Origin of the sequence: Actinoplanes rectilineatus, from assembly GCF_000962825.1 — a bacterium.
Classification (GTDB): Bacteria; Actinomycetota; Actinomycetes; order Mycobacteriales; family Micromonosporaceae; genus Actinoplanes; species Actinoplanes rectilineatus.
This window is the reverse complement of sequence record NZ_JZKF01000065.1, coordinates 1-50560: the sequence shown is the minus strand read 5'-3', so window position 1 is coordinate 50560 and position 50560 is coordinate 1. Positions and strand designations below refer to the sequence as shown.

General features: G+C 70.4%; 50 protein-coding genes and 1 pseudogene. 21 read left to right on the top strand and 30 right to left on the bottom strand.

Annotated elements, in window-relative coordinates:
• Positions 1 to 702: 702 nt before the first annotated feature.
• The 8 genes from WH85_RS34115 to ruvC all read right to left on the bottom strand — a co-directional run bounded on the left by WH85_RS34115 (position 703) and on the right by ruvC (position 9858).
• Entirely contained in the window at positions 703 to 3102 is a 2400-nt protein-coding gene (locus WH85_RS34115) for a RelA/SpoT family protein (RefSeq protein ID WP_045746213.1), read from the bottom strand.
• A 180-nt stretch (positions 3103 to 3282) separates the two neighbouring features.
• Positions 3283 to 3843: an adenine phosphoribosyltransferase gene (locus WH85_RS34110; protein ID WP_045746212.1), complete on the bottom strand. Its 561-nt coding sequence runs from the start codon at positions 3841 to 3843 to the stop codon at positions 3283 to 3285.
• Positions 3844 to 3911: 68 nt separating this feature from the next.
• The gene (gene secF / locus WH85_RS34105) at positions 3912 to 5096 is read right to left on the bottom strand and encodes a protein translocase subunit SecF (RefSeq protein WP_045746211.1); all 1185 of its coding nucleotides are present in this window, start codon (positions 5094 to 5096) and stop codon (positions 3912 to 3914) included.
• Position 5097: 1 nt separating this feature from the next.
• Positions 5098 to 6984, bottom strand: coding sequence for a protein translocase subunit SecD (gene secD, locus WH85_RS34100; protein WP_045746210.1), 1887 nt, complete (start codon positions 6982 to 6984; stop codon positions 5098 to 5100).
• Positions 6985 to 7149: 165 nt separating this feature from the next.
• Positions 7150 to 7557: a preprotein translocase subunit YajC gene (yajC, locus tag WH85_RS34095; RefSeq protein WP_045746209.1), complete on the bottom strand. Its 408-nt coding sequence runs from the start codon at positions 7555 to 7557 to the stop codon at positions 7150 to 7152.
• Between the two features lie 146 nt (positions 7558 to 7703).
• Entirely contained in the window at positions 7704 to 8747 is a 1044-nt protein-coding gene (ruvB, locus tag WH85_RS34090; RefSeq protein WP_045746208.1) for a Holliday junction branch migration DNA helicase RuvB, read from the bottom strand.
• Positions 8744 to 9346, bottom strand: a complete 603-nt coding sequence (gene ruvA / locus WH85_RS34085; protein ID WP_045746207.1) for a Holliday junction branch migration protein RuvA — start codon at positions 9344 to 9346, stop codon at positions 8744 to 8746. Before ruvA ends, ruvB begins: the two co-directional genes overlap by 4 nt.
• Positions 9343 to 9858, bottom strand: a complete 516-nt coding sequence (ruvC, locus tag WH85_RS34080) for a crossover junction endodeoxyribonuclease RuvC (protein WP_045746206.1) — start codon at positions 9856 to 9858, stop codon at positions 9343 to 9345. Before ruvC ends, ruvA begins: the two co-directional genes overlap by 4 nt.
• Positions 9859 to 9974: 116 nt before the next feature.
• Between ruvC and WH85_RS34075 the strand changes: the two genes are divergently transcribed.
• Positions 9975 to 10493: a SigE family RNA polymerase sigma factor gene (locus WH85_RS34075; protein WP_157411384.1), complete on the top strand. Its 519-nt coding sequence runs from the start codon at positions 9975 to 9977 to the stop codon at positions 10491 to 10493.
• Positions 10494 to 10542: 49 nt separating this feature from the next.
• Here WH85_RS34075 and WH85_RS34070 read toward each other — a convergent pair whose 3' ends face one another.
• Both WH85_RS34070 and pdxT read right to left on the bottom strand, forming a co-directional pair.
• A complete protein-coding gene (locus tag WH85_RS34070; RefSeq protein WP_045746204.1) occupies positions 10543 to 11295 on the bottom strand; it encodes a YebC/PmpR family DNA-binding transcriptional regulator in 753 nt (250 codons plus the stop codon).
• A 15-nt stretch (positions 11296 to 11310) separates the two neighbouring features.
• Positions 11311 to 11916 carry a pyridoxal 5'-phosphate synthase glutaminase subunit PdxT gene (gene pdxT, locus WH85_RS34065; RefSeq protein WP_045746203.1) on the bottom strand — a complete coding sequence of 202 codons (606 nt, stop codon included), beginning with the start codon at positions 11914 to 11916 and terminating at the stop codon, positions 11311 to 11313.
• A 121-nt stretch (positions 11917 to 12037) separates the two neighbouring features.
• On the opposite strand from pdxT, the gene pdxS reads away from it, so the two are divergent.
• Positions 12038 to 12934 (top strand): pyridoxal 5'-phosphate synthase lyase subunit PdxS, encoded by an 897-nt coding sequence (gene pdxS / locus WH85_RS34060; protein ID WP_045746202.1) that lies wholly within the window; start codon positions 12038 to 12040, stop codon positions 12932 to 12934.
• A 119-nt stretch (positions 12935 to 13053) separates the two neighbouring features.
• Here pdxS and WH85_RS34055 read toward each other — a convergent pair whose 3' ends face one another.
• The 4 genes from WH85_RS34055 to pgsA are packed head-to-tail and all read right to left on the bottom strand — an operon-like array spanning position 13054 to position 16264.
• On the bottom strand, positions 13054 to 13605 hold the full coding sequence (locus WH85_RS34055; RefSeq protein ID WP_045746201.1) for a hypothetical protein: 552 nt from the start codon (positions 13603 to 13605) through the stop codon (positions 13054 to 13056).
• A 36-nt stretch (positions 13606 to 13641) separates the two neighbouring features.
• Entirely contained in the window at positions 13642 to 14772 is a 1131-nt protein-coding gene (locus tag WH85_RS34050; protein ID WP_045746200.1) for a glycosyltransferase family 4 protein, read from the bottom strand.
• A gap of 8 nt (positions 14773 to 14780) precedes the next feature.
• The gene (locus WH85_RS34045; protein WP_045746199.1) at positions 14781 to 15647 is read right to left on the bottom strand and encodes a phosphatidylinositol mannoside acyltransferase; all 867 of its coding nucleotides are present in this window, start codon (positions 15645 to 15647) and stop codon (positions 14781 to 14783) included.
• Positions 15644 to 16264 (bottom strand): phosphatidylinositol phosphate synthase, encoded by a 621-nt coding sequence (gene pgsA / locus WH85_RS34040; RefSeq protein ID WP_045746198.1) that lies wholly within the window; start codon positions 16262 to 16264, stop codon positions 15644 to 15646. Before pgsA ends, WH85_RS34045 begins: the two co-directional genes overlap by 4 nt.
• Positions 16265 to 16440: 176 nt before the next feature.
• Between pgsA and WH85_RS34035 the strand changes: the two genes are divergently transcribed.
• The gene (locus WH85_RS34035) at positions 16441 to 18603 is read left to right on the top strand and encodes an elongation factor G-like protein EF-G2 (RefSeq protein ID WP_045746197.1); all 2163 of its coding nucleotides are present in this window, start codon (positions 16441 to 16443) and stop codon (positions 18601 to 18603) included.
• Between the two features lie 264 nt (positions 18604 to 18867).
• Here the strand turns inward: WH85_RS34035 and WH85_RS34030 are convergent, their stop codons facing one another.
• The 3 genes from WH85_RS34030 to WH85_RS34020 form a co-directional block, all read right to left on the bottom strand.
• Entirely contained in the window at positions 18868 to 19323 is a 456-nt protein-coding gene (locus tag WH85_RS34030; protein WP_245674213.1) for an HIT family protein, read from the bottom strand.
• A gap of 134 nt (positions 19324 to 19457) precedes the next feature.
• Entirely contained in the window at positions 19458 to 21455 is a 1998-nt protein-coding gene (thrS, locus tag WH85_RS34025) for a threonine--tRNA ligase (RefSeq protein WP_211275531.1), read from the bottom strand.
• Positions 21456 to 21548: 93 nt separating this feature from the next.
• Positions 21549 to 22466, bottom strand: coding sequence for an ADP-ribosylglycohydrolase family protein (locus WH85_RS34020; protein WP_045746219.1), 918 nt, complete (start codon positions 22464 to 22466; stop codon positions 21549 to 21551).
• A 96-nt stretch (positions 22467 to 22562) separates the two neighbouring features.
• On the opposite strand from WH85_RS34020, the gene WH85_RS34015 reads away from it, so the two are divergent.
• The 4 genes from WH85_RS34015 (at position 22563) to WH85_RS51820 (ending at position 27310) form a co-directional block, all read left to right on the top strand.
• A complete protein-coding gene (locus WH85_RS34015) occupies positions 22563 to 23252 on the top strand; it encodes a response regulator transcription factor (protein WP_045746194.1) in 690 nt (229 codons plus the stop codon).
• Positions 23253 to 23254: 2 nt separating this feature from the next.
• Positions 23255 to 24676, top strand: a complete 1422-nt coding sequence (locus tag WH85_RS34010) for a HAMP domain-containing sensor histidine kinase (RefSeq protein ID WP_083449457.1) — start codon at positions 23255 to 23257, stop codon at positions 24674 to 24676.
• Positions 24677 to 25062: 386 nt separating this feature from the next.
• Positions 25063 to 27132 carry an RICIN domain-containing protein gene (locus WH85_RS34005; RefSeq protein ID WP_245674211.1) on the top strand — a complete coding sequence of 690 codons (2070 nt, stop codon included), beginning with the start codon at positions 25063 to 25065 and terminating at the stop codon, positions 27130 to 27132.
• Positions 27133 to 27151: 19 nt separating this feature from the next.
• Positions 27152 to 27310 (top strand): hypothetical protein, encoded by a 159-nt coding sequence (locus WH85_RS51820; protein WP_169792521.1) that lies wholly within the window; start codon positions 27152 to 27154, stop codon positions 27308 to 27310.
• On the opposite strand, the gene WH85_RS34000 is transcribed toward WH85_RS51820, so the two are convergent.
• Positions 27300 to 28319 carry an adenosine deaminase gene (locus WH85_RS34000; protein ID WP_045746192.1) on the bottom strand — a complete coding sequence of 340 codons (1020 nt, stop codon included), beginning with the start codon at positions 28317 to 28319 and terminating at the stop codon, positions 27300 to 27302. The two genes, WH85_RS51820 and WH85_RS34000, sit on opposite strands and share 11 nt — an antisense overlap.
• Before the next feature lie 19 nt (positions 28320 to 28338).
• Positions 28339 to 29109, bottom strand: coding sequence for a trans-aconitate 2-methyltransferase (locus WH85_RS33995; RefSeq protein WP_045746191.1), 771 nt, complete (start codon positions 29107 to 29109; stop codon positions 28339 to 28341).
• A 72-nt stretch (positions 29110 to 29181) separates the two neighbouring features.
• Here WH85_RS33995 and WH85_RS33990 point away from each other — a divergent pair, with 72 nt between their 5' ends.
• On the top strand, positions 29182 to 30159 hold the full coding sequence (locus WH85_RS33990) for an aldo/keto reductase (RefSeq protein ID WP_045746190.1): 978 nt from the start codon (positions 29182 to 29184) through the stop codon (positions 30157 to 30159).
• 41 nt (positions 30160 to 30200) lie between these two features.
• The gene (locus WH85_RS33985; RefSeq protein ID WP_245674210.1) at positions 30201 to 30401 is read left to right on the top strand and encodes a hypothetical protein; all 201 of its coding nucleotides are present in this window, start codon (positions 30201 to 30203) and stop codon (positions 30399 to 30401) included.
• Between the two features lie 227 nt (positions 30402 to 30628).
• Here the strand turns inward: WH85_RS33985 and WH85_RS33980 are convergent, their stop codons facing one another.
• From WH85_RS33980 to WH85_RS33950, 7 genes are all read right to left on the bottom strand, one after another.
• The gene (locus tag WH85_RS33980; RefSeq protein WP_013732668.1) at positions 30629 to 30832 is read right to left on the bottom strand and encodes a cold-shock protein; all 204 of its coding nucleotides are present in this window, start codon (positions 30830 to 30832) and stop codon (positions 30629 to 30631) included.
• Positions 30833 to 31180: 348 nt separating this feature from the next.
• The gene (locus WH85_RS33975) at positions 31181 to 31453 is read right to left on the bottom strand and encodes a DUF4235 domain-containing protein (protein WP_045746188.1); all 273 of its coding nucleotides are present in this window, start codon (positions 31451 to 31453) and stop codon (positions 31181 to 31183) included.
• The gene (locus WH85_RS33970) at positions 31453 to 31749 is read right to left on the bottom strand and encodes a DUF3618 domain-containing protein (protein ID WP_045746187.1); all 297 of its coding nucleotides are present in this window, start codon (positions 31747 to 31749) and stop codon (positions 31453 to 31455) included. Before WH85_RS33970 ends, WH85_RS33975 begins: the two co-directional genes overlap by 1 nt.
• Entirely contained in the window at positions 31746 to 32180 is a 435-nt protein-coding gene (locus WH85_RS33965; protein ID WP_045746186.1) for a phage holin family protein, read from the bottom strand. The genes WH85_RS33970 and WH85_RS33965 overlap by 4 nt, the downstream gene beginning before the upstream one ends.
• An 85-nt stretch (positions 32181 to 32265) precedes the next feature.
• Positions 32266 to 33441 carry a mechanosensitive ion channel family protein gene (locus tag WH85_RS33960; RefSeq protein ID WP_425394681.1) on the bottom strand — a complete coding sequence of 392 codons (1176 nt, stop codon included), beginning with the start codon at positions 33439 to 33441 and terminating at the stop codon, positions 32266 to 32268.
• A 133-nt stretch (positions 33442 to 33574) separates the two neighbouring features.
• A complete protein-coding gene (locus tag WH85_RS33955; protein WP_045746185.1) occupies positions 33575 to 34399 on the bottom strand; it encodes a DUF1206 domain-containing protein in 825 nt (274 codons plus the stop codon).
• 77 nt (positions 34400 to 34476) lie between these two features.
• Complete coding sequence (locus tag WH85_RS33950) at positions 34477 to 34803, bottom strand: hypothetical protein (RefSeq protein ID WP_045746184.1); 327 nt, start codon at positions 34801 to 34803, stop codon at positions 34477 to 34479.
• A gap of 43 nt (positions 34804 to 34846) precedes the next feature.
• Here WH85_RS33950 and WH85_RS33945 point away from each other — a divergent pair, with 43 nt between their 5' ends.
• Positions 34847 to 35134 carry a GNAT family N-acetyltransferase gene (locus WH85_RS33945; protein WP_045746183.1) on the top strand — a complete coding sequence of 96 codons (288 nt, stop codon included), beginning with the start codon at positions 34847 to 34849 and terminating at the stop codon, positions 35132 to 35134.
• 70 nt (positions 35135 to 35204) lie between these two features.
• Here the strand turns inward: WH85_RS33945 and WH85_RS33940 are convergent, their stop codons facing one another.
• Complete coding sequence (locus WH85_RS33940) at positions 35205 to 36764, bottom strand: glycoside hydrolase family 3 protein (RefSeq protein ID WP_045746182.1); 1560 nt, start codon at positions 36762 to 36764, stop codon at positions 35205 to 35207.
• Positions 36765 to 36900: 136 nt separating this feature from the next.
• Here WH85_RS33940 and WH85_RS53860 point away from each other — a divergent pair, with 136 nt between their 5' ends.
• Positions 36901 to 37029, top strand: coding sequence for a hypothetical protein (locus WH85_RS53860; RefSeq protein ID WP_281179112.1), 129 nt, complete (start codon positions 36901 to 36903; stop codon positions 37027 to 37029).
• 58 nt (positions 37030 to 37087) lie between these two features.
• Positions 37088 to 38743 carry a RecQ family ATP-dependent DNA helicase gene (locus WH85_RS33935; RefSeq protein WP_045746216.1) on the top strand — a complete coding sequence of 552 codons (1656 nt, stop codon included), beginning with the start codon at positions 37088 to 37090 and terminating at the stop codon, positions 38741 to 38743.
• 101 nt (positions 38744 to 38844) lie between these two features.
• Here the strand turns inward: WH85_RS33935 and WH85_RS33930 are convergent, their stop codons facing one another.
• Complete coding sequence (locus tag WH85_RS33930) at positions 38845 to 39426, bottom strand: helix-turn-helix domain-containing protein (RefSeq protein WP_045746181.1); 582 nt, start codon at positions 39424 to 39426, stop codon at positions 38845 to 38847.
• Between the two features lie 66 nt (positions 39427 to 39492).
• Between WH85_RS33930 and WH85_RS52475 the strand changes: the two are divergent.
• Together WH85_RS52475 and WH85_RS52470 are read left to right on the top strand one after the other, a co-directional pair.
• Positions 39493 to 40104 (top strand): annotated as a pseudogene (locus WH85_RS52475) (SAM-dependent methyltransferase); the annotation flags it as partial.
• Positions 40087 to 40614, top strand: a complete 528-nt coding sequence (locus WH85_RS52470; RefSeq protein WP_342669814.1) for a DinB family protein — start codon at positions 40087 to 40089, stop codon at positions 40612 to 40614. The pseudogene WH85_RS52475 and the gene WH85_RS52470, both read left to right, overlap by 18 nt.
• A gap of 51 nt (positions 40615 to 40665) precedes the next feature.
• Here the strand turns inward: WH85_RS52470 and WH85_RS33920 are convergent, their stop codons facing one another.
• Positions 40666 to 41697, bottom strand: coding sequence for a LacI family DNA-binding transcriptional regulator (locus tag WH85_RS33920; protein ID WP_045746179.1), 1032 nt, complete (start codon positions 41695 to 41697; stop codon positions 40666 to 40668).
• 100 nt (positions 41698 to 41797) lie between these two features.
• Between WH85_RS33920 and WH85_RS33915 the strand changes: the two genes are divergently transcribed.
• From WH85_RS33915 to WH85_RS33885, 7 genes are read left to right on the top strand one after another with little or no spacing between them, the layout of a single operon-like run.
• Positions 41798 to 43021 carry an amino acid ABC transporter substrate-binding protein gene (locus WH85_RS33915; RefSeq protein ID WP_245674209.1) on the top strand — a complete coding sequence of 408 codons (1224 nt, stop codon included), beginning with the start codon at positions 41798 to 41800 and terminating at the stop codon, positions 43019 to 43021.
• 7 nt (positions 43022 to 43028) lie between these two features.
• Positions 43029 to 43916 (top strand): branched-chain amino acid ABC transporter permease, encoded by an 888-nt coding sequence (locus WH85_RS33910; RefSeq protein WP_045746178.1) that lies wholly within the window; start codon positions 43029 to 43031, stop codon positions 43914 to 43916.
• Positions 43900 to 44934: a branched-chain amino acid ABC transporter permease gene (locus WH85_RS33905; protein ID WP_045746177.1), complete on the top strand. Its 1035-nt coding sequence runs from the start codon at positions 43900 to 43902 to the stop codon at positions 44932 to 44934. The genes WH85_RS33910 and WH85_RS33905 overlap by 17 nt, the downstream gene beginning before the upstream one ends.
• Positions 44931 to 45659: an ABC transporter ATP-binding protein gene (locus WH85_RS33900; protein WP_045746176.1), complete on the top strand. Its 729-nt coding sequence runs from the start codon at positions 44931 to 44933 to the stop codon at positions 45657 to 45659. The genes WH85_RS33905 and WH85_RS33900 overlap by 4 nt, the downstream gene beginning before the upstream one ends.
• Positions 45649 to 46389, top strand: coding sequence for an ABC transporter ATP-binding protein (locus WH85_RS33895; protein WP_045746175.1), 741 nt, complete (start codon positions 45649 to 45651; stop codon positions 46387 to 46389). The genes WH85_RS33900 and WH85_RS33895 overlap by 11 nt, the downstream gene beginning before the upstream one ends.
• 8 nt (positions 46390 to 46397) lie before the next feature.
• A complete protein-coding gene (locus WH85_RS33890; RefSeq protein WP_245674208.1) occupies positions 46398 to 47234 on the top strand; it encodes a LamG domain-containing protein in 837 nt (278 codons plus the stop codon).
• A 47-nt stretch (positions 47235 to 47281) separates the two neighbouring features.
• Positions 47282 to 49318, top strand: coding sequence for a PQQ-dependent sugar dehydrogenase (locus WH85_RS33885; RefSeq protein WP_245674207.1), 2037 nt, complete (start codon positions 47282 to 47284; stop codon positions 49316 to 49318).
• A 135-nt stretch (positions 49319 to 49453) separates the two neighbouring features.
• On the opposite strand, the gene WH85_RS33880 is transcribed toward WH85_RS33885, so the two are convergent.
• The gene (locus WH85_RS33880; protein WP_045746173.1) at positions 49454 to 50122 is read right to left on the bottom strand and encodes an MBL fold metallo-hydrolase; all 669 of its coding nucleotides are present in this window, start codon (positions 50120 to 50122) and stop codon (positions 49454 to 49456) included.
• Positions 50123 to 50560 lie beyond the last annotated feature (438 nt).

Genomic DNA, 50560 nt, shown 5'->3' with positions numbered 1-50560 from the left:
AAAACAACCCTGAGCGACGGCCCGGCAGCCGCACCATGCCACCCAGCAAAAGTTGACCTTGGACGTGACCACGCGCTGCGACAAACGGCTGAGCTGCGCTAATGCGACCGCTGGGGATTGCTGGAAGTAGGGCAGGAAGTCACCACCACCACCGCCACCGCTGTCACCGCCACCGCTGTCGCCGCTGTCGCCGCTGTCACCGCTGTCACCGCTGTCACCGCTGTCACCGCTGTCACCGGCCGACGACTTGCCACGGCGAAGGGGACCGCATAGTTACTGGTCACGGCTTTGATCAACTTAAGCCAAGCGGCATTGTCGGTGCGCCGACCACCGTCCCCGGTGGCAAGAGCACCACGATCGGCGACTGGGGTGGGCCGTCGCACCACGAACAACCAGCCGAAGCGGGGAGCGAAGGCGGCGACCCTATTCACGCCGACGAGCGCCGACGAGCGTTGACGAGCGCCCGACGAGCGTTGACGAGCGTTGACGAGCGTTGACGAGCGCCCGACGAGCGTTGACGAGCGCCGACGAGCGCCGACGCAAGGCACGCCGCCGCCCACCAACAGGAGCCGCGTAGTGCCACCAGGAGGAGGTCAGCCGGCCCACCCCGGGAAGGTACCGAAACGGCCGCTTACCCCGTACAACGGAAAGAGCGTGCGGAAAGCACGCACCTCGACCGAGATGCGCGCTTTCCGCGACAGGTCAGGCCCCGGACGTCACCCGGTACGCGTCGAACACGCCGTCCACCTTGCGCACCGCCGCGACCAGATGCCCGAGGTGTTTGGGGTCGGCCATTTCGAAGGTGAAGCGGCTCACCGCCACCCGGTCGCGGGTCGTGGTGACCGTGGCGGACAGGATGTTGACGCGTTCTTCGGAGAGCACCCTCGTCACGTCCGCCAGCAGTTTGTGACGGTCGAGGGCTTCCACCTGGATGGCGACCAGGAACGTCGACGCGGACGTCGGTTTCCAGCTGACTTCGACGACGCGTTCGGCCTGGTCGCGCAGGTCTTCGGCGTTGGCGCAGTCTTCGCGGTGGACGCTGACGCCGCCGGAACGGGTGACGAAGCCGAACACGGCGTCGCCGGGCACCGGGGTGCAGCAGCGGGCCAGTTTGACCCAGACGTCGGAGACGCCCTTGACGACGACGCCCGGGTCCTGCGCGGAGCCGCGGTTGCGGGGCGGGCGGGTCGCGACGGCCGTCTCGGCGATGTCCTCGACCGCGCCCTCCTCGCCGCCGAACCCGGCGACGAGTTTCTGCACCACGGACTGGGCGGAGACGGTGCTCTCACCGACCGCGGCGTAGAGCGAGGCCACGTCGGGCAGGTGCAGGTCGCGCGCGATGGTGTTGAGGTTCTCGCTGGTCAGCATGCGCTGCAGGGGCAGGCCCTGTTTGCGCATCGCCTTGACGATCGCCTCCTTGCCGACCTCGATCGCTTCTTCGCGGCGTTCCTTGTTGAAGTACTGCCGGATCTTGGTGCGGGCGCGGGGGCTCTTGACGAAGCCGAGCCAGTCCTGGGTCGGGCCGGCGGTGGCCGATTTCGACGTGAAGATCTCGATCACGTCGCCGTTGGAGAGCGTCGACTCCAGCGGGACCAGTTTGCCGTTGACCCGGGCGCCGATGCACTTGTGGCCGACCTCGGTGTGCACCGCGTAGGCGAAGTCGACGGGCGTGGACCCCGTCGGCAGGGGGATGACGTCGCCCTTGGGGGTGAAGACGTACACCTCCTGGCTGGACAGGTCGAAGCGCAGCGCGTCCAGGAACTCGGACGGGTCGCTCGCCTCGCGCTGCCAGTCGAGCAGCTGCCGCAGCCAGGTCATCTCGTCGATGTGCGCCGGCGGGCCGACGATCGTCGCGCCCTTCTGCTCCTTGTACTTCCAGTGCGCGGCGATGCCGAACTCGGCGGTGCGGTGCATCGCGAAGGTACGGATCTGCATCTCGACCGGCTTGCCGGTCGGGCCGATGACCGTCGTGTGCAACGACTGGTACATGTTGAATTTCGGCATCGCGATGTAGTCCTTGAACCGGCCCGGCACGGGCTGCCAGTTCGCGTGGATGACGCCCAGCGCGGCGTAGCAGTCGCGGACCGTGTCGACCAGGATGCGCACGCCGACCAGGTCGTAGATGTCGTTGAAGTCGCGGCCCCGCACGATCATCTTCTGGTAGATCGAGTAGAGGTGCTTGGGGCGGCCGGTGGTCTCCGCCTTGATCTTCGCGGACTTGAGGTCGAGGCTGACCCGGTTGGTCACCTGGCGCAGCAGCGCCTCACGCTGCGGCTGGTGCTCCCCGATCAGGCGGTTGATCTCCTCGAACCGCTTCGGGAACAGCGTGCCGAAGGCGAGGTCCTCGAGCTCCCACTTGATCGTGTTCATGCCGAGTCGGTGGGCCAGCGGCGCCAGGATCTCCAGCGTCTCCTTGGCCTTCTGCTCCTGCTTGGCGCGGGGCAGGAAGGTCAGGGTGCGCATGTTGTGCAGCCGGTCGGCGAGCTTGATGACGAGCACCCGCGGGTCCTTGGCCATCGCGACGACCATCTTGCGGATCGTCTCGGCCTTGGCGGCGTCGCCGAGTTTCACCCGGTCGAGTTTCGTCACGCCGTCGACGAGCAGCGCCACCTCGGGACCGAAGTCGGCGCGCATGCTCTCCAGGGAGTAGTCGGTGTCCTCGATCGTGTCGTGCAGCAGCGCCGCCACCAGCGTCGTGGTGTCCATGCCCAGGTTGGCCAGGATGGTCGCCACGGCGAGCGGATGCGTGATGTACGGGTCGCCGGACTTGCGGTATTGCCCCGAGTGCCAGCGGGCGGCCACGTCGAACGCCTTCTGCAGCGCGCGGGCGTCCGCCTTGGGGTGGCTGGCGCGGTGCGTGGCGATCAGGGGCTCGAGGACCTCGCTGACCTGGGTGCTCTGCCACGGCGCGTTGAACCGGGCCAGACGGGCCCGGACCCGGCGCCCGGTCGGCGCGCTGGCCAGACCGAAGCCGCTGCCCGAGTCGTCGGAAGGTGACAGAGGCTGAGTGCTCTCGTCATCGGGGCGGGCCTGATCACCGGTCCGCGCGTTCTCGGTCGGTTGCACCGTGCCCTCCGCCGGAGGGGCGACGTCGCTGGACACCGGTCTCCTCACACCATCGCCGCGTGCCCCGTCGCCAGGATCCCCAGCCGGGGACGGCCCGTTGCCAGAGCCAGGGTTAGTCACCTTGGAACGTCCATCCTACCCGCACCGCCCTACGGAGTGGCCCGGCCGAACCTACGAATAAGCAGGCCCGACCGGGCGAAGAACATCGAAGACGGATCAAACGGTCAGCAGCGCGTGCACACCGCGCGGGCTGAGCCGTTCCCGCCCGTTGAGGAAGCCCAGCTCCATCAACACCGTGAAGCCGCTGACGGTTCCGCCGGCCTGCTCCACGAGGTCCATCGTCGCCGCCGCGGTGCCGCCGGTCGCCAGAACGTCGTCGACGACCAGAACGCGCTGTCCGGCCACGAAAGCGTCCTCGTGCACCTCCAGGGTGGCCTCGCCGTATTCCAGCGCGTACGAGGCGGAGAAGGCCGGTCGCGGCAGCTTGCCGGCCTTGCGGACCGGCACCACGCCGGCGCCGGTGGCGTAGCCGATGGCGGCCGCGATCAGGAAGCCGCGCGCCTCCACACCGGCCACCACGTCGAAGGATCCGGCGCCGTGGTGCGCGACGATGCCGTCCACCACCTTGCGGAAGGTCGGCCCGTCCCCGAACAGCGGCATCAGGTCCTTGAAGAGGACGCCCGGCTTGGGGAAGTCCGGCACGTCGACGGTGCCGGAGGCCACCAGCGCGGCCAGCTCCGGCCCGCTGTCCCCGGTCACCTGAATCTCGGTAGTCACGGCGAACAGCGTAGTGAAAGACGAACGGCCCGCCACTCGAAGGTGGCGGGCCGTACCGACAGTCACTCTCAGCGGCGCTTGCCGCCCCCGCTGGGACGGTTGCCGGCGCCGCCACCACGGTTGGTGGTGTTGCGCTTGACGGCCGGGCGGGCGCCCGGACGCGGGGTGGTGCCGCCGACGAACGCCGGCTCGTCGGAGTCGGTCGCGTCGGCCGAGCGGGTCCGCTCGGCGCGCGGCGCCACGTCGTCGGAGCGGGACGCCCGCTTGGCCAGCACCCGGGCGTTGTGCGCCTTGATCTTCGGCTCCTGGTCCTTCAGCGCGCTGAGCACCGGGGCCGCGAACACGATCGAGGAGATGACGCCGAGGCCCATACCGACGAAGAGCACCAGGCCGAGGTCCTTCAGCGTGCCGGCGCCGAGCAGGCCGGCGCCGATGAAGAGCAGACCGCCGACCGGCAGCAGCGCCACCAGGCCGGTGTTCAGCGACCGCATCAGGGTCTGGTTGACCGCGAGGTTGGTCGCCTCGGCGTAGGTACGCCCGGAGCCCGCCGTGATGCCGCGGGTGTTCTCCTGCACCTTGTCGAAGACCACGACCACGTCGTACAGCGCGTAGCCGAGGATCGTCAGGAAGCCGATCACCGTCGACGGGGTGACCTCGAAGCCGACCGCCGAGTAGATGCCGGCGGTGAGGGTGAGGTCGAGCAGCAGGGAGGCCAGCGCACCGACCGCCATCCGCCACTCGAACCGGACGATGAGGTAGGCGACCACCAGGATCAGGAAGATCACCAGACCGAGGATGGCCTTCTCGGTGACCGCCCCGCCCCAGGCCGACGAGACCTGGTTGTCGCTGACCTGGTCGGCGGTGAGGCCGAGCTCGCCGACGATCGCGGTCTTGGCCTTCTCGACCTCGGGGGCCGACAGGGCCGAGGCCCGCACCGTGAAGCTGGAGCTGTCGCCGGTGCCGATCTGCTGGGCCGCGAGGACCGTGGCGTCCGGCTGGACGGCGTGGATCGCCCGGGTGACGACGTCTTCGGCGTCGTCCTGGGTCAGCGTCTTGCCCGCGGCCGCGGCCGGGAGCGTGAACGAGGTGCCGCCGGAGAACTCGATGCCGAGGTGGAAGCCGCGGATCGCGATGGTGCCGATGGAGAAGACGACGAGCAGAGCCGCGACGAGGAACCACGTCTTACGGCGCCCGACGATGTTGATGTTCGCCTCGCCCTGGTACAGGCGGGTGGCGAGACCCGGACGGGCCATCTCAGGCCTCCTTCACGCGCGAGGAGGGGGTCTCCTCGGTCTGGGCCGTCCGCAGGACGCGGCCGAGGCCACTGACCCGCGGCGACATGAACGCCTTGGTGTTCGCGAACATCGTCATGATCGGGTGCCGGAAGAGGAACACCACGAGCAGGTCGAGGACCACGGAGAGACCCATGGCGAAGGCGAAGCCCTGCACGGCGCCGATCGAGACGATGTAGAGCACCGCGGCACAGAGGATCGTGATCGTGTTCGCCGAGATGATCGTGCGACGGGCCCGGTTCCAGGCACGCGGCACCGCACTGCGCGGCGACCGGCCCTCGTGGATCTCGTCCTTGAGTCGTTCGAAGTAGATGACGAACGAGTCGGCCGCGACACCCAGTGACACGATGAAACCGGCGATGCCGGCGAGCGTCACGGTGAAGCCCATCGTCCGGCCCAGGAAGACCAGCGCGCCGAAGGTGAGCAGCGCGGAGAGGCCGAGGCTGAGGAAGATGACCGAGCCGAGCAGGCGGTAGTAGAAGAACGCGTAGACCGCCACCAGGCCGAGGCCGATCGCGGCGGCCAGCAGGCCCGCCTCGAGCTGCTCGTAGCCGAGGGTCGCGGAGACGGTCTGCGCCGGGCCGGCCTCGAAGTTGACCGGGATCGCGCCGAAGTTGAGCTGGTCGGCGAGCTTCTTGGCGGAGACCGCGTTGAAGTCACCGGTGATCTGCGAGGAGCCGGTCAGCACGCCCTGGATCTGCGGTGCGGAGAGGATCTCCTTGTCCAGCACCACGGCCACGGCGCAGTGCTCGGCGGTGCCGTAGAGCGAGGTCACCGCGGTGTAGCAGGCGTCGGTGGTGGTCGCGTTGAACGCCTTGCGGGTCAGCTCGGCCCACTTGGTCTGGCCCTCGCTCTTGAAGTCGAGGGAGACGACCCACTGGTTCTGCGTGGTGTCCAGCTGCGGGCTGGCTTCCTTGATGTCGTCGCCGATGACCTCGGCCTTGTCCAGCGTCACCTTCGCGGCGCCCTGGTAGCAGGCCACCACCTCGGAGCTGATGTCGTCGATCGAGCCGTTCGGCCGGGCGTTGAGCTGGGCACAGCTGATCGTCGGCACGTTGAACTGCATCTGCGGCGACAGCGCGGCCACCTCGGGCCCGCTGAGCGTCGAGAACGCCTTGAACGGCAGGCCCGCCTCGGGGTCGGTGCTCAGGTCGACCGGCGCGGACAGCTTCTCGGCGAGGGCCCAGGTCTCGGCGCCGACCTTCTCCTTCGCGGCCGCGAGGTTCGCGGCCATGTCCCCGGTCTGCGGCGCGGGCGCGGCGGCCGGCGCGGAGGCCGAGGTGGACGGAGCGGGGCTCGGGCTGCCGCTCGGCGCCGGCGCTCCACCGCCCTGGCCACCGGTGGACGGACTGGCGCCGACCTCGGGCGCCGCACCGCTGGCCGCCGCCGACGGTTCGGCCGACGGGGCGGCACTGCCGCTCGCCGACGCGCTCGGCGTGGGCGAGGCCGGGTTGAGCGCCGACGCGGAGACGTCGCCGGTCACACCGGTGAGCAGGCGGAACCGCATGTTCGCCGCCTGCGAGAGGTCCTTGAGCTGGTCCTCGGCCTCACCGGCGAGCGAGACGACGATGGTGTTGTTGCCCTGGATCACGACCTCGGCCTCGGAGACGCCGAGAGCGTTGACGCGGCTCTCGATGATCTCCTGTGCGGTCTTCATCGCCTCCTGCGTGGGCGGGGCGCCCGCCTGGGAGGCGATGTAGGTCGCCTGGGTGCCACCGACCAGGTCGAGGCCGAGCTTCGGCTTCAGACGGTCGGTGAAGCTCCCGGACGCGCCGCCCGCGAAGAAGACGGCCAGATAGAGGACGACGAAGACCAGACCGAGCACGGCGAGTTGCCGTCCAGGATGCATCTGTCCCTGTGGTGGTCGTGCCACGGCGTTAGGTCTCCCTGTGTTTCGGCCGCGGGGTGACGCGGCGATGTCTATCGGTGACCGCCGTCGACGTCCGAACAGCGGCCTGACAGACCGACCCGCCGGCGGGAGGCCGCGGGCCGGTCCGGGGTGGAGCTATGCGGGTCAGTCCTTCTTGCCGGTCTCGGTGACCGGGTTCTCCGGCTCCTTCACGTCCGCCGCGACGACCTCGGGCTCCTCGACCTCCGGCTCGACGACCTCGGGCTCCTCGACGATCGCGTCAGCCTTGCGGTGCACGGTCGCGATGGCCGGGCGCGCGAAGCGGACCTGCACGTCGGGGGCGATCTCCAGCACCACGTCCTGATCTTCGATGGCGACGACGGTGCCGTGCAGGCCACCGATGGTGCGGATCTCGTCGCCCGGGCCGAGCGAGTTCTGCATCTCGACCGCCTCACGGCGGCGCTTCTGCTGCGGACGGATCATCACGAAGTACATGAACCCGAAGAGCAGGACGATGATCAGCAGAAACGAGAAATTGCCGCCGCTTGCTTGTTGCTCAGCTGCGTGGAACACGAAGAAAGCCTTCCGTAAGCCACGGGCGCGGGCGTGGGCGGGCGCCGGGGCGATATACAGATTTGCGGTTGAACCGCGGCGAGTCTAATAGGTCAACCTGGAGATAACGAATGCGGCACACGTCACGTTCAGATCACGAGCGATTATCAAGCGTCACGAGCGAACAGGTCGCCCTGGAAGACCCCGGAACGGCCGTCTGCCGGGGGCGTTCTGCCCAGATGTGCCCATCCTGCCTCGGTCGCCACCCGGCCCCGCGGCGTACGCGCCAACAGCCCCGCCCGGACCAGGAACGGCTCGCACACCTCTTCCACCGTGTCGGACTGCTCCCCCACCGCGACGGCGAGCGTGGACAGCCCCACCGGACCGCCCTTGAACGAGTCGATCAGCGCCCGCAGCACCGCCCGGTCCAACCGGTCCAGCCCCAGCGCGTCCACATCGTAGACCTGCAGCGCGGCGCGGGCGACGTCTTCGGTCACCACACCGTCCGCCCGGACCTCGGCGAAGTCCCGGACCCGGCGCAGCAGCCGGTTGGCGATCCGGGGCGTGCCCCGGGACCGGCCGGCGATCTCGGCCGCGCCCTCCGGGGTGATCGGCACGCCGAGGATCTTCGCCGAGCGGTGGAGCAGAGCGTCCAGGTCGGCCGGTGAGTAGAAGTCCAGGTGCGCGACGAATCCGAACCGGTCACGCATCGGGCCGGACAGCAGGCCCGCCCGGGTGGTCGCGCCGACCAGGGTGAACGGTTCCACGTCGAGCGGGATCGCGGTGGCGCCCGGGCCCTTGCCGACCACCACGTCGACCCGGAAGTCCTCCATCGCGCTGTAGAGGAGTTCCTCGGCCGGTTTCGCGATCCGGTGGATCTCGTCGATGAAGAGCACGTCGCCGGGGGCGAGGCCGGTCAGGATCGCCGCCAGGTCACCGGACCGCTCGATCACCGGGCCGCTGGTGGTCCGGATGCCGGTGCCCAGCTCGGCGGCGACGATGTTGGCCAGGGTGGTCTTGCCCAGACCGGGCGGGCCGCTCAGCAGGATGTGGTCGGGTGGGGTGCCCCGGCCCATCGACGCCTTGAGCAGGAGTTCCAGCTGGTCGCGGACCCGGTGCTGTGCGATGAAGTCGGCCAGCCGGCGCGGCCGGACGCTGGCCTCGGCGTCCAGCTCCTCGTCGCGGGCCTCGGGAGAGAGGTCCTCGGTCATCGGTTCTTGCCCAGCAGCCGGATCGCCTGGCGCAGCAGCGCCGGCACCGGCGGCACCTCGCCGTCGATGGTCTCGCCGATCGCGGCGACCGCCTGGTCGGCCTGGGTCGCGGACCAGCCGAGCGCGAGCACGCCCTGGCGGACCTGCTCCTGCCAGGCGCCGTTCAGCACGCCGGCCGCACCGTTCTCGCCGATCGGCATCGGGCCGATCTTGTCCTTGAGTTCGACGATCAGTTTCTCCGCGCCGCGCTTGCCGATGCCCGGCACCTGGGTGAGCACCGCGAGGTCGCCGCCGGCGATCGCGCGCCGCACGGTCTCCGGCTGATGCACCGCGAGCACCGCCTGGGCGATCCGCGGGCCGACGCCGTTGGCGGTCAGCAGCAGGTCGAACAGCTGGCGTTCGGTCTCGTCGGCGAAACCGAACAGGGTCAGCGAGTCCTCCCGCACGATCAGCGTGGTGGAGAGCCTCGACTCGGCACCGACGCGCAGGCCGGCCAGCGTGTTCGGCGTGCAGAGCACCCGCATGCCGACACCGCCGACCTCGACGACGGCGCTGTCCGGGAGGATCGCGGTGACCACACCGCGCACACTTGCGATCATCGAAGACTCCTGCGGGCTGCGGCCTCGATCTTCGCACGGGTGCCCCCGCGCCAGATGTGGCAGATGGCGATGGCGATGGCGTCGGCCGCGTCGGCCGGCCTGGGTGGCGCGGCCAGCCGCAGCAGGCGGGTCACCATCGCGGTGACCTGTGCCTTGTCGGCCGTGCCGGACCCGGTCACGGCCGCCTTGACCTCGCTCGGGGTGTAGGTCTGCACCGGCAGTCCGGCCCGCGCGCCGGCCAGGATCGCGATGCCGCTGGCCTGCGCGGTGCCCATCACCGACCGGGCGTTGTGCTGGGCGAACACCCGCTCGACGGCCACGCTGTCCGGTTTGTGCTCGGCGACCAGCGCGGTGAGGCGCAGGTCCAGGTTGAGCAGGCGCAGGGCGATGTCCTCGTCCGGCTCGCTGCGCACCACGTGGTAGTCGATCAGCGTGCCCGGCCGGCCCGGCATGCCCTCGACGACGCCGACACCGCACCGCGTCAGCCCCGGATCGATGCCGAGCACCCGCACCACGGACCTCCCCTTCGCGAACGTGTGTTCGACACCCTAATACGACTGTCACTTGCGCCCGCCGCCGACACGCCTCGACGATGGGCCGGGAGGCCGCCGTGTACCTCATCGCGCCCATGGACGACGATCCGCCGCCGGACTACGTCGCCTTCGTCACCGAGCACCGTCGTGACCTGCGCGGGGAGGCGTCGCGGCTGGTCGGCGGCGACGCCGTGGCGGCGGAGATCTACAGCGAGGTGCTGATCGATCTGGCCGCGCACTGGCGGCGGCTGCGCTGGTGGGGCCGCATCACACGGACCGACGCGACGAGCGCCTATCTGCGCCGGCGGCTCGTCGGCCGGGCCGGCCGGTGGCGCGACGAGCAGATCTATCCGGTCGAGGTCCTCGGCCTGCGCCCACCACCCCCGGTGGTCCCGCCGATCATCGAGGGCGGCAGCCTGGCACTGCGCAAAGCCGAGATCCTTCGGGGTACGACCGGAGCACCGCGGGACGCCGTCGCGGATGCCGGAATAGCCTGGGTGCACGCCTGGCGCCGCAGTCAGTGGCGGCAGATCGTGCTGCGGGCCGCCACCGGAACCGTGCTGATCGTCGGGATGCTCCAGTACTTCACCTGGCTCGGCACCCACGGCCCCTGAGAACACGCCGGGCCGGCCCCGCAGGACCGGCCCGGAACGCGAGGAGGGATCACTCCTCGATGGCCGCCATGACCTCGTCGGAGATGTCGAAGTTGGCGTAGATGTTCTGCACGTCGTCGCAGTCCTCGAGCGCGTCGATCAGCTTGAACACCTTGCGGGCCGGGTCCTCGTCGAGCGGGACCGTCATGGTCGGCACCAGCGACGACTCGGCCGAGTCGTAGTCGATGCCGGCGCCCTGCAGCGCGGTGCGCACCGCGACCAGGTCGGTCGGCGCGGTGACCACCTCGAACGAGTCGCCCAGGTCGTTGACGTCCTCGGCACCCGCGTCCAGGACGGCGAGCATGACGTCGTCCTCGGTCGTGCCGTCCTTCGGGACGATGATCACGCCCTTGCGGTTGAACAGGTAGGACACCGAACCCGCATCGGCGAACGTGCCGTTGTTGCGGGTCAGCCGGGTCCGGACCTCGGTGGCGGCCCGGTTGCGGTTGTCGGTGAGGCACTCGATCAGGATCGCCACGCCGTTCGGGCCGTAGCCCTCGTACATGATCGTCTGCCAGTCGGCGCCGCCGGCCTCGAGGCCGGAGCCCCGCTTGACCGCGTTGTTGATGTTGTCGTTCGGAACCGACGACTTCTTCGCCTTCTGGATGGCGTCGTAGAGCGTGGGGTTGCCGGAGGGGTCGCCGCCACCGGTCCGGGCCGCGACCTCGATGTTCTTGATCAGCTTCGCGAACATCTTGCCGCGCTTGGCGTCGATGACGGCCTTCTTGTGCTTGGTCGTCGCCCACTTGGAGTGGCCGGACATGCGTAACCTCCGTGTCTACCGAACGGGTGCGGCCTGGCGGACCATCGCGACGAAGTACCGGTGGACGCGGAGGTCTCCGGTGAGCTCCGGGTGGAAAGCCGTGGCGAGCAGGTTCCCCTGCCGAACGGCGACAATCCTACCGGCGGCGGCCCCGTCGGCGACGCGGCCCAGCACCCGCACGTCCGTGCCGACCTCCTCGACCCACGGCGCGCGGATGAAGACGGCGCGAAAATCACCGCCCGCGATGTCGTCGATCGCCACCGGCGCCTCGAACGAATCGACCTGCCGGCCGAACGCGTTGCGCCGCACGGTCATGTCGATCCCCCGGAACGACTCCTGGTCGGGACGCCCGTCCAGCACCGTCCCGGCCAGCATGATCATGCCGGCGCAGGAGCCGTAGACCGGCATCCCGCCGGCGATCCGCTCGCGGATCGGGCCGGTCAGGCCGAAGGCGACCGCCAGCTTGCTGATCGTGGTCGACTCCCCGCCCGGGATCACCAGGCCGTCGACGTCGTCGAGCTCCTCGGGTCGCCGGACCGGCCGGGCCAGCACGTCCGACTCGGCCAGCGCCGCCAGGTGTTCGCGCACGTCGCCCTGCAGAGCGAGCACTCCGATGTTCACGACGCCACTCTAGGCAGGGGTGTTCGAGCAGGCCACCGGGAGGTCGATTGGCTATCGGCGGGCGGGTCACGGCTTCGTAGGATTCCGTTGACCATCACCCTGCGTAAGGAGCCGATTGCTCATGTCCGAAAACCAGTCCGCCGTAGGCACCGCACGCGTCAAGCGCGGCATGGCCGAGATGCTCAAGGGCGGCGTGATCATGGACGTGGTCACCCCGGAGCAGGCGAAGATCGCCGAGGACGCCGGCGCCGTCGCGGTGATGGCGCTGGAGCGGGTCCCGGCCGACATCCGCGCCCAGGGCGGCGTCTCCCGGATGTCCGACCCCGACATGATCGACGGGATCATCGCCGCGGTGTCCATCCCGGTGATGGCGAAGGCCCGGATCGGCCACTTCGTCGAGGCCCGGGTGCTGCAGGCACTCGGGGTGGACTACGTCGACGAGTCCGAGGTGCTGACCCCGGCCGACTACGCGAACCACATCGACAAGTGGCAGTTCACCGTCCCGTTCGTGTGCGGGGCGACGAACCTGGGCGAGGCGCTGCGCCGGATCACCGAGGGCGCTGCCATGATCCGCTCGAAGGGTGAGGCCGGCACCGGGGACGTCTCCAACGCCACCACGCACATGCGCCGGATCCGGGCCGAGATCCGCCGGCTGCAGACGTGCGCGGAGGACGAACTCTACGTCGCCGCCAAGGAGCTGCAGGCGCCGTACGAGCTGGTCAAGGAGGTCGCCGAGGCGGGCCGCCTGCCGGTCGTGCTGTTCACCGCGGGCGGGATCGCCACCCCGGCCGACGCGGCGATGATGATACAGCTCGGCGCCGAGGGCGTGTTCGTCGGATCCGGCATCTTCAAGTCCGGCAACCCGGCGCAGCGGGCCGCCGCGATCGTCAAGGCGACCACCTTTCACGACGACCCGGACGTGCTCGCCAAGGTGTCGCGCGGGCTGGGCGAGGCCATGGTCGGCATCAACGTCGAGGCCGAGCCGGTCCCGCACCGCCTCTCCGAACGGGGCTGGTGACCACACCCCGCGCACCTTCCGGTGTGTTGATTCAAGGCGCGCTACGCGCCCCGAATCAACACACCCCCAACAGCGTGACGACTTCGGGCGCGCTACGCGCCCCAAGTCGACACACCCCGTCAGGCGCCGGAGGCCACCACGGTGGGCGGGTCGGACGGGGAGGCCGGGGCCGGCACGGTCAGCGGCGGCAGGTCGGGCAGCACCGGCTCGACGATGTCGAAGTACTCCGGCTTGCGGTACCGCCGGTTCAGCAGGAGCATCCGGACCAGCACCCGGTCGCGGGCGGTCTGCGCGTCCCGGACCTGGTCGGTGTGCACCTGCCGGGCCAGCACCACCCGGCGGCTGGTGTTGATCAGCGCCCGGGCTGCCGGGTCGGACGGGTCGAGGGTGACCGCCTGCAGCTGGCGGGTCAGGTCGTTCTCCGCGGTCTCCCGGTCACCCGGTTCGGCGTCCAGCGCCAGCCGCGCCGCGGCGTAGAGCTCGACCGACTCGTTCTGCTCGGCGACCACCGCAGCCGCGGCGGCCCGGCGCACCAGGTGCGCGTCGAGGGCACGTTCGGCGGACTGCGCCCGCATGTGCACCCGCTCCACCCGTTGAGCCGTCCAGCCCAGGTACGCCGAGAAGATCGCCGTCAGCGCGACGACTCCCACCACCCACCACATGCCGGGCATCGTAGTGCCCGGCATGTGGACTCACCGTGGTCAGGTTCACTCGTCGTCGAAAACCCGTCCGTCGGTGGCTTCGATCGCCGTCGCGTACACCTCGAGGACCCGGGTGGCCACGCTGGGCCAGTCGAACGCGCCGACTACGATCCGGGCGCACGATGACAGACCGTCCCGGCGTACGGGATCATCCAGCAGCTCGCCGAGCAGGCCGGTGAGGGCGGTGACGTCCCCGTTCGGGAACAGTGCCCCGGCCCGGCCGCCGTCCAGGACCCGGCGGAACGCGTCCAGGTCGCTGGCCGCGATGGCCGCTCCGGCCGCCATCGCCTCGGTGAGGATCATGCCGAAACTCTCGCCGCCGGTGTTCGGTGCCACGTACACGTCGACGCTGCGCAGCATCCGCGCCTTGTCAGACTCGGACACCAATCCCAGGAATTCCACCCTTTCGTGGAGTTCGGGAGGTATGTCCGAGTAGAGCTCGTCGCGGTCGCCCGGCCCGGCCACGAGCAGCCGCAGCCCGGGCCGCTCCTTCGCCAGCCTCACGTACGCCGTACGCAACAGCGGGAAGCCCTTGCGCGGCTCGGTGAAGCGGCCCAGGAAGCCCAGCGTCCCACCCTCGCCGGGCCATCCCGGCAACGGCGCAGCCGAGGCGAACTTGGCCACCGCAACCCCGTTGGGGATCTCCACCGCGCCGCCGCCGAGGTGCTCCACCTGCACCTTGCGGGCCAGCTCGCTGACCGCGATCCGCGCGGTGATCTTCTCGATCACCGGTTGCAGGAACGTCTGCGCGGCCGACAGCGCCCGCGACCGGGTCATCGCGGTGTGGAAGGTGGCCACCACCGGCCCGCGCGCCGAGACCACCGCCAGGAACGACAGGCTCGGCGAGAGCGGCTCGTGCACGTGCAGCACGTCGAACTCGCCCTTGCGCAGCCAACGGCGTACCCGGGCGGTGGAGACCGGGCCGAAGGCGATCCGGGCGACCGAACCGTTGTAGGGCAACGGCAGCGCCCGCCCGGCCGGGACGACGTAGGGCGGGTGCTCGGCGTCGTCGTCGGCCGGTGCCAGCACGCTGACCTCGTGCCCGAGACCGATCAGCGCCTCGGCGAGGTCCATGATGTGGTTCTGGACCCCGCCGGGCACGTCGAACGAGTACGGGGACACGATCCCGATACGCACCGTGCCCCCTAGAGCCAGAGCTTCTGGAGCATGTGCCAGTCCTGCGGGTGCTCGGCGATGCCCGCCGCGTAGGCGTCCGCGAGCAGCTGCGTCGTCTTCTTGACCCGTTCGTCGAGCGGGCCGTCGGTGGGCGGAACGACCTCCCGGGTCCGGGACATGACGCGGTTCTCCTCGAACCAGCAGTCGACGGCGTAGAGCGGCGCGCCGGTGCGGATGGCCAGGATCGCCGGGCCGGCCGGCATCCGGGTCCGCCCGCCGAAGAACTCCACCTCGACGCCGGACCGGGACAGATCACGGTCGGCGAGCAGCGCCACCACCCAGCCCTCGGTGAGGTGTTCGCCGAGCACGTCGAGCGCGGGCCGCTCGCCGCCGGTCAGCGGCAGGACCTTCATGCCGAGCTTCTCCCGGTACGCCAGGAACTGCCGGTACACCGCCTCCGGCTTGAGCCGCTCGGCGACGGTGATCAGCGGCCAGTCGTGTGCGCAGACCCACGCCCCGGCGGCGTCCCAGTTCGCCACGTGCGGCAGGGCCAGGATCGCCCCGGTGCCGCCCTCGGCCGCCTTCTTGAGCTTCTGGTAGCCCTCCGCCTCCATGAAGAAGCCGTCCAGGAAGTCCCGCCGGTTCTTCGACGGCAGGCGGAACGCCTCCATCCAGTAGCGGGCGTAGGAACGCAGCGCGTCCCGGACCAGGTCGTCCGGGGCGTCCGACCCGACCACCTGGCTCAGGTTGCGGCGCAGCCGCTGCACACCCGGCCCGCCACCCCGGAACGCCCGGTCGGCGCCGGCCCGGAACAGGGCCTGGGCCGCGGGCAGGGGCAGGGCGCGGACCAGGCGCCATCCGGCGATGAAACCGAACTCGGTCAGACGTTCCTTCACGCGGCAGGCGCCTTCACATCGGAGCGGGCCGCACTGATCAGCCGCTGCAGGACAGTGACCAGGGAGAGGACGGCGAGGATCCACAGCGCCGCGGGCAGGCCCCAGGTGAAGCCGGCCGCGCCGAGCAGACCGCCGACACCGACGATCAACAGGCGTTCCAGACGTTCGGCGATGCCCACGTCGGCGTTCAGGCCGAGGCTCTGCGCGCGAGCCTTGACGTACGACACGACCTGGCCGGCGACCAGGCTGATCAGGGCGGCGACGACGCCGCCGTACGGGTTGCCCTCGGTGGCGAGGTAGTAGACGGTGGCGCTGAACACGGCGCCGTCGGCCAGCCGGTCCATGGAGGAGTCGAGGAGTGCCCCGAATTTGCCGGAACCTCCCCGCATCCGGGCCATTGTGCCGTCCAGGGCGTCGGTGAGAGCGCAGGCGGTTACGATCACGGTGCCCGCCAGAAGATGGCCCAGAGCTCCGAAATACGCCCCGATGAGAACTCCGACGGTGCCCGCGACGGTGACCGCGTTGGGTGTGACGCCGATTCGTAGAAGGAGACGGGCGACCGGCTCGATGCCGTACGCAGCGAAGGCCCGCGCGGTGGTTTGAACGATCTTTGCCATGGCCGTCTCACCATAACGGCGCGCGACCAGCGGCGGTACGGCTCGCCCCCCGGTTGGCCGGATCGTCACCATCCGGCACAGTTCTGGTGCCGGTGGTCCTTGCCGCCGGTACATCCCCGGGTGTGGGATTCAGAGAACAGCGGTGTAACAAACTGGAAACGACAGGAGCGCTCGGCATGGCGCAGAAAACTTCGGAGAGAGGACTTACCGGCGCGAACGCGCCGGTGGTGACAGATCCCGGCAGAGTTCGCAACGTGGTGCTGGTCGGCCATTCCGGCGCGGGGAAGACGACGTTGGTCGAGGCGCTGCTCGCCGCCACGGCCACGATTCCGCGAGCCGGCACGGTGGCCGACGGCACCACGGTGACCGACCACGACCCGGCGGCGGTGCGGCAGCAGCGGTCGGTGGCGCTGTCCTGCGCGCCGCTCGTCCACGAAGGTGTGAAGATCAACCTGCTCGACACACCGGGCTACGCCGACTTCGTCGGGGAGTTGCGAGCCGGCCTGCGGGCCGCGGACGCCGCGCTGTTCGTCGTCTCGGCGGTCGACGGGGTGGACGACTCCACCGTGGCACTCTGGGAGGAGTGCGCGGCGGTGGGCATGCCGCGGGCCGTGGCGATCACCCGCCTGGACCACCCGCGGGCGGACTACGAGCAGGTGCTGCAGGAGTGCCAGGACGCGTTCGGCGAGAACGTCCTGCCGATCTACCAGCCGATGCTCGGCGACGACGGGCAGACGTTCGCCGGGCTGCTCGGGCTGGTCACCCTCCGGGTGCTGGACTACTCGCAGGGCTACCCCCCGCGGACCGGCGAGGCGGAGCGGGAACACATGAACCCGGTCGCCGACGACCGCAACACCCTCATCGAGGCGATCATCGCCGAGAGCGAGGACGAGAGCCTGATGGACCGGTACATCGGCGGGGAGCTGATCAGCACCGAAGCGCTGGTACCGGACCTGGAGAAGGCGGTCGCCCGGGGCAACTTCCACCCGGTGATCCCGGTCAGCGCGGACACCGGCCTCGGGCTGGACGCGCTGCTCGACGGGCTGGTCGCCGGAGCGCCGTCGCCGCTGGAACACGAGCCGCCGGTGGTCACCGGAGTGGACGGCTCGCCACGCCCACCACTCGCCTGCGACCCGGACGGCCCGCTGGTGGCCGAGGTGGTGCGGACCACGATCGACCGGCACGTCGGACGGGTCTCACTGGTCCGGGTCTTCTCCGGCACGCTGCGGCCGGACCAGACACTGCACGTCTCCGGCCACGGCATGGCCGAACGCGGGCACCCCGACCACGACGCCGACGAACGGGTGGCGCACGTCTACGCCCCGCTCGGCGCCCAGCTGCGCGAGGTCGGGTACGCCCTGGCCGGCGACATCTGCGCGATCACCAAGTCGGGTTCGGCGGAGACCGGCGACACCCTCTCCGCCAAGGACGACCCGCTGCTGATGGAGCCGTGGTCGATGCCCGAGCCGCTGCTGCCGATCGCGGTGGTGGCCAAGACCCGCTCCGACGAGGACGCCCTGGCCAAGAACCTGGCCCGGCTGGTGGCCGGCGACCCGACACTGCGGCTGCAACGCAATCCGGAGACCCACCAGTTGGTGCTCTGGACGATGGGCGAGTCCCACGCCGACGTGGTCCTCGACCGGCTCCGCGCGGGCGGCGTCGACCTGGACACCGAGCCGGTCAAGGTGGCGTTGCGGGAGACGTTCGGCGCGAGCGCCAAGGGCCACGGGCGGCACGTCAAGCAGTCCGGCGGCCACGGGCAGTTCGCCGTCTGCGACATCGAGGTGGAACCCCTCGGCCGGGGCGAGGGCTTCCAGTTCGTGGACAAGGTGGTCGGTGGCGCGGTGCCGCACAACTACATCCCCTCCGTGGAGAAGGGGGTGCGGACCCAGCTGGAGAAGGGCCTGACGGCCGGGTGCCCGGTGGTCGACGTGCGGGTCACCCTCTACGACGGCAAGGCGCACAGCGTGGACTCGTCGGACGCCGCCTTCCAGACGGCCGGCGCGCTGGCGCTGCGGGCCGCGGCGGAGAACGGCCGGGTCACCCTCCTGGAGCCGGTCGACGAGATCGAGGTACGCGTCCCCGAGGCCTACGTCGGGGCGGTCATGAGCGACCTCTCCGGCCGGCGCGGGCATCCTCTGGGCAGCGAGTCCGGCGGGGCGGGCGAGGCCAGCGTGGTGCGGGCCGAGGTCCCGGCGACCGAACTGGTCCGGTACGTCGTGGAGTTGCGTGCGATCACCTCGGGGACCGGCACGTTCACCCGGCGCTACCTGCGTCACGAGCCGATGCCGGCGAACCTGGCCGACGTGGCCCGCAAGGAGCACACCGCGGTCAGATAGTAATGGCGTTCGCCGCCTCGTACATCGGCGCGAGGACCCGGCCGCCGGTATGCGGGCGCCAGACACGTCTCGTGGTCTGGGTGCGAAGCCCGTCCGCGTGGTGACTTCAGGCGCGCTGGGCACCCGAAGTCACCACACCCGCGGTGGGGTGTGGTGATTACGGCCGCACTGAGCGCCCCGAATCACCACACCCGCCGTGGAACGTGGTGACTACCGCCGCGCTGAGCGCCTCAAATCACCACGGGCGCTGACCACGAGACGTGTCTAGGCGGCGGGCCACGCCTTCAGGAGCAGCTCACGGGTGTCACCGAGCAGCTGCGGCATAACCTTGGTCCGCCCGATCGTCGACATGAAGTTCGCGTCGCCGCCCCACCGCGGCACGATGTGCTGGTGCAGGTGCTCGGCGATGCCGGCGCCGGCGATCGCGCCCTGGTTCATCCCGATGTTCATGCCGTGCGGGCTGCTCACCGACCGGATCACCCGGATCGCCGTCCGGGTGTACGCGGCCAGCTCCCCCGTCTCGGCGTCGGTCAGCTCGGTGTAGTCGGCGACATGCCGGTACGGGCAGACCATCAGGTGCCCGGGGTTGTACGGATAGAGGTTGAGCACCACGAAGACCAGCTCGCCGCGCGCCACCACCAGGCTGGACGCCTCCGGCAGACCGGGTGCCAGGCAGAACGCGCAGCCGGCCGGACGGCTCTCACCGGTGACGTAATCCATCCGATGCGGCGCCCAGAGACGCTCCAGACCGTCCGGTTCACCCGCCCGATGCTCATCCACGATCCGCATCCTAAACGCTGCCCCGCCGTCCGGCCCGATGCGAAGGAGCCGGGCCGGACGGACGGGACCACAGGTCAGGCTGCGGAGGGCCCGGTGTTGACCCGGGACTTGACGATCTCCACGACGTGCGCGACGGCCTCGTCGATCGAGACGCCGTTACGCTGCGAGCCGTCGCGGTAGCGGAACGACACGGTCCCGCCGTTCACGTCGTCGTCGCCGGCGATGGCCATGAACGGGATCTTCTGCTGCTGGGCGGTGCGGATCTTCTTCTGCATCCGGTCGGTGGAGTGATCCACCTCGGCACGGATGCCTTTCTTACGAAGAAGCGTGACGAACTCCTCGAGGTACGAAGCGTGGTCGTCGCGGATCGGGATGCCGACCACCTGCACCGGCGCCAGCCAGGCCGGGAACGCGCCCGCGTAGTGCTCGACCAGCACACCGAAGAACCGCTCCAGGGAGCCGAACTTCGCCGAGTGGATCATCACCGGCTCCTGGCGGGAACCGTCGGCCGCCTGGTACTCCAGACCGAACCGGGCCGGCATGTTGAAGTCGTACTGGATCGTCGACATCTGCCAGGTCCGGCCGATCGCGTCCTTCGCCTGCACGCTGATCTTGGGGCCGTAGAAGGCCGCGCCGCCCGGGTCGAGGACGAGTTCCAGGCCGGACTCGGTGGCCACATCCTCGAGGACCTTGGTGGCGGTCTCCCACTGCTCGTCCGAGCCGATGAACTTGTCGCTCTGCGGGTCCCGGGTCGACAGCTCGAGGTAGTAGTCGTCCAGGCCGAAGTCGTCGAGCAGCGACCGCACGAAGTTCAGCAGGTGCTTGATCTCGCCCGGCGCCTGCTCGGCGGTGACGTAGGAGTGCGAGTCGTCCTGGGTCAGGCCGCGCACCCGGGTCAGGCCGTGCACCACGCCGGACTTCTCGTAGCGGTAGACCGTGCCGAACTCGAAGAGCCGCATCGGCAGCTCACGGTAGGACCGCCCGCGCGACCTGAAGATCAGGTTGTGCATCGGGCAGTTCATCGCCTTGAGGTAGTAGTTCGCCCCCTCCAGCTCCATCGGGGGGAACATCGTGTCCTTGTAGTAGGGCAGGTGGCCCGACGTCAGGAACAGGTTCTCCTTGGTGATGTGCGGGGAGCCGACGTACTGGAAGCCCTCCTCGATGTGGCGGGCCCGGACGTAGTCCTCCATCTCCCGCTTGATCACACCGCCCTTGGGGTGGAAGACCACCAGGCCGGAGCCGATCTCGTCGGGGAACGAGAAGAGGTCCAGCTCGGTGCCGAGCTTGCGGTGGTCGCGACGCTCGGCCTCGGCGAGCCTGTTCAGGTACGCCTTGAGCTCGTCCCGCGACGGCCACGCCGTGCCGTAGACCCGCTGGAGCTGCGGGTTCTTCTCCGAGCCGCGCCAGTACGCCGCCGCCGACCGCATCAGCTTGAACGCCGGGATCAGCCGGGTCGTCGGCAGGTGCGGACCGCGGCACAGGTCGCCCCAGACCCGCTCGCCGTCCTTGTTCAGGTTGTCGTAGTGGGTCAGCTCGCCCGCGCCGACGGCCACCGCCTCGGGGTCCACGTCGCCCTTGATGTCGACCAGTTCGAGCTTGAACGGCTCGTCCTTCAGCTCCGCCTTGGCCTCGTCGAGCGACGAGTACTCCCGGCGGCGGAAGGTCTGCCCGGCCTTGACGATCTCCTGCATCCGCTTCTCGAGCTTCGTCAGGTCCTCGGGCTGGAAGGGCTTCTCCACGTCGAAGTCGTAGTAGAAACCGTCCCGGATCGGCGGGCCGATGCCCAGCTTCGCCTCCGGGAAGACGTCCTGCACGGCCTGGGCCAGCACGTGGGCGGCCGAGTGGCGCAGCACGTCCAGGCCGTCCGGGGTGTCGATGGCGACCGGGGTGACCTCGGTGTCGGCGGCCGGCGCCCAGTCCAGGTCGCGCAGCCGGCCGTCGGCCTCACGGACCACGACGATCGCCTTCGGCCCGTTCGCAGGGAGCCCGGCGGCGGACACCGCGTCGGCCGCCGTAGTCCCGGCCTGGACGACTAGGGGGTCGGCCACAGCGGGTGTACGGGGTGCAGACACGGTGTTCTCCATTCACGAAGGAACGGCCCGGTCGTCCGGGCCGTCACCGATGCTATCCGCCGGGTTCAGGCCGGGTTCGGGCGGCGCGCGAGGTCACCCGCCGCCCGTCACCGGCAGCCAGCCGGGCAGCGGCTCCCGGGCGGCGAGCCAGGCGGCCGGGATGCCCTCCACGCCGGTGTACGCGCTGACCACCCCGCCCGCGATGGCCGCGGTGGTGTCCACGTCCCCGCCGGCGATCACGCACGCCGCCACGGCCGCCGGATAGTCGTCCAGGTAGCGGGCCGCCGCCCAGAGCGCGTAGGCAACGGTGTCCTGGGCCAGTGCCCGTGCCCCGTTCCCCAGCCGGTGGGCCGCCTCCTCCTGGCCTCCGGTGATGCCGGCGGCCTCGATCAGGCCGTCGTGCACCGATCCCGCGGGGGTGTGCGCGGCGGTGGCCAGCAGCAGCTGGGCGGGTTCCGGCCGGCGCCCGTCGAGGCGGCCGGCCGCGGCGACCGCGGCGGCCACGCTCACCGCCACCCCGCCGGCGATCCCCTCCGCGTGCGCGTGGGTCACCTCGGCGGCGCGGGCGCCCTGGGCGGCCGCGTGGGCGAGCGAGTCGGCGTGCCAGGCGCCCAGCGGGGCGGCCCGCATCGCCGCGCCGTTGCCGCAGGAACCCTGTCCGTCGAACGCGCTCGCGGCGGCGATCGGCCAGGGCAGGCCCTCACGGATCTCCCGGAGCATCACCACCGCGCCCGGTCCGTACCCGCGGTACGCGTCGAAGCGCCGGGCCAACGTCTCGGCGAACCCGTCCCGGTCGAAGTCGCCGTCGCCGAGCGCGGTGACCAGGCAACAGGCCTGTTCGGTGTCGTCGGTCCACTCCCAGGGTGCGGCCGGCACCCGGGCCCGCAACAGGTCGGACGGGTGGTTTCCGGGCACGAAGTACTGGGCGCCGAGGGCGTCGCCGACACTGAGGCCGGCCAGGCTCTCGAGGGCCAGGGCGAGGCGCGTACTGGGGAACAGAGTGAATGACATCAGCACTTCGGATCGTATTCCATCACTGAGCGTCATCAAAGAATCTCGCTGCATCACCCTTTGGGTTCTCACCACGCCAGACGCTACGGTCTTCGCATGGCCACGGTGTTGCTCGTCGAGGACGATCATGTCGTGCGCGGCGCCATGCTCCGGTCGTTAGCCGACCGGGGGCACGCCGTGCACGCCGTCGGCACCGCGCTGGAAGCGCTGCGGCGCGTCGCCGCGGAGACCCCGGATCTGGTCGTGCTCGACCTGGGGCTGCCCGACCTGGACGGTTCCGACGCGCTGCGCATGCTGCGCGGCATCACCGACGTGCCGATCATCATCGCCACCGCCCGCGACGACGAGCAGACCGTGGTCCGCCTGTTGCGGGCCGGGGCCGACGACTACATGGTCAAGCCGTTCACCGGCGCCCACCTGGACGCCCGCATCGCCACCGTGCTGCGGCGGGTGGGCCGGGCCAGCCGCGCCCAGCAACCCGCCGTCTACGAGGTCGGCGAGCTGCGGGTGGACGTCGGCGAGCGCAGTGCCAGTCTGGCCGAGCAGCCACTGGCGCTCACCCGTAAGGAATTCGATCTGCTGGCCTATCTCGCCGCCCGTCCGGGCCGAGTGGTCTCCCGTCGCGAGCTGTTGGAGGAGGTATGGCGACAGCCATCGGTCGGCGAGGACCAGACCATCGACGTTCATTTGTACTGGCTGCGCCGGAAGCTGGGCGAATCCGCGGCGAAGCCCCGCTACCTGCGCACCGTGCGGGGGGTCGGATTCCGGTTGGTGGCACCGGACTGAGGTTGCGGCTGGCGTACACGACCGCCGCCACCACGGCGGTCGCCTCGCTGGTCTTCCTGCTGCCTCTGGGCTGGGGTCTGCGCAACGACCACCGGGACGCCGCGGTCGCCGACGCCGCGGCGCGGACCGCGACGGTGGCCGGCGCGATCACCGCCGGAGCGGGCGAGAAGGGTGTCGCCGCCGCGATCGCCGCGGCCGGGGGCAACCCGGTCGTGCACACCCCGGGCATCGCCCCCAGCGAGGGTGGCCGGGCCGGTGGCGCGCTGATCGACCGGGCCGCGACCGCACCCGAGCCGACCGTGGCCGACGTCCCCGGTGGTGTGGTCCGGCTGCAGTCGGTCACCGCCGGCGGCCGCACCCTGGTGGTGGAGGCGTTCGTCCCGGACGCCGACCTCAACGAGAACACCGCCCGGGACTGGTGGCTGCTGCTCGGTCTCGCGGTGTTCCTGGTCGGCTGCGCGGTGTTCGTGGTGGACCGGCTGGCCCGCGGGGCGGTCGACTCGGCCCGCAACCTGGTCGACGCGGCCCTCGCGGTGGCCGACGGCGACCTGGCCGTGCGGATCTCCCCGTCCGGCCCCCGTGAGCTGGCCGAGGCCGGGTACGCGTTCAACCGGATGGCCGACCGGCTGGTCACCTCCCGGACCGACGAGCGCGAACTGGTCGCCGACCTGTCGCACCGGCTGCGGACCCCGCTGACCGCGCTGCGGCTGGACGCCGAGGCACTCGACCCGGACGACACCCAGATCATGAGCCTGTCCGCCGACGAGGTGGACCGCCGCCGGGGCATCCGGCGCATCCGGCAGGCGATCGGCACCCTCGAGGACGAGGTCAACCACCTGATCAACACCACCCGGCAGGCGGTCGCCGCGCAGGTCGCGGCCCCCGAGGACGGTCTGTGCGACGCCAGCGAGGTGGTCCGCGAGCGGATGATGTTCTGGTCCGCGCTCGCCGGCGACCAGGAACGGCAGTACCGGGTGGTCGGTGCGCACCTGCGGATCCCGGTCCCGGTGGCCCGGGCCGAACTGGCCGCCGCGCTGGACGCGGTGCTGGGCAACGTCTTCCGGTACACCCCGCAGGGCACCGCGTTCGAGGTCGGGATCTCCCGGCGGGACGGCTGGGTGGCGTTGCGGGTGGACGACGCCGGACCGGGCATCCCGGACCCGGCGGGCGCGATCCGGCGCGGCCAGAGCAACCAGGGCTCGACCGGACTGGGACTCGACATCGTCCGGCGGGTGGCGCAGGCCACCGGCGGGTCGGTGAGCCTGGACCGGGCGGCGATGGGCGGCGCGAGCGTCGTCATGCTGCTGGCCGACGCGGACGCGACGCCCAAGCAACCGAGCCGCTTCGGCCTGGTCGGCCGGGGCCGGATCGGACGCGACCGCGATCCGGAACGACGGCGCCGGGGCCGACCAGGCCGCGAGTAGGACTCGATCACCGGTGTCCCGGACCGGCAAGTGCCGATGGGCCCTTGTCACCCGGCCGGGACAGCTCTTGCTTATATCTTCATGAAGTTCGTTCCCCTGGGGCCCCAGGACTGGCAGTGTTCCCTCCGATCCCATCCGGCTTCGACGGTTCGCAACCCGCAGCGCGTCCCCATCGCCCCGCGACCGACGAAGCCCTGCGCGGTGGGAGGTGGCCACCCCATGGGCTCCTCCCACCGTCACCCGCACGACAAGGAGACGCAGTGTCCGCGCATCGCCGGCCAGCGTTCCGCGAGGCGTCACCGGAGAGGCGGCGCCACGCGGCAGCCGAACGATCCGGCTCTTCGGCACGCTCGGCAACTGTTCGACTCCTTCCCGTGGTGCTCGGCATGGTTCTGCTCGGTGTCGGAGCCGTCGTCGGCCCCCACGTGATCGGCACTGACGACACCGACGGCCGTTCCACGATGCCCGCGGTGCCGGAGGACGTCCCGGATCAGGGACTGGTCTACAGCGGACTCGCACTGGCCGCCGCCGGGACGCTCTGCTCCGGTGCGTACCAGCTCTATGAGGAGACCTGCACGTTCGGTCCGGACACCGCCCCGGCCGGCCTCGCGGTGCGCCGCGACGTCGCCCCGGTGACCGAGGGCATCCGCGAGGTGACCACGGTCAGCCGCGAGTCCTCCGCCGTCCCGCCGGACGCCGAGATCGCCCGTGACCTGGGCGGCAGCGCGCTGACCGCGGACGCCCCGGCGCTCGTCCCGGACGCCGCTCCCGGCCAGGCCGACTTCATCCTCGGACCGGACGCGGTGGCCTGCGCCGGCGACGGCCGCAGCGGCAAGCGCGTGCAACTGCTCTACCTGCACGAGGCGGGCACCGAGAGCCGCTACGCGAAGTTCCTCAACTCGTTCCGCACCTGGGCGGCCGGCGTCGACGCGATCTACGACGCGAGCGCCGCGGAGACCGGCGGCTCCCGTCACATCCGCTACGTGACCACGCCCGAGTGCCGGCCGGACGTCAGCGAGATCCAGCTGCCGGCGGGCTCGCTCGACTCGTTCGTCGCCACCGTCGACTCGCTGCGCAACCTCGGCTACAACCGGACCGACCGGAAATACCTGATCTTCTCCGACACCAACGTCTACTGCGGCATCTCCACCTACGTGGCGGACACCCGGCCCACCCGGGGCAACCGCAACAACGGCGGCCCGTCGTACGCCCGGGTCGACTCGGGCTGCTGGAGTTCGGCGGTGGCCGCCCACGAGCTGACCCACACGCTGGGCGCGACGCTGATCGGCTCGCCGAACTCCACCGGCACCGGCAGCTGCACCGACGAGTACGACCTGCTCTGCGGCGAGGACCGGTCCGGCAGGGCGATGCGTGAGGAGTGCCCCAAGAAGCACAGCATCCGGCTGGACTGCGGGCACGACGACTACTTCAGCACCGACCCGGAGCCCGGCAGCTACCTGGACAAGAACTGGAACGTCGCGCTCAGCGAGTTCCTGCTGCGCAGCGACGGCGGCGACGACATCCCGGACGCCCCCGGCGCCACCGTGCCGGACGCCGGCGGCACCACCTCGGCCGCGCCGGTGCCCGCACCGGACTCCGCGGCGAGCGCCGTCGCGTCGCCGAGCGCCACCAAGTCGGCCGGCCCGCTGGTCTCGCTGCCCGGCGTCGACATCTCGGTCGGCGCGGACCTGCCGGGGCTGGACGCGGTGGCCTTCGGGGACGACGAGCAGACCCTGGAACACGAGGACGGCGGTGTGATCGCGTCGCCCGGTGTGGCCAACAACGGGGTGCAGGCGGTTCTGGAGATCCGTGAGGCGACCAGCAGCTCGGTCCGCCTGCTCTGGAGCGCGGCCGACAAGGACGCCACCTATCAGGTGTGGGTGGACGGCAAGCCGGTCGCCTCGACCAAGTCGACCCGGGCCCGGCTGATCGGTCTCAAACCCAACGCGAAATACACGGTCGAGGTCAAGAACAAGGCTCTGGAGTACGCCGCCAAGGGTGTCGCGGAGACCGCCCCGGCCGCAAGCCCCGTGCAGAACTCCTGGTTCGTGCTGAGCAACGCGCTGACCGGCGGCGCCGCCGACCTGTACGCGGCGCGTACCGCCGACGGCAGCCCGGTCACCCTCGCCGACGACGAGGGCGGCACCCAGCAGCAGTGGCAGCTCGCCCCGGCGGAGAACGGCACCTACTCGCTGATCTCCAAGGCGAGTGGCCGGTGCGTGGTGCCGCTGGACGGCACGGCGACGGCCGGCACGCCCCTGGTGCAGGGCGACTGCCAGGCCGAGGCGGGGGCCCGCTGGACCCTGCAGGCCTCGGACTACGGATTCACACTGCGCAGCGCGACCGCCGACCTGGTGGTCGGTGTGGGCGCCCAGCGATTCGGCACCCACAGGGTGCTGGTGCTGCAGCCGGACAGCGGCCAGCGGCACCAGAGCTGGACGGCGGTGCCCGAATGACGAGCGAGGGAGTGCGGTCATGCCTGATCTGCTGAGTCACCGCGAGACCGAGCCGGCCGAGGAGCCGGCCCGGTTCAACCGTCGCAAGATGGTGCGCTGGATGACCATCCTGATCATCGGCACCGCGGCGATGGTGGCCCTGTGGGCCGACCCGCTCTATCCGAACGTCACGCCGTAGCCGTGTAAGCGTCGATCTCGGCGGTCAGCGCGGCCTTGCCGGCCGTGGGCAGGAAGCTGTGGCTCACGGCGGCGCGGGCCAGGTCGGCCACTCCGGCCCGGTCCAGCTTCAGCAGGCGGGCCGCGGTGGCGTACTCCTGCTCCAGGGTGGTGCCGAACATCGGCGGGTCATCCGAGTTGACGCTGATCGGCACGCCGGCGGCGACGAGCCTCGCGATCGGGTGCTCGTCGAGGTCGGCCACCGCCCGGGTGCGCAGGTTGGAGGTCGGGCACACCTCCAGGGGGATGCCGTTCTCGGCCAGGTACGCCATCAGACGCTCGTCCTGGGCCGCCGAGATGCCGTGCCCGATCCGTTCGGCACCGAGTTCCCGGATCGCATCCCAGATGGTCTCCGGTCCGGTGGTCTCGCCGGCGTGCGGCACGCTGTGCAGCCCGGCCGCCCGCGCCTTGTCGAAGTACGGCTTGAACTGCGGCCGCGGCACCCCGATCTCCGGCCCGCCGAGTCCGAAACTGATCAGAGAATCCGGGCGGTCCTCGAGGGCGATCCGCAGCGTCTCCTCGGCTGCGGCGAGTCCCGCCTCGCCCGGGATGTCGAAACACCAGCGCATGTCCACCCCGAAGTCGCGGGCCGCGCTCACCCGGGCGTCCTCGATCGCCTCGCAGAACGCCGGTGACGGGATGCCCCGTCGCACACTGGAGTACGGCGTGACGGTCAGTTCCGCGTACCGCACCTGCTGACGACCCAGCTCCCGGCCGATCTCGTACGTCAGCAGGCGCACGTCACCGGCGTCGCGGATCAGGTCCACGACACTCAGGTAGACGTCGATGAAGTGGGCGAAGTCGCGGAACTCGAAGTATTTCGCGAGCTGCTCCGGGTCGGCCGGCACCGGGGTGCTGCCCTCGTGCCGGGCGGCCAGTTCGGCCACGATCCGCGGCGACGCCGAACCCACATGGTGGACGTGCAGCTCGGCCTTCGGCAGGCCGGCGATGAACGAGTCCAGATCGGTCACAACACTGCTCCTCAAGAGATCACGAAACCCGTGCCACGACGAAGATACGGCGAAACGGGAGGGCGACGAGGCCGTCCCCGGCGGTATGGGTGGCGGCGATCCGTTCGCCCAGCTCGGCACGGAAGGCGGTCCACGCCTCGTCGTCGAGGGCGGCACGGACCGGGCGCAGCGCGGTGCCCTCCATCCAGCGCAGCACCGGGTGGTCCGGTCCGTCGTCCGGGAGCAGGTGCAGGTAGGTGGTCTCCCAGGCGTTCACGGTCGCCCCGGCGGCGGTCAGCAGGGCCGCATAGTCCTCGGGGTCGTCGACCGGGTTCGCGCGCACCACGCCGGCCAGCCGGTCCGCGTAGGGCGCCTCGCCGGCCAGGTCGCGCAGGGCACGGTGGCCGGGGCTGTCGAAGTTGCCGGGGACCTGCATCGCGATCCAGGCGCCGGAGATGAGTTCGCCGGCCCAGCGGACGAGCAGCTCACGGTGCTCCGGAACCCACTGCAGGGCGGCGTTGGTGACGATCACGTCGACGTCCGGTTCCGGGTGCCAGTCGGCGATCCCGCCGAGCTCGAAGCCGACCGGGCCGCCTTGGGCGGTGGCTTTGCCGATCATCTCCGGCGAGTTGTCGATCCCGGTCACCCGGGCTAGCGGCCACCGCTCGGCGAGCGTCCGGGTCAGGTCGCCGGGTCCGCAGCCGAGGTCGGCGACGGCCCGCGGATATCGGGCGCCGATCTGGGCGACCAGGTCGAAGAACGGGCGGGAACGTTCGGCGCCGAAGCGTCCGTACAGCGCGGGATCCCACATGGCGCCTCCTGCTTCTTTAAAACCGTACGTGCGTACTGTTTCAACCTACCAGGCGGGCGGTAGGGTCTCGACGTGGAAAATCGCAGCTTTCGGAGGATGGGACGGTCGGCCGGTGTGGTCGGCCTCGGCGCGTGGCAGCTCGGCGCCGACTGGGGTGAGGTCAGCGAGGAGGACGCGCACGCCACCCTGCAGGCGGCCGTGGACGCCGGCGTCACGTTCATCGACACCGCCGACGTCTACGGCGACGGCCGCAGCGAGCAGATCGTCGGCTCCTTCGTCAAGGACAAGCCCGGCCTGACCGTGGTCACCAAGATGGGCCGCCGCCTGCCGCAGGAGCCGGCCAACTACCACCTGGACAACTTCCGGGCCTGGACCGACCGCTCCCGCCAGAACCTCGGCGTGGACACCCTGGAGCTGGTGCAGCTGCACTGCCCGCCCACCCCGGTGTTCTCCTCGGACGAGGTGTTCGACTCCCTGGACACCCTGGTGCAGGAGAAGCGCATCGCGGCGTACGGCGTGAGCGTCGAGAAGGTCGAGGAGGCCCTGGCCGCCATCGCCCGTCCCGGGGTGGCCAGCGTGCAGATCATCCTGAACGCGTTCCGCCTCAAGCCGCTGGAGCGGGTGCTGCCGGCCGCCGCGGAGGCCGGTGTCGGCATCATCGCCCGGGTCCCGCTCGCCAGTGGCCTGCTCTCCGGCCGCTACGACGAGAACACCACGTTCTCCGCGGACGACCACCGCAACTACAACCGGCAGGGCGAGGCGTTCGACGTCGGCGAGACGTTCTCCGGTGTGGACTTCCGGACCGGACTGGAGGCGGTCTCCCGGCTGCGCCCGCTCGTTCCGGCCGGCGCCACCATGGCGCAGTTCGCACTCCGCTGGATCATCGACCAGCCCGGCGTCACCGTGGTCATCCCGGGTGCCCGTAACCCGGAACAGGCGCGTGCCAACGCGGCCGCCGCCGATCTTCCGCCGATCTCGGCGGAAAGCCGAGAAATGATCGCTGCGACCTACGATGAGCTGATTCGCCCCCAGGTGCACGACAAATGGTGAACAATGAAAACGAGACGCCGCGTTTACGAGGCTGGCTTCCGATGTCACTCGGTCTGCTGGCACTCGTGGTGGGCGCGGTGTGGACGCTTCAGGGATTGAACTACCTCACCGACAGTCTTCTGCACGGTGAGATCGTGATGGCGGCGGCCGGTGGCGGGTCGGCCGTTGCCGGACTCGTTCTCATAGTCATCGGGATGCGCCGCCGGACAGCCGCTCGTGAGGCTTCCGCGGCCCTGCCCTGAACGCCCGGCGCTTCGGAAGAAGCTGCGCTGACGCTTCAGGAAAGGCCGCGCTGACGCTTCAGGAGAAGCTGCACTGACGCTCCAGTAGAGGCATGCACCGACGCTTCAGGAGAAGCTGCGCTGACGACGAAAGAGGCCCCGCACCCTCGACGAGGTTGCGGGGCCACGGTCGGGCCGACCTCCGCCAGGCGGTCGGCGTGCCGGTCTCACGACCGGCGGATAAGGTCTCAGAGCGGGCGAACCTGCTCCGCCTGCGGGCCCTTCTGGCCCTGGGCGATCTCGAACTCCACCCGCTGGTTCTCCTCCAGAGTGCGGTAACCACTGCTCTGGATGGCCGAGAAGTGGACGAACACGTCAGCACCCCCGCCGTCGACGGTGATGAAGCCGAAGCCCTTGTCTGCGTTGAACCACTTCACGGTTCCTTGCGCCATGCTGAACTCTCCTTCTGAAAATGCCGGCCCGCAGAACCACGGCAGCGGAACGCGGGGCCGATGACCGTTTTCGAGCAGCGGCGCCGCGAGGCGGCCCTTTCAGAGGACGTCCCCTCCACTCGAACCACTTGACACCTGGCATCCCACCCGGGAGGGAACCGGTGCCCCGCAGTCAAGCGGAAGCAGCGAACCACGTACGCAAAAACTGGGCACACTGTACCCGAAAAACGGCCTGCAAAGCTGCCCCTCGAAGGAATCCAACAATGGGTGACCGATATGGAAAAGGTCCCCCACTTCGTGACCACGAAGCGGGGGACCGGCAAGACTCCTGTCGATACACAAGATGATCTAGTCGGGCCACTGTCCGGTCAGTTTGCGGGTCCCGATGTTGCCACCACGTTGGACCGCGGCCCGGACGAGCGAGAAGATCGCACCCTGTAACGCCGCGGCGGCGAGGACCTCGCCCCAGCCGCGTTCCTCGTCGTTCGCATCCGGCGCGTCACCCTCGCCGGCGACGAGCTTCCACGCCTCCTTGAAGACGAGCCCGGCCACCGCGCCGGCCGCGAAGCCGAGCGCCATGTTCACCGGCTTCATCGCAGTCTTCTGAATACGCCCCGCCATCAACGCCTCCCCCGCACGATCAGAATCACCCCGGCGACGGCCGCCAGGCCGGCGACCACCAGCACCATCGGCAACGGGTTCGCGCGTACCTCGGTGGAGGCACGCCGGGTGACCGCCGACGCCTGGGTGAGCACCCGCTGCCGGGTCTGTTCCACCTGTTCCCGGGCGCGCGCCTTGACGTCCGCGCGGGCCGCCAGGGCCTGCACGGTCTGGCCCAGCTCGGCCCGGGTCTGCCTGATCTCCTCGCGCAGCGCCACCAGATCGGGTTTCGCCGCGGAGCCGTTGTTGTCCGTCATGCCCGGCTACGCTCCTTGACCGCGTGTTTGACCTCGTCCACATCCGCCTTGACGCTCTGGATCGCGGACTGCGGCTCGGGCGGGACCGCCCGGCTCAGCTGCCCCTTGCCCAGCAGTGCCAGCACCCCGGCGACTCCGAAGATCACGACGGTGACGATCAGGGCGGCGAGCCAGAGCGGCAGGATCAGGTCGAGCGCGATGACCACGGTGGCGATGAGAGCGCCCACGCCGTACGCGGCAAGCACGCCCGCGCCGCCGAACAGACCCGCACCGATCCCGGCGCGTTTGCCCTTCTCGGCCAGTTCCGCCTTGGCCAGGGTCATCTCGTCCCGGACCAGGCGGCTCAGCTGCTCGCTCGCGCGTTGCACCAGTTCCGCGGTGGACTGCTCGGCGATCGGCCGGGCCGGAACCTCGTGCGCCACATCGGCCATCGTGTCCCCCTCTCCGTTGGCACGGTGTATGCCCTGATCACACTCCACTCAATCCTGGATGCACCACGGAAGAGACGGTAAGCCGTCAGTTGCGGGCCGGTTCGGGTTCCGGCCCACTGAACGCGGCTCCACGGGCCTCGCCGTCGTCGCCGCCGCCGAACACCCGGGCCGCGTCCGAGTTGGCGTCCAGGTCCGCGTGGTGCAGGGGACGCGAGTTCACCGGCCGCGGGTCGCGCAGCTTGTCGCCCACCTCGGCACGCAGACGCGGCAGGGCGGCACGCTGGTTCTCCCAGATCCACGAGACCAGTCCCTCCCGGACCAGGCAGCGCAGGTCCCAGAGGGCCGCCGCGTCGGCCGCGCTGACCAGCGCCCGCAGCCGGATCCGGCCGTCGGTCGCCTCGGTCACCTGCAGCACGCAGACCCGTTTGTCCCACAGGTCGGAGCTTTCACATACCCGCTGCAACTCGCCGCGGAGCGCGTCGACCGGGGTGGACCAGTCCACGTCGATCTCGGCCGTACCGAGCACCGCCGAGGTGGTCCGGGTCCAGTTCTGGAACGGCTTGGTGGTGAAGTACGAGGTCGGCAGGATCAGCCGCCGGTCGTCCCAGATCTGCACCACGACGACGGTCAGGGTGATCTCCTCGATCCGGCCCCACTCCTGCTCCACCACGACCACGTCGTCCACCCGGATCGCGTCGCTGAACGCGAGCTGGATGCCGGCGAACACGTTGCCGAGGGTGGTCTGGGCGGCCAGTGCCGCGACGGCGCTGATCAGTCCGGCCGAGGCGAGCAGGCTCGCGCCGACCGCCCGGACCCCCGGGAAGGTCATCAGCATGATCCCGGCCGTGATCACCACGATCGCGGCCACGGTGACCCGGCGCAGCATCACCACCTGGGTCTTGATCCGTCGCCGGCGCCGGTTGTCCGGCACGTCGGTACGCCAGCGGGCCAGCGCCACGTCCTCGAGGACCAGCGACAGCGCGCCGATCAGCCACGCGAACGCGGCGATGCAGAACAGGACCAGGCCGTGCATGACGCCGGCCCGGCCGGGGAAGTCTCCGGCGTACACCCGGATCGCCTGTTGCGCGGCGAGAAGGATGACGGCGGTGAGAAACGGTCTGTGTATCGTCTTCGCCAGGTCCGCTGCCAGCACGGACGTCCGTCCGGCTCGTTTCATCAGCCGGTGGATCACCTCGACGAGGACGATCGCCGCGGCGGCCGCCACTACCACGGCGACCACGGCAGTCATGACGTCGGACACGAACTTACCTCCACGATCGGTGCTCGTTGCCGACGTTCCACGTTGCCCATCAGAGGCGGCGGAAACACCGGTGGCGGCAGATGTCGGAGAAACCTCACACCTGCCGCCTCGGCCGGACCGTGGTACCGAAAGGTCAGATCTTGCGGTATTTCGCCTGGGCGATGCAGTAGACGCCGAAGGCCGCGATGCCGGCCGCGATCAGCGCCAGCACCCAGACGCCCCAGGAGTACCCCGCCAGCGTCTTGAGCGCCGCGTCCAGGCCACGGGCCTTGTCCGGGTCGTAGTTCAGCGCGGCGCTGACGACCAGCAGACCGGCGATCGCGTACGCGGTGCCCTTGGCCATGTAACCGGCCATGCCCAGCCGGATGATCGGCTTGCGGGTGCCGGCCTGCATCTCCTGGGTGTTCAGGTGCTTGGTGAACTTCCGCTTGTAACCGTAGTACGCCATGCCGACGCCGACGCCGAGGACGACCAGGCCGATCACGCCGACCAGCAGACGGCCGCCGCTGGAATCCATCAGCTTCGCGGTCATGCTCTCGTTGCTGTCGCCCATCGAGGAGCCGGCGCCCTGGACGATCTTGATCGCGTTCCAGGCCAGGTAGGTGTAGAGGACGGCGCGGACGCCGGAGAGGACCCGCTCGGCCATCGCGGTGCGGTCCTGCGGGCCGCTCTCACCGATGGCTGCCTCGAAGGCCTGCCAGATCGCCATCGCCCCCAGGCCGACGGCGATGACGATCAGCAGGGTCTTGCCGAAGGACTGCTGGGCGATGGTCTGCAGTGCCCCGGACTGGTCGCTGTCCTGGCCGGAGCCGCCGAAGGCGACCTGCAGCGCGATCCAGGCGAAGAGCAGGTGGATGATGCCGTAGCCGATGAAGCCGCCCCGGGCGAGGTACTCCAGTGGCTTACTCTCGGCCGCGCGCGACGCGGTGTTCTTGACGTTCGAAGCTGCGGTGGACATGGCCCTCATGTCACCGAAAGCGACGTTCGTCAAACGTCGTGTGTCAGCGCCGGTGATGTGCTATCGCTCGTGTCCGGTCAGCGGGAGACCTCGATCTGGATCTGGTCCTGCGTCACGCTCTCCAGCTGGACCTGGAGCCCGGCCACCTCGGTGGCGGCTCCGCCGGTCGTGAGGCTCACCTGTTCGCCGGCGACGTCCAGGGTCACCGAGTTGTCGTCGGCGCTGACGAACTTGGCCTCCACACCGAGGACGCTCACACTCGCGTTGGTCTCGCGGGCGATGGAGACGGTGCATTGGTCGAGGCCGCAGCTGACGTCGTCACCGCATGCGGTGAGCAGCGCTAGGCCGAGGGTGGCCGAGGCGAGTGCGGCGGCCAGACGCGGTCGGGGCTTGAAGATCAACACCCTTATCAGGGTACGCGGTGAGCACAACCCTAAGCTGTGCCGGATGAGCGACTACCAAGTGCTGGACAACGCCGCCGAGCACCGCTTCGAGCTGGTCGTGGACGGGGAGGTCGGCGCTCTGGCCACCTATCACGTCCGCGACGGGGTCCTGATCATCCTGCACACCGAGACGGCCCCGGAGAAACGTGGCCAGGGCCTCGCCGGCAGACTCGCCGCGGGCACCCTGGAGATCATCCGCGGTCGCGGGCAGAAGGTCGTGCCCGCCTGCCCGTACTTCGCCCGGTACATCGAGGAGTACCCGCAGTACGCCGACCTGGTCGCCCGTTCCTGACGGACCGGGGCCCACATCGAAGTGGGAGACGGGCGGCGACGTGGCCCGGCCGCCCACTTCGATACAACCCCTAGGCGGCCAGCGGCTGGGGCGCGGGCACCGGCGATCCGGCGATGATCTCGGCGGCCGCCCGGCCCAGCGCCCTGGTCGCGCCGTGCGTGGCGATGTGCACGCCACCGAGCACGGTCACCGGGATGCCCATCTCCACCACGATCGCGTCCGGTCGCCGGTGCAGGACCCCCGCCAGGACCGCCGCGATCCACGGGTGCCGGTGCACGTCGCGGACCACCAGCACCAGTGGGCGCTCGCCGCCGCCGGCCAGCACCCGGCCGGCCGGGTCGGCCAGGCCGGCCAGGTCCGCCTCGTCGAACCGGACCGCCGTGGTGCCAGGCAGCAGCTCGGCCAGCGGCGCCCCGATCCCCCACGGCGTCTCGCTGCCGATCGCGATGTTGCGTTCCGGCGCGAACTCGACCACGTGCGGCGCCCCGGACAGCGGCAGCGCGGGCCCGGCCGGCGTGCTGGTGACCAGCACCGCGCGCCGGGCCGCCGCGAACCCGATCGTCGACCCCAGCACCGCCACACCGGTCCGCGCCGCGTCGGCCACCGCCCGCGCGCCGGTCTCGCGCTGCCGGGCGGTCGTCCAGGCACCGAGCGCACGAACCCGGTCCACCGCGTCGCGCAGCCGGTCCTCGCTCAGCTCCCCGGACCGGACCGCGGCCACGATCGCGTCACGCAGCTCGATCGCGGTCCGCTCGTCGTCGTATCCACCGCCGACACAGATCGCGTCGGCGCCCGCGGCCAGGGCCCGGACGGTCGCGCCGGCCAGCCCGTACTTACGGCTGACCCCGCGCATCTCGATGCCGTCCGTGACGATCAGGCCGTCGAAGCCCAGTTCCCCGCGCAGCAGCCCGGTCAGGATCCGCGGGCTCAGCGTGGCCGGCAGCTCCGGGTCGTACGCCGGGACCACCAGGTGGCCGGTCATCACCGAACGGGCGCCGGCCCCGATGGCGGCCCGGAACGGGACCAGCTCGCACGCGTCCAGCTCGTCCAGGCTGCGGGCGATCACCGGCACGTCGTGGTGCGAGTCGACGCTGGTGTCGCCGTGTCCCGGGAAGTGTTTGGCGCAGCCGGCCACCCCGGCCGACTGCAGGCCGCGCAGGAAGGCGGCGGTGTGCCGGGCCACCAGGTGCGGCTCGGCGCCGAACGAGCGGACGCCGATCACCGGGTTGCCGGGGTTGTTGTTGACGTCGGCGTCCGGCGCGTAGTTCAGCGTGATGCCGGCGTCGGCCAGTTCGCGGCCGAGGTCCCGGGCGACCGCCTCGGTCAGCTCCGGGTCGTCGATGGCGCCGAGGGCCAGGTTGCCCGGGCGGGAGCTGCCGTGACGGGACTCGAACCGGGTGACGTCACCGGCCTCCTCGTCGATCGCGACGATCACGTCCGGGTTCTCCGCGCGCAGCTGGGCGGTGAGGGCCGCGATCTGGGCGGGCGACTCCACGTTGCGGGCGAACAGGGCCACCCCGCCGAGACCCGAGCCGAGCCACCGGCGGACCCAGTCGGGCGCGGACGTGCCGACGAATCCCGGTTGCAGGACCGCGGCGGCGAGTTCCGGCAATTCGCCGTGAAGGGACATTCCCCCGTACCTCCGATGCATTCACGTACACCTATGTGAACGTTCTCCCTCGTCCGGGGACCAATGCTCACACCCGATCCGCTTTTAGTCAACAAACCTTTCTATTAGCTGTGACTGATCCCGGTACGATGTCGGCGTGTCCCTCACACCACTGGCACAGGCCACCGTCGACTGGTCGGAGATCCACGCGGTCCGCCTCCTCGGCGTGGCCCTCGCCGTGCTGTTCCTGCTCTGGGCCATCCGCCGCATGTTCGGCGGCAAATAGGGGTACCGAGGGCCCACCCCGTACATCCCCACACCGATCGGACGGCACCGCCTCGATGATGAAGCTCCCCATCTACGGCCCCCGTCTGCGCCGTGTCGCCCGCACCCACTTCGGATGGCGCAAACTGCGCCCCGGCCAGTTCAAGCCGATGCGCGCCGTGCTGCGCCGCAAGGACGCACTGGTGGTGCTCCCGACCGGCGCCGGCAAATCGGCGATCTACCAGATCCCGGCCGTACTGCTGCCCGGCCCGACCGTGGTGATCTCGCCACTGCTCGCCCTGCAGCAGGACCAGATCGCCGCCCTCAACGAGCGCGACGACTCCAAGATCCGGGCCGTCCGGATCAGCTCCGCGGAGACCCCCCGGGAGCAGCGCGAGGCACTCGAGGCGCTGCGCAACGGCGAGGCCGAGTTCCTCTTCATCACCCCCGAGCAGCTCAGCGACCCGGAACGGGTGGCCGAGGTCCGCGCCCTCCAGCCCGGACTCGTCGCCGTCGACGAGGCACACTGCATCTCCGCGTGGGGCCACGACTTCCGCCCGGACTACCTGTCGCTCGGCGAGATGATCAAGCAGATCGGCCGGCCGCCGATCCTGGCACTCACCGCCACCGCGTCCCCGCCGGTCCGCGACGACATCATCGCCCGGCTGCGCCTCAACAAGCCCGAGATCCACGTGTCCGGACTGGACCGCAGCAACCTCTTCCTCGAGGTGGCGTACTGCCCCGACGAGGACTACCGGTGGCGGCGCCTGACCGGCATGCTCGACGAGGAGCAGCGGCCCGGCATCATCTACGTCGCCACCCGCCGCGCCGCCGAGGAACTCTCCGAACGCCTCACCGACGCCGGCTACCCGGCCGCCTACTACCACGGCGGCATGCCCGCCGGCCTGCGCGAACAACGCCACGAGGACTTCACCAACGACAAGATCGACATCATGGTGGCGACGTCCGCGTTCGGCATGGGCATCGACAAGCCGAACATCCGCTGGGTCGCCCACATGGCCCTGCCCGACTCCCCGGACAGCTACTTCCAGGAGATCGGCCGCGCCGGCCGCGACGGCAACCCGGGCCGCACCGTGCTGCTCTGGCGCTCCGAGGACGAGGCCATCCAGCGCTTCTTCCAAGGCGGCGGCCCCGACGTCGAGGAACTCACCCGGCTCGCCGGCGAACTGCACAAGGGACCGCTCTCCAAGACCGCCCTGCAGAAGGAGACCGGACTGGGCCCCCGCAAACTCGGCCAATACCTCGGCCTGCTGGAACAGGTCGGCGCGGTCCGCACCGGCACCGGCAACAAACTGTCCGTCCCGCCCGGCGCCCCGATGCCCGCCGAGGCCGCCCAGGCCGCCGCCGACGAGTACGAACGCCAGCAGGTGGTGATCCGCTCCCGGACCGACATGATGCGCGGGTTCGCCCAGTCCCGCCAGTGCCGCACCGAGACCCTGCTCGCCTACTTCGGCGAAGACCTGAAGCACCCGTGCGGCCACTGCGACAACTGCGCCGACGGCACCGCCCACGAGGTCGCCGAGGCGGAGGCCGCCGCCGACACCCCGTTCCCGGTCCACTGCCAGGTCCGCCACGGCGAGTGGGGCACCGGCACCGTGATGAACTACGAGGAGGACAAGATGACCATCCTCTTCGACGAGGTCGGCTACAAGACCCTGTCCGTCCCGGTCGTCGTCGAGAAGGAGTTGCTGGTCGCCGTCGAGCCGGCTCGCTGACCGGTGGTCCTCCCCATCGGACCGGCATCACCGCTGTGAGCAGTGGCGGAACACCCGGGTTCCGGCCACGGCGAAGCACCGGCCACGAGCCCACCCCCGCCTCAATCGCGGCCGGGCGGGGCGAGGTGGGCGCGCTCGCCCTGCGGGCCGAACAGGGTCAGCAGTTCGGCGGGTTGTGGACCGGCACTGCCGATCCAGTGCGGGGTACGGGTGTCGAACTCGGCCGCCTCGCCGGGACCCAGCAGGTACTCCTGGTCGCCGAGCACGAACCGGACGGCGCCGTTCAGCACGTAGAACCACTCGTACCCGTCATGGGTCTGCAGGTGGTTCGCGGGTGATCTGCCCGCCGGCGGGTAGATCACCTTGTAGGCCTGGACGCCACCGGGTCGGCGGGTCAGCGGCACCACGGTCAGGCCGGAGCGCTGCACCGGGCGCAGGTGGATCCGCGGGTCGCCGGTCGGGGGCGCGGCGACCAGGTCGTCGAGCGGCACGCCGTGCGCCCGGGCCAGCGGCAGCAGTTGTTCCAGGGTCGGGCGCAGCCGGCCGGTCTCCAGGCGGGACAGCGTGCTCGCGGTCAGGCCGGTCTCGGCGGCGAGGGCGGCCAGCGAGACGCCGCGGGTCTGGCGCAGGGCTCGCAGGCGCGGCCCGACGGCGGCGATGACGTCTTCTTCGTCGCTGGTCACGACCCCTATCGTGCGGATCCGCAACGTTTCTTGCAAGGCGGGAAGGGTGGCTCGCATGCTGCGGGGGTGACGAACGATCCCGCCTCCTTCTGGGAGGACCTCTACCGCGGCCGGCCCGCGGACGCCTCGCGGGTCAACCCGCTGCTCGCCGAGACCGCGGAGCGGCTGAGTCCCGGCCGGGCTCTGGATCTGGGCTGCGGCCCGGGCGGCGACGCCCTCTGGCTGGCCCGCCGCGGCTGGCGGGTCACCGCGGTGGACATCTCCCGCACCGCCGTCGACCGGGTGATCGCGCAGGCCCGGGACGCCGGTCTCGGCGAGTTGGTCGCCGGCGAGCGGCACGACCTGGCCGAGACGTTCCCGGCCGGGGAGTACGACCTGATCTCCGCGCAGTACCTGCAGACCCCGTTCGCCCTGGACCGGGCCCGGGTGCTGCGGGCCGCCGCGCAGGCCCTGGCGCCGGGCGGCCGGCTCCTGGTCGTCGACCACGGCTCGATCGCGCCCTGGTCCTGGAACCAGGATCAGGGCACCCGGTTCCCCACGCCCGAGGAGGTCGCTGGTGAACTGGCCCTCGACCCGGAGGGCTGGTCCGTCGTCCGCGCCGACCGGCCGCAACGGACGGCGACCGGGCCCGGTGGTCAGAGCGCCACCGTCACCGATCATGTGCTGCTGATCCAGCGTGCCGCGGCGAAGCCCGCCCCGAGGAGGGCCCGCAGACGCAGGGACACCGGGCCGGCCTGGACCGGCCCGGACGAGAGGTCCACTCTGGTGGGTTTCCTCGGCTACCTGCGTACGGCGATCGCCGAGAAGGTGTCCGGCGTGCCGGAACCCCAGGTTCGCACACCCGGCGTGGACTCCGGCACCAACCTGCTCGGTCTGGTCAAGCATCTGACCGCGGTGGAACGGTTCTACTTCCTCGAGGAGCCGATCACCGACCTGCGCCGGACTTTCCGGCCCACCGCCGGGGAGACCGTGGAGAGTCTGCTGGCCGCTTACCGGGAGACGACGGCCCGCGCCGATGAGGTCGTCGCCGGCTGGACCGACCTGGCCGGGCCCGCGCCACGGCCGCCGGGCCGCTCGCTGCCGCCGACGCGACGCTGGGTGCTCACCCACATGATCGAGGAGACCGCCCGCCACGCCGGTCACGCCGACATCCTCCGTGAACAGATCGACGGCACCACCGGGCGTTAGACCTGTGTCGAAGTGGTGGCGGAGTGAGGCGTGGCCCCACTTCGACACAGCCTAGGCGGACACCGGGCCGGTGGAGTCGCGGATGATCAGCTGGTGTCCGGTGGGGCGCTTGCGCGGGCGGGCTCCCCGCGGTTTGAGGGCCATCTCCAGCGCCATCCGGCCCATCTCGGTCATCGGCAGGCGGATGGTGGTCAGGCTCGGGGAGAGGTCGGCCGCGACCGACACGTCGTCGAAGCCGACGACGGACATCCGCTGCGGGACCGGGATGCCGCGTTCGCGCAGGGCGGCCAGGACGCCCATCGCCATCGCGTCGTTCAGCGCGACGATGGCCGTCACCGACGGGTGCTCGCGCAGGATGCGGTCGGTGGCGACCCGGCCGCCCTCACGTACAAAATCAGTGTAGATAACCGAGATATCGGATAAAGCCATTTGATACGCCGGCAGCGCCGACGCGAATCCGGCCAACCTGTCGGCGATCGTGTTCAGCGCGGGCGTTCCCGCTATCACCGCGATCCGGCGGTGCCCCAGACCCAGCAGGTGATCGGCCAGGGCCCGGCCACCGTCCACGTTGTCCGGCAGCACCGCGTCGGCGCCGAGCGCGTGCCGGCCGATCACCGCCACCCGGCCGCCGGCCCGCTGGTAGGCGGCCAGCACGTCACGGGCCTCCGCCTCGGCGCGCGGGTCGCCGTACCCGGAGCCGGCCACGATCAGCACCGCGACCCGCTGGGCGATCAGGTTGCGGATCTGGCGCAGCTCGTGACCCGGGTCGCGGCCGGAGTGGCAGATCTGGACGAGCAGGCCCTGTTCGTCGGCGAGTTTGATGACGCCGCCGGCGATCTCCGAGAAGTACGGGTCGTCGACCTGGTGCACGATCAGGCCGACGGTGGTGCTGGAACCGCCGGCGAGGGTGCGGGCGAACGGGTTCGCCACGTAGCCGAGCTCCTCGGAGACCCGGCGGACCCGGTCGGCGACCTCGGCGCTGACGCCGTCGCGGCCGGCGAGCGCGCGGGACGCGGTGGCGAGCGAGACACCAGCACGTTGAGCGACGTCGATGAGGCGGAGCCCGGGTCCCGGTTTCGGCATCGTTAACTCCGGAGGTATTGCCCGTGATTGATGTCACAGCTTAGAGTACGCAAGCGCTTACGGAAGCGCTTTCGTGCTCGGTACAGAGGGGTGTCCGAGGATGTCGATCACGTCTTTCCGCGCAAGATTCTCCACCGGACTCCTGGCCACCAGCCTGATGATCTCCCTGGGCGCGTGTTCCGGAGACAGCGACGACAGTGCCGGCGACGGGCCGATCACCATAGGGATCTCCCTCCCGCTGACCGGCGACTTCGCCGAACCCGGCAAGGGCGTCCAGCAGGGCTACGAAGCCTGGGCCAAGATCGTCAACGACAACGGCGGCCTGCTCGGCCGCCAGGTCGAACTGACGATCCTGGACGACCAGTCCAATGCCGACCGGGTCGTCGCCGACTACGAGCAACTGATCGGGCAGGACCAGGTGGATCTGGTCGTCGGCCCGTTCTCCACCCGCCTGGTGGTGCCCGCCGCCCGGGTCGCCGAGGAGTACGACATGCTCTTCGTCGAACCGGCCGGGGCCGCCAAGGAGGTCTTCGAGCAGGGCTTCGAGAACCTCTTCTACGCCGCCCCCGCGGTGGCGAACGACCACTACAACCACCTGGCCGAGAAGATCCTCGCGCTGCCCGCGGACCAGAGGCCGAAGACCGCCGCGTACGCCGCGATGGACGACCCGTTCGCGCAGGGCACGGCGTACGGCCTGAAGGAGAAGCTGGAAGCCGGCGGCATCGAGACCGTGGTGGACGAGGTGTACCCGCCGAACACCACCGACTTCAGCGGGATCGCCGCGAAGATCGCCGACGCGAAGGCGGACGTGCTGGTCGGCGGTTCGCAGTACCAGGACGGCGTGAACCTGATCGTCGCCCTGCAGCAGCTCGGGTACCAGCCGAAACTGGCGGCGTTCTCCACCGCGCCGACCAACCCCGAGTTCGCCGCCGCGATCGGCGACAAGACCGAGGGCGTGCTCTCCCCCACCGGCTACAGCCAGGACGCGCCGTATCCGTCGAACTCCGAGTTCGTCGAGAAGTTCACCGCGCAGTTCGGTGTCCCGCCCGAGGAGGACCAGGCCAACGGCTACACCACCGGCCAGGTGGTGGCCGCCGCGGTGACCGCGGCCGGCTGCGCCGAGCAGGGTGAGTGCCAGCAGAAACTGATCGACTGGCTCCGGGCGAACACGGTGGAGACCGTCGTCGGCCCGCTCTCCTGGGACGAGACCGGCAAACCGAAGGGCGCACACATGATCCAGCAGTGGATCGGCGGCGACATCAAGATCGTGCTTCCGGAGGACGTCAAGGAGGCCGACTTCCTGTTCCCGAAGCCGGCCTGGTGAGGCGCGCATGCCTTCCGGCGCCCTGCTGTTCCAGAGCGTCATCCTGGGTCTGCTGCTCGGCGGTCTCTACGCCCTGCTCGCTTCGGGACTGACCCTCTACTTCGGCATCATGCGGGTCGTGATGATCGCCCATTCGGCGTTCCTGATCCTCGCCGCGTACCTCGCCTGGTGGTTGCACGAGAACATCGGGCTGGACCCGCTGCTCTCGATGATCGGCACGGTTCCGCTGTTCTTCGGCGCCGGACTGCTGCTGCAGCGGGGCCTGCTGTCCCGGCTGCGCCCGGCCACCCTGACGATGATGTCGGTGCTGCTCACCTTCGCGGTGGCGCTGCTCGTCGAGGGCCTGCTGGGCTACGCCTTCTCCGGTACGCAACGCCGCATCAACCTCGGCTACGGCTCGGCCGGCCTGGACCTGTTCGGGGCCCGGATCGCCGTGGTCAAACTGATCGCGTTCGGTCTGGCGGTGGTCGCGCTCGGCACGCTCTGGCTGCTGATGAAGCGGACCCGGTTCGGCTGGGCGCTGCGAGCGACCATCCAGCACCGGGACGCGGCCCGGCTGCTCGGCATCGACACCGAACGGGTGGCCGGTTACGGCTTCGGCCTGGGGCTGGCCACCGCGGCGATCGGCGGGACCGCGCTGTCGCTGGACACCACGATCTATCCGTCGCTGCACTGGCACTGGATCGGCCCGCTGATGGCGATCATCGTGGTCGGCGGGCTGGGCAGTGTGCCCGGCGCGGCCATCGCCGCGTTACTGCTCGGACTGGCGCAGAGCCTGCTGCAGATCCCGATGGGCACCACCTGGGCGCAGACGATCTTCTATCTGGCGCTCTTCGTCACCCTCGCATTCCGGCCACAGGGATTCTTCGGAGGCCGCCTTGCCCAGCGTTTCTAGAGTCCTCAAGATCGCCGCGATCGTGCTGGTCGCGGCCGCGATCCTGGCCTTCCCGAGCCTCGCGCCGAACCCGTACGTGCTGTCCGCCGGTGTGCTGGTGCTCAACTACGCGGTACTCGCCACCTCGTGGAACTTCGTCGGCGGCTTCACCGGGTACATCTCGCTCGGGCACGGCGCGCTGGCCGGACTGGGCGGTTACGCCACCGGTCTGCTGGTGGTCAAGGGCGGCCTTCCGGCCTTCGCCGCCCTGCTGGTGGGCGCCGCGCTGGTCGCCGCGGTCGCGGTCCCGGTCGGCTTCGCCGCTCTTCGGGTACGCGGGGCGAGCTTCGTGATCGTGTCGATAGCCCTCGTGTTGATCCTGCTGCTGGTCTTCCAGAGTTGGGCGTCGTTCACCGGCGGATCCCGTGGCCTGGTGGTACCCCGTCCGTTCGACCTGAGCCGGCCGGAGCATCACCGGGTCTTCTACTACCTGTTCGCCGGCCTGCTCGCCGTGGCGCTGCTGGTCTGGTGGCTGATCGACCGGTCGGTGTTCGGGCTGGGCCTCAAGTCGATCCGCGAGGACGAGGACAAGGCGGAGGCTCTGGGGACGGCGACTTTCGCGTACAAGCTGATGGTCTTCGTCGTTTCTGCGGGTTTCACCGCGCTGGCCGGTGGTCTGTACGCGCTCTGGTTCGGCGACCTCGACCCGGTGTTCCAGTTCTCCATCCTCACCGGCTCCTACCTGGTGCTGATGGCGCTGCTCGGCGGGGTCCGCCAGCTGTTCGGACCGCTGACCGGCGCGATCATCGTGGGCGTCGCCCTGGAGTACTTCAAGGTCGAATACGGCGACACGCCCCTGCACCTGGTCGCCACCGGTCTGCTGCTGGCCCTGGTGGTGCTGTTCATGCCGGACGGGGTGCTGCCCGCGATCGGCGACCTGATCAGGCGGTTCACCCCCGGCGACCGGACGTCGATCCGTGAGGTGAGCGCCGCCGAACTGCGCGACCAGCGCCTGCAGAACGCGGGAGGCACCCGATGACGCTGACCGTCACCGACCTGCGGAAATCCTTCGGCGGCGTCACCGCGCTGGACGGCGCGACGGTGGCCTTCCAGCCCGGCCGGATCAACGCGCTGATCGGGCCGAACGGCTCCGGCAAGACGACCTTCTTCAACTGCGTCACCGGCATGATCAAGGCGGATTCCGGCACGGTCGTCCACCGGGGCCGGGACCTCACCGGTAAGGCGCCGCACACGATCGCCCGCAACGGGCTGGGCCGGACCTTCCAGCTGTGCCGCACGTTCCCCCGGATGACGGCTGTGGAGAACGTGCTCGCCGCCGTACCCCCCAAGGGCTTGATCTCGGGTTTGCGCAGCGCGCGGCGGCGCGAGGAGACCGACCGGGCGATGGGCTGGCTGACCCGCCTCGGCATCGAGCATCTGGCCCACGCGGAGGCCCGCGACATGTCCTGGGGCCAGCAGAAACTGCTCGAACTGGCCGGCGTGCTGATGGCGGAGCCGCAGACGGTACTCCTGGACGAGCCGGCCGGCGGGGTCAACCCGGCGCTGCTGGACCGGATCGGCGCACTGGTCCGCGAGCTGAACGCGGAGGGCCGCACCTTCGTGATCGTCGAACACAACATGGACCTGGTGATGAGCATCAGCGATCACATCGTGGTCTTCGACCGGGGACGGCCGATCGCCGAGGGCCCGCCCGCCGCCATCCGCACCGACGAACGCGTTCTGGGGGCCTACCTTGGCGTCTGAGCTGTCCCTCACCGACGTGGTCGCGGGTTACGGGCGCGCGGCACCGGTCCTGCGCGGCTTCGACGTCGAGGTCCCGGCCGGCAAGATCGTCTGCCTGGTCGGGCCGAACGGCGCCGGCAAGTCCACCGTGCTCAAGGTCGCCGCCGGCCTGCTCGCCCCGCGCGAGGGCGCGATCCGGATCGGCGACCGCGAGGTGACCCGGCAGGGTCCGCAGGCCCGGCTGGCCGCCGGGGTGTCGCTGGTGCTGCAGGGGCACAGCGTCTTCCGCGAGATGACCGTCGCGGAGAACGTGCTGCTCGGCGGCTACACGCTGCGCGACAAGGCGGTTCTGGCGAAACGCGCCGCGTTCGTCAAGGAGGTCTTCCCGGTGGTCGCCGACCGCTGGGGATCGCTCGCCGGCCTGCTCTCCGGCGGGCAGCAGAAACAGGTGGAGTTCGCCCGCTCGATGATGGTGGACCCGAAGGTCGTCCTGCTGGACGAGCCGTCGATGGGACTGGATCCGAAGGCGACGAGCACCATCTTCGACCAGGTCGTACGGATGCGTGACGCCGGCACGGCGGTCCTGCTCGTGGAGCAGAACGCCCGGCGCGCGCTGGAGACCGCCGACCTGGGGTGCGTGCTCGACCTGGGGCGCGTGCACATCTCCGGGCCGGCCCGGCGACTGCTGGCCGATCCGCAGCTCGGGGAGCTCTACCTCGGCGCATCCGCACCGTTGAAAGGTCATCCATGAGACTTGCCGTGGCTGTCTCCGTGGCACTGAGCCTGACCGTCGGCGTCGTCCCGCCGTCCCCGCGATCCGATGTGGTCGCCTACTACGATTTCGACCATCCGATGCCCGGTGATCCCGCTCGGGAACGCGACCTGGGCAGGTCCTCCACCGAGATCGAACTGATCGGCGGTGGCGCGGCGCAGCGGGTCCGGGACGCCGCGTACCCCGGTGCCGGCCGGGCCCTGCAGACCCGCCCCGGTTTCAAAGCCGGCGTCTGGTCGGCCACCGGCGTACGCACGCTGCACGCCTTCAACGCGGTTCGGGGCACGACCGTGTCGGGCTGGTTCAAGGTGTCGATGGACTCACCGGCCACCGGGTTCAGCGCGATCGGGCTGGCCGGCATCCTGAGCGGCACCTCCGACGGGCACACGGTCCGCGCCCTGATCGAGGTCATGGAGGTGGACGACACGCTGCGGCTGGTGGCCCTGGGCCGCCGGATCGACGGCGGCGCGTCACAGATCTACGCGGCGTCCGAGGACTGGCGGACGCTGCTGCCCGAGGACCGGTGGGTGCACCTGGCCGCCACGTTCGACTTCGGCACCGGGGGGATCGCGCTCTATCGCAACGGGGTGCCGATCGCCGGTGTCTACACCGAGGCCGGCGACCCGTGGCAGGTGTCCGGGCCCGGTCCGCACGTCACCAGTGCCACCGACCCGCGCGGCATCAAGATCGGTGGGAGTTTCCCGCAGAACGCCGTCGAGCGGAATCCGTGCGACTGCCGCATGGACGCGCTCACGTTCATCAGCCGGTCCCTGTCCGCCCGGGACGTGGCACGTCAGTATCACTCCTTCCTCAGACGGGGGTAATCGTGTATCGCCGCATTCTTGCCGTCCTCCTGCTATTACTGTCCACAGTGGCCTTTGCGCCCGGACGGGCCTTCGCCGCTCCGGCCGGTGATCCGATCGACGATCCGGTTCCGGTCGAGCCGGTCGCCTCGCGACTCGGACTCGTCCTCTCCGAATACGCGTCCTTCCCGCAGTCCTTCACCACACCCGCCTTCACCGACCAGCGCCTGAACCGGTGGGCGCGGATCAACACCATCTCCGAACTCCCGGACGGCTCCGGGCGGCGGGCGGTACCCGACCTGAACGGCAACCTCTACCTCGTCGAGAACGGGGTGCCGCACGTCTACCTGGACGTGGCGGCCACCTTCGCGCCGCAGTTCTTCTCCGGGCGCGGCCTCGGCCAGGGCTTCGGGTACGTGACGTTCCACCCGGACTTCGCGACCAACGGGCTGTTCTACACGATCCACACCGAGCAGGCGCCCCTGGTCTCCCTCACCCCGGACTACGAGCAGTCGTCGACCACGCTCTTCCACGGCGTGATCAACGAGTGGAAGGCGACCGACCCGGCCGCTGACACGTTCGCCGGCACCCACCGTGAGCTGCTGCGGATCGGCTTCGGCGGCCAGATCCACGGCATCCAGGAGATCAACTTCAACCCCACGGCCAAGCGTGGGTCACCGGACTTCGGCAAGCTCTACCTCGCGGTCGGCGACGGCGGCATCGGGGTACGCACGACCGACCCGCAGAACCTGTCCATCCCGCACGGCAAACTGCTCCGCATCGACCCGTCGGGATCGAACTCGCCGAACGGCAAGTACGGCATCCCGGCCGACAACCCGTTCGTCGCCCAGACCGGGGCAGCCGGCGAGATCTGGTCCTACGGATACCGCGACCCGCACCGGTTCAGCTGGGACCGGGCCACCGGCAAGCTCTACCTCGGGCACATCGGCGAGAAGTCCACCGAGTCGATCTACGAGGTCCGCAAGGGCGACAACGCGGGCTGGAGCGAACGCGAGGGCTACCTGGTCTTCGACCGCGACGCGACGAACGTCTGCGACCGGCTCTACCCCCTGCCGGCCGACGACGCCGCCAACGGATACGACTACCCGGTCGCCGTCTACGACCACAACCCGGCGCCCGGCTGGAACTGCACCGACGACGTGGGTGTCGCGGTGGCCGGCGGCTTCGTCTACCGGGGCACCGCGATCCCTGCCCTGCGCGGCAAGTACATCTTCGGCGACCTGGTGGCGGGCACGGTCTTCTACACTGAGACCAGCGAGATGAAACGGGGCGGGCCGCCGGCCACCATCCACCGGCTGCACCTGTTCACCCCGGCCGGCGAATCCGTCCGCATGCAGCAACTGTCGTCGCCCGGCGCCCCCGGCAACCCGGAACGGGTCGACCTGCGGTTCGGCACCGACAACCAGGGCGAGCTCTACATCCTGGCGAAGGCGAACGGCAAGGTGTGGAAGGTGACCGGGCTGCGCACGTTCGCGGCCGGGCCGGTCGGCACGACCCACGTCGTGGGCGGTGCGACGGCCGCCGACTGGGCGCCGGTCACCCCGTCGAAGTGGCAGTTCACCGGCGGTCAGGTCATCCTGGCCGAGGCAGGGGTGGAGCGTCCGGGTCCGCGGCGGCCGTTCGAGTACGCGGTATTGTCGCGCGGGCCGGCGTTCTCCTCGGTGCAGGTCGACGCGGACGTACGGTTGGATACGCCGGTGACCGTGCCGGACCGGGATATCATCATCGTGTTCGGATATCAGTCGGATACGCAGTTCTATTACGCGCACCTCTCCTCTGATAACACGATTTATCCGCACAACGGCATCTTCAAAGTGGACAATGCGGACCGGGTGCGGATCGATTATCAGTGGAACGGGCGGTCCCGCGGCGCCAACCCGGCGATCACCGACACCACCTGGCACCACGTGCGGGTCAAGCACCTGCCGTCGACCGGGGAGATCGCCGTCTACGTGAACGGCGACCACGACCCGATCATGACGGCGCGGGACACCACGTTCACGTCGGGACGGGTGGGATTCGGGTCGTTCGACAACATCGGGCGTACTCGCGGCTTCACCGTCACCGGCACTCCAGCGGCGTGACTCGCGGCTCCACCGTCACCGGCACTCCGGCAGCGTGACTCGCGGCCTCACCGTCACCGGCACTCCAGCAGCGTGATCTGAAGAACGGGCGTCCGCGGGGACGCCCGTTCTTCCATTTTCGGCGTCGTCCCGCGGTCAAGGCCGGCGGAACCGTTCGGCGGCACCGCCGACAATCGGTTGGCCGTGCCCGAACACCGCATTCTCGAACTCGAGCTCGGCCAGGCGGCCCAGGCTCTCCGCGGCCCGCTCAGCATCGGCGGTGGCCGGGCCGGGCGGCGGCCCGGCCAACACACCCTTGATGTGAGTGGCGGCATCCCCGGCGAACAACACCCCACCGGCACGATCCAACAGATAGGAGACGTGCCCGCGGGTACGCCCGGGAGTGTGCACGGCAACGATCCCCGGCACCACCTCACCACCGTCGCCGGTCACCAGCCGGTCGAGTTTGGTGGGTTCGGGGGTGCCGATCGCCCGGGTGACCAGCTTCGCCATGAACCCGGTCGGCCGAGCCTGCGGGATCGCCCCGGTCAGGTGCGGCGCATCAGCGGCGTGGGCGACGGCGGTGGCCCCGGCCCGCTCCCGCACCACGGCAAGACTCCCGGCATGATCCGGGTGGTGATGCGTGATCAGCACCGTGGTCACGGCATCGAGCGACCGCCCGATACTCCGCAGCGACCGTTCCAGCACCTTGACACCCTTGGGCAGCCCGGTGTCGACAAGCACCAGCCCGTCGTCGCTAACGATCACGTGCACGTTGACGTACCCGAGGGCCAGCTCATAAACCCCGTCCACCACTTCCCGCATCCACCAATCCTCCCAGCCCTCACATTCCCCGACCCCACCCCCTGATCCGCCACCCGCAGCCGAACAGGTTTCCCGGAAGGTGGCAGCGATCCCCACTCGCAGCGCGGAACGCAGTCGCTTCCCTTCGAGTACGGCACGACGGCCAGTGCACCGATGAACCCGCGGGCCGCGCACCCGATCACGCCCGCAGGCGACGCACGGGATCACACCCTCGGACGGCGCACCCGATCATGACATTGGGCGCGCTCACCACCCGAAACAGGACGGCCACCGCCCCCAACCGCATGATCGGGCGCAAACACCAACCCCACAGACGACACCCGCACCCAATCACGACACCGGGGACGCCCACCGCCGGACAGAATGGCCAACGCACCCGACCGCAACATCGGGTGCAGACACCACCCCAGGCCGACGAGCGCACCCCGGAAGCCCACA

What these genes read in the sequence shown, in the direction of transcription:
- secF (WP_045746211.1), bottom strand. Translation starts at nt 5,096, where the DNA reads ATGGCCCGTCCGGGTCTCGCCACCCGCCTGTACCAGGGCGAGGCGAAC.
- secD (WP_045746210.1), bottom strand. Translation starts at nt 6,984, where the DNA reads ATGCATCCTGGACGGCAACTCGCCGTGCTCGGTCTGGTCTTCGTCGTC.
- ruvB (WP_045746208.1), bottom strand. Translation starts at nt 8,747, where the DNA reads ATGACCGAGGACCTCTCTCCCGAGGCCCGCGACGAGGAGCTGGACGCC.
- ruvA (WP_045746207.1), bottom strand. Translation starts at nt 9,346, where the DNA reads ATGATCGCAAGTGTGCGCGGTGTGGTCACCGCGATCCTCCCGGACAGC.
- WH85_RS34075 (WP_157411384.1), top strand. Translation starts at nt 9,975, where the DNA reads ATGGACGACGATCCGCCGCCGGACTACGTCGCCTTCGTCACCGAGCAC.
- WH85_RS34070 (WP_045746204.1), bottom strand. Translation starts at nt 11,295, where the DNA reads ATGTCCGGCCACTCCAAGTGGGCGACGACCAAGCACAAGAAGGCCGTC.
- pdxS (WP_045746202.1), top strand. Translation starts at nt 12,038, where the DNA reads ATGTCCGAAAACCAGTCCGCCGTAGGCACCGCACGCGTCAAGCGCGGC.
- WH85_RS34055 (WP_045746201.1), bottom strand. Translation starts at nt 13,605, where the DNA reads ATGCCCGGCATGTGGTGGGTGGTGGGAGTCGTCGCGCTGACGGCGATC.
- pgsA (WP_045746198.1), bottom strand. Translation starts at nt 16,264, where the DNA reads ATGGCAAAGATCGTTCAAACCACCGCGCGGGCCTTCGCTGCGTACGGC.
- WH85_RS34035 (WP_045746197.1), top strand. Translation starts at nt 16,441, where the DNA reads ATGGCGCAGAAAACTTCGGAGAGAGGACTTACCGGCGCGAACGCGCCG.
- WH85_RS34030 (WP_245674213.1), bottom strand. Translation starts at nt 19,323, where the DNA reads ATGGATTACGTCACCGGTGAGAGCCGTCCGGCCGGCTGCGCGTTCTGC.
- WH85_RS34020 (WP_045746219.1), bottom strand. Translation starts at nt 22,466, where the DNA reads ATGTCATTCACTCTGTTCCCCAGTACGCGCCTCGCCCTGGCCCTCGAG.
- WH85_RS34015 (WP_045746194.1), top strand. Translation starts at nt 22,563, where the DNA reads ATGGCCACGGTGTTGCTCGTCGAGGACGATCATGTCGTGCGCGGCGCC.
- WH85_RS34005 (WP_245674211.1), top strand. Translation starts at nt 25,063, where the DNA reads ATGGTTCTGCTCGGTGTCGGAGCCGTCGTCGGCCCCCACGTGATCGGC.
- WH85_RS51820 (WP_169792521.1), top strand. Translation starts at nt 27,152, where the DNA reads ATGCCTGATCTGCTGAGTCACCGCGAGACCGAGCCGGCCGAGGAGCCG.
- WH85_RS33995 (WP_045746191.1), bottom strand. Translation starts at nt 29,109, where the DNA reads ATGTGGGATCCCGCGCTGTACGGACGCTTCGGCGCCGAACGTTCCCGC.
- WH85_RS33985 (WP_245674210.1), top strand. Translation starts at nt 30,201, where the DNA reads ATGTCACTCGGTCTGCTGGCACTCGTGGTGGGCGCGGTGTGGACGCTT.
- WH85_RS33980 (WP_013732668.1), bottom strand. Translation starts at nt 30,832, where the DNA reads ATGGCGCAAGGAACCGTGAAGTGGTTCAACGCAGACAAGGGCTTCGGC.
- WH85_RS33975 (WP_045746188.1), bottom strand. Translation starts at nt 31,453, where the DNA reads ATGGCGGGGCGTATTCAGAAGACTGCGATGAAGCCGGTGAACATGGCG.
- WH85_RS33970 (WP_045746187.1), bottom strand. Translation starts at nt 31,749, where the DNA reads ATGACGGACAACAACGGCTCCGCGGCGAAACCCGATCTGGTGGCGCTG.
- WH85_RS33965 (WP_045746186.1), bottom strand. Translation starts at nt 32,180, where the DNA reads ATGGCCGATGTGGCGCACGAGGTTCCGGCCCGGCCGATCGCCGAGCAG.
- WH85_RS33955 (WP_045746185.1), bottom strand. Translation starts at nt 34,399, where the DNA reads ATGTCCACCGCAGCTTCGAACGTCAAGAACACCGCGTCGCGCGCGGCC.
- WH85_RS33945 (WP_045746183.1), top strand. Translation starts at nt 34,847, where the DNA reads ATGAGCGACTACCAAGTGCTGGACAACGCCGCCGAGCACCGCTTCGAG.
- WH85_RS33940 (WP_045746182.1), bottom strand. Translation starts at nt 36,764, where the DNA reads ATGTCCCTTCACGGCGAATTGCCGGAACTCGCCGCCGCGGTCCTGCAA.
- WH85_RS33935 (WP_045746216.1), top strand. Translation starts at nt 37,088, where the DNA reads ATGAAGCTCCCCATCTACGGCCCCCGTCTGCGCCGTGTCGCCCGCACC.
- WH85_RS33920 (WP_045746179.1), bottom strand. Translation starts at nt 41,697, where the DNA reads ATGCCGAAACCGGGACCCGGGCTCCGCCTCATCGACGTCGCTCAACGT.
- WH85_RS33915 (WP_245674209.1), top strand. Translation starts at nt 41,798, where the DNA reads ATGTCGATCACGTCTTTCCGCGCAAGATTCTCCACCGGACTCCTGGCC.
- WH85_RS33910 (WP_045746178.1), top strand. Translation starts at nt 43,029, where the DNA reads ATGCCTTCCGGCGCCCTGCTGTTCCAGAGCGTCATCCTGGGTCTGCTG.
- WH85_RS33900 (WP_045746176.1), top strand. Translation starts at nt 44,931, where the DNA reads ATGACGCTGACCGTCACCGACCTGCGGAAATCCTTCGGCGGCGTCACC.
- WH85_RS33880 (WP_045746173.1), bottom strand. Translation starts at nt 50,122, where the DNA reads ATGCGGGAAGTGGTGGACGGGGTTTATGAGCTGGCCCTCGGGTACGTC.